The organism is Bacteroides sp., assembly GCF_030151085.1.
Classification (GTDB): domain Bacteria; phylum Bacteroidota; class Bacteroidia; order Bacteroidales; family Bacteroidaceae; genus Bacteroides.
In genome coordinates this window covers 57672-114318 of record NZ_JASLER010000001.1, presented here as the reverse complement: position 1 = coordinate 114318, position 56647 = coordinate 57672, and the positions used below count along the sequence as shown (strand labels likewise).

Annotated in this window: 41 protein-coding genes and 1 pseudogene (1 of these 42 running past the window's edge); 20 read left to right on the top strand and 22 right to left on the bottom strand. The window is 40.5% G+C overall.

Features of this window, described 5'->3' with window-relative positions:
• Both Q1W14_RS00350 and mdh read right to left on the bottom strand, forming a co-directional pair.
• Positions 1–713, bottom strand: a pseudogene (locus Q1W14_RS00350) (peptidase S41); the annotation flags it as partial.
• A gap of 130 nt (positions 714–843) precedes the next feature.
• Positions 844–1785, bottom strand: a complete 942-nt coding sequence (mdh, locus tag Q1W14_RS00345) for a malate dehydrogenase (RefSeq protein ID WP_300698138.1) — start codon at positions 1783–1785, stop codon at positions 844–846.
• Between the two features lie 189 nt (positions 1786–1974).
• Here mdh and Q1W14_RS00340 point away from each other — a divergent pair, with 189 nt between their 5' ends.
• From Q1W14_RS00340 to Q1W14_RS00320, 5 genes are all read left to right on the top strand, one after another.
• Positions 1975–2844 carry a hypothetical protein gene (locus Q1W14_RS00340; RefSeq protein WP_300698136.1) on the top strand — a complete coding sequence of 290 codons (870 nt, stop codon included), beginning with the start codon at positions 1975–1977 and terminating at the stop codon, positions 2842–2844.
• A gap of 141 nt (positions 2845–2985) precedes the next feature.
• Positions 2986–4473, top strand: coding sequence for a TolC family protein (locus Q1W14_RS00335; protein WP_300698134.1), 1488 nt, complete (start codon positions 2986–2988; stop codon positions 4471–4473).
• 52 nt (positions 4474–4525) lie between these two features.
• Positions 4526–5512 (top strand): HlyD family secretion protein, encoded by a 987-nt coding sequence (locus Q1W14_RS00330; RefSeq protein WP_300698132.1) that lies wholly within the window; start codon positions 4526–4528, stop codon positions 5510–5512.
• A gap of 36 nt (positions 5513–5548) precedes the next feature.
• Entirely contained in the window at positions 5549–6727 is a 1179-nt protein-coding gene (locus Q1W14_RS00325) for an ABC transporter permease (protein ID WP_300698131.1), read from the top strand.
• Complete coding sequence (locus Q1W14_RS00320; protein ID WP_300698130.1) at positions 6727–7965, top strand: ABC transporter permease; 1239 nt, start codon at positions 6727–6729, stop codon at positions 7963–7965. Before Q1W14_RS00325 ends, Q1W14_RS00320 begins: the two co-directional genes overlap by 1 nt.
• 97 nt (positions 7966–8062) lie before the next feature.
• Here Q1W14_RS00320 and Q1W14_RS00315 read toward each other — a convergent pair whose 3' ends face one another.
• The 8 genes from Q1W14_RS00315 to Q1W14_RS00280 form a co-directional block, all read right to left on the bottom strand.
• A complete protein-coding gene (locus Q1W14_RS00315) occupies positions 8063–10876 on the bottom strand; it encodes a pitrilysin family protein (protein WP_300698128.1) in 2814 nt (937 codons plus the stop codon).
• 104 nt (positions 10877–10980) lie between these two features.
• The gene (locus Q1W14_RS00310) at positions 10981–12294 is read right to left on the bottom strand and encodes a TolC family protein (RefSeq protein ID WP_300698126.1); all 1314 of its coding nucleotides are present in this window, start codon (positions 12292–12294) and stop codon (positions 10981–10983) included.
• A 98-nt stretch (positions 12295–12392) separates the two neighbouring features.
• Positions 12393–14561, bottom strand: coding sequence for a peptidase domain-containing ABC transporter (locus tag Q1W14_RS00305; RefSeq protein ID WP_300698124.1), 2169 nt, complete (start codon positions 14559–14561; stop codon positions 12393–12395).
• A 17-nt stretch (positions 14562–14578) separates the two neighbouring features.
• The gene (locus Q1W14_RS00300; RefSeq protein WP_300698122.1) at positions 14579–15745 is read right to left on the bottom strand and encodes an HlyD family efflux transporter periplasmic adaptor subunit; all 1167 of its coding nucleotides are present in this window, start codon (positions 15743–15745) and stop codon (positions 14579–14581) included.
• Between the two features lie 463 nt (positions 15746–16208).
• A complete protein-coding gene (locus tag Q1W14_RS00295) occupies positions 16209–16355 on the bottom strand; it encodes a bacteriocin (RefSeq protein WP_300698121.1) in 147 nt (48 codons plus the stop codon).
• 16 nt (positions 16356–16371) lie between these two features.
• Positions 16372–16551: a hypothetical protein gene (locus Q1W14_RS00290; RefSeq protein ID WP_300698120.1), complete on the bottom strand. Its 180-nt coding sequence runs from the start codon at positions 16549–16551 to the stop codon at positions 16372–16374.
• Between the two features lie 386 nt (positions 16552–16937).
• On the bottom strand, positions 16938–17084 hold the full coding sequence (locus Q1W14_RS00285; protein WP_300698119.1) for a hypothetical protein: 147 nt from the start codon (positions 17082–17084) through the stop codon (positions 16938–16940).
• 123 nt (positions 17085–17207) lie between these two features.
• Positions 17208–17348: a hypothetical protein gene (locus Q1W14_RS00280; RefSeq protein ID WP_294587226.1), complete on the bottom strand. Its 141-nt coding sequence runs from the start codon at positions 17346–17348 to the stop codon at positions 17208–17210.
• Positions 17349–17700: 352 nt separating this feature from the next.
• Between Q1W14_RS00280 and Q1W14_RS00275 the strand changes: the two genes are divergently transcribed.
• Together Q1W14_RS00275 and Q1W14_RS00270 are read left to right on the top strand one after the other, a co-directional pair.
• Positions 17701–19005, top strand: a complete 1305-nt coding sequence (locus Q1W14_RS00275) for a HAMP domain-containing sensor histidine kinase (RefSeq protein WP_300698118.1) — start codon at positions 17701–17703, stop codon at positions 19003–19005.
• Positions 19002–19700 carry a response regulator transcription factor gene (locus tag Q1W14_RS00270; protein ID WP_294587222.1) on the top strand — a complete coding sequence of 233 codons (699 nt, stop codon included), beginning with the start codon at positions 19002–19004 and terminating at the stop codon, positions 19698–19700. The genes Q1W14_RS00275 and Q1W14_RS00270 overlap by 4 nt, the downstream gene beginning before the upstream one ends.
• A 21-nt stretch (positions 19701–19721) precedes the next feature.
• Here Q1W14_RS00270 and Q1W14_RS00265 read toward each other — a convergent pair whose 3' ends face one another.
• Together Q1W14_RS00265 and Q1W14_RS00260 are read right to left on the bottom strand one after the other, a co-directional pair.
• Positions 19722–21236: a hypothetical protein gene (locus Q1W14_RS00265; protein ID WP_300698117.1), complete on the bottom strand. Its 1515-nt coding sequence runs from the start codon at positions 21234–21236 to the stop codon at positions 19722–19724.
• A gap of 49 nt (positions 21237–21285) precedes the next feature.
• Entirely contained in the window at positions 21286–22356 is a 1071-nt protein-coding gene (locus Q1W14_RS00260; RefSeq protein ID WP_300698116.1) for an SGNH/GDSL hydrolase family protein, read from the bottom strand.
• A 234-nt stretch (positions 22357–22590) separates the two neighbouring features.
• Between Q1W14_RS00260 and Q1W14_RS00255 the strand changes: the two genes are divergently transcribed.
• The gene (locus tag Q1W14_RS00255; RefSeq protein ID WP_300698114.1) at positions 22591–24495 is read left to right on the top strand and encodes a TlpA disulfide reductase family protein; all 1905 of its coding nucleotides are present in this window, start codon (positions 22591–22593) and stop codon (positions 24493–24495) included.
• Positions 24496–24590: 95 nt separating this feature from the next.
• Here Q1W14_RS00255 and Q1W14_RS00250 read toward each other — a convergent pair whose 3' ends face one another.
• Positions 24591–26171, bottom strand: a complete 1581-nt coding sequence (locus tag Q1W14_RS00250; protein WP_300698112.1) for a Gfo/Idh/MocA family oxidoreductase — start codon at positions 26169–26171, stop codon at positions 24591–24593.
• A 230-nt stretch (positions 26172–26401) separates the two neighbouring features.
• Between Q1W14_RS00250 and Q1W14_RS00245 the strand changes: the two genes are divergently transcribed.
• Both Q1W14_RS00245 and Q1W14_RS00240 read left to right on the top strand, forming a co-directional pair.
• Positions 26402–26764 carry a BlaI/MecI/CopY family transcriptional regulator gene (locus tag Q1W14_RS00245; protein WP_300698110.1) on the top strand — a complete coding sequence of 121 codons (363 nt, stop codon included), beginning with the start codon at positions 26402–26404 and terminating at the stop codon, positions 26762–26764.
• 126 nt (positions 26765–26890) lie between these two features.
• Complete coding sequence (locus Q1W14_RS00240) at positions 26891–28624, top strand: M56 family metallopeptidase (protein WP_300698108.1); 1734 nt, start codon at positions 26891–26893, stop codon at positions 28622–28624.
• 98 nt (positions 28625–28722) lie between these two features.
• Here the strand turns inward: Q1W14_RS00240 and Q1W14_RS00235 are convergent, their stop codons facing one another.
• From Q1W14_RS00235 to Q1W14_RS00195, 9 genes are all read right to left on the bottom strand, one after another.
• Positions 28723–29823 carry an Mrp/NBP35 family ATP-binding protein gene (locus Q1W14_RS00235; protein ID WP_300698107.1) on the bottom strand — a complete coding sequence of 367 codons (1101 nt, stop codon included), beginning with the start codon at positions 29821–29823 and terminating at the stop codon, positions 28723–28725.
• Between the two features lie 53 nt (positions 29824–29876).
• Positions 29877–30635 carry a tRNA (guanosine(46)-N7)-methyltransferase TrmB gene (gene trmB, locus Q1W14_RS00230; protein WP_300698105.1) on the bottom strand — a complete coding sequence of 253 codons (759 nt, stop codon included), beginning with the start codon at positions 30633–30635 and terminating at the stop codon, positions 29877–29879.
• Positions 30636–30768: 133 nt separating this feature from the next.
• Positions 30769–31788, bottom strand: coding sequence for a branched-chain amino acid aminotransferase (locus Q1W14_RS00225; RefSeq protein WP_300698103.1), 1020 nt, complete (start codon positions 31786–31788; stop codon positions 30769–30771).
• A 52-nt stretch (positions 31789–31840) separates the two neighbouring features.
• Positions 31841–32056 (bottom strand): exodeoxyribonuclease VII small subunit, encoded by a 216-nt coding sequence (gene xseB / locus Q1W14_RS00220; protein ID WP_300698101.1) that lies wholly within the window; start codon positions 32054–32056, stop codon positions 31841–31843.
• Between the two features lie 8 nt (positions 32057–32064).
• Positions 32065–32463 carry a lipocalin family protein gene (locus tag Q1W14_RS00215; protein ID WP_300698100.1) on the bottom strand — a complete coding sequence of 133 codons (399 nt, stop codon included), beginning with the start codon at positions 32461–32463 and terminating at the stop codon, positions 32065–32067.
• A 72-nt stretch (positions 32464–32535) separates the two neighbouring features.
• Positions 32536–33768 carry an exodeoxyribonuclease VII large subunit gene (gene xseA, locus Q1W14_RS00210; protein WP_300698098.1) on the bottom strand — a complete coding sequence of 411 codons (1233 nt, stop codon included), beginning with the start codon at positions 33766–33768 and terminating at the stop codon, positions 32536–32538.
• On the bottom strand, positions 33768–35123 hold the full coding sequence (locus Q1W14_RS00205) for a S8 family serine peptidase (RefSeq protein ID WP_300698096.1): 1356 nt from the start codon (positions 35121–35123) through the stop codon (positions 33768–33770). The genes xseA and Q1W14_RS00205 overlap by 1 nt, the downstream gene beginning before the upstream one ends.
• A gap of 31 nt (positions 35124–35154) precedes the next feature.
• Positions 35155–36228 (bottom strand): tRNA 2-thiouridine(34) synthase MnmA, encoded by a 1074-nt coding sequence (gene mnmA, locus Q1W14_RS00200; protein ID WP_300698094.1) that lies wholly within the window; start codon positions 36226–36228, stop codon positions 35155–35157.
• A gap of 122 nt (positions 36229–36350) precedes the next feature.
• Positions 36351–37079, bottom strand: a complete 729-nt coding sequence (locus Q1W14_RS00195) for a GntR family transcriptional regulator (RefSeq protein WP_300698092.1) — start codon at positions 37077–37079, stop codon at positions 36351–36353.
• A 155-nt stretch (positions 37080–37234) separates the two neighbouring features.
• Between Q1W14_RS00195 and Q1W14_RS00190 the strand changes: the two genes are divergently transcribed.
• The 10 genes from Q1W14_RS00190 to Q1W14_RS00145 form a co-directional block, all read left to right on the top strand.
• Positions 37235–38965, top strand: a complete 1731-nt coding sequence (locus Q1W14_RS00190) for a class I mannose-6-phosphate isomerase (protein WP_300698091.1) — start codon at positions 37235–37237, stop codon at positions 38963–38965.
• 39 nt (positions 38966–39004) lie between these two features.
• On the top strand, positions 39005–40099 hold the full coding sequence (locus Q1W14_RS00185) for an ROK family protein (protein ID WP_300698090.1): 1095 nt from the start codon (positions 39005–39007) through the stop codon (positions 40097–40099).
• Positions 40100–40220: 121 nt separating this feature from the next.
• Positions 40221–43352: a GH92 family glycosyl hydrolase gene (locus Q1W14_RS00180; RefSeq protein WP_300698089.1), complete on the top strand. Its 3132-nt coding sequence runs from the start codon at positions 40221–40223 to the stop codon at positions 43350–43352.
• Between the two features lie 31 nt (positions 43353–43383).
• On the top strand, positions 43384–44562 hold the full coding sequence (locus Q1W14_RS00175) for a sugar MFS transporter (RefSeq protein WP_300698088.1): 1179 nt from the start codon (positions 43384–43386) through the stop codon (positions 44560–44562).
• A gap of 971 nt (positions 44563–45533) precedes the next feature.
• Positions 45534–47255 carry a GxGYxYP domain-containing protein gene (locus Q1W14_RS00170; protein ID WP_300698086.1) on the top strand — a complete coding sequence of 574 codons (1722 nt, stop codon included), beginning with the start codon at positions 45534–45536 and terminating at the stop codon, positions 47253–47255.
• A gap of 200 nt (positions 47256–47455) precedes the next feature.
• On the top strand, positions 47456–50647 hold the full coding sequence (locus Q1W14_RS00165) for a TonB-dependent receptor (RefSeq protein WP_300698085.1): 3192 nt from the start codon (positions 47456–47458) through the stop codon (positions 50645–50647).
• 4 nt (positions 50648–50651) lie between these two features.
• Positions 50652–52655 (top strand): RagB/SusD family nutrient uptake outer membrane protein, encoded by a 2004-nt coding sequence (locus tag Q1W14_RS00160; RefSeq protein ID WP_300698084.1) that lies wholly within the window; start codon positions 50652–50654, stop codon positions 52653–52655.
• Positions 52656–52681: 26 nt separating this feature from the next.
• Entirely contained in the window at positions 52682–53893 is a 1212-nt protein-coding gene (locus Q1W14_RS00155; RefSeq protein ID WP_300698083.1) for a DUF4959 domain-containing protein, read from the top strand.
• Between the two features lie 20 nt (positions 53894–53913).
• Positions 53914–55269, top strand: coding sequence for a DUF4998 domain-containing protein (locus tag Q1W14_RS00150; protein WP_300698082.1), 1356 nt, complete (start codon positions 53914–53916; stop codon positions 55267–55269).
• 82 nt (positions 55270–55351) lie between these two features.
• Positions 55352–56647, top strand: partial view of a GH92 family glycosyl hydrolase gene (locus tag Q1W14_RS00145; protein ID WP_300698081.1) — the 5' portion only. Its footprint extends 849 nt past the window's final position; the window shows 1296 of its 2145 coding nt (coding positions 1–1296); the start codon lies at positions 55352–55354; its stop codon lies beyond the right edge, outside the window.

Here is a 56647-nt window from a genome sequence, read left to right as displayed (position 1 = left end):
TTCTCTTCGCTCAGATAGTAGAATGACTTTCCATCGGGAGCCCAAACCGGTTCACGATCTTCTCCACCAAAAGTGGTCAACTGCTGGTAATGAGGTTCTTTAGCTGGATTGTACCTCCAAATATCACGGGCAATAGGTGAAACATGGTGTTTACGCCAATAGTCCTCATATCCTTTTTTGTCCTGATAAAGCATTACTCCTTCTTTATTGATAGAGATGCATTCCATAGGCATGGACGAAATCATTTGCGGGCGTCCGCCTTCTACAGAAACCTGATAGACTTGACGGAACTGTCCGTTGGAAGGAAAGACCACCGCTTCAGCAGAAGGCATTACATCTGCCGAGAACAGAATATGCCCTGCATCGCTGAAAGCCAGCGGGGTCTCACTACCGGAATGGGTAGTCAGTCGGCGAGGTTCACCACCTTCTTTAGAAACAAGATAAATGTCCATGCTTCCTAAACGATCCGAAGCAAAAGCAATCTGTTTACTGTCCGGACTCCACACAGGTGCAGTGTCATAAGCGGGGTTAGTGGTCACTTGCATGGCACGTCCTCCACTTACCGGAACAGTATAAATATCACCTTTATAGGTAAAAACAATCGTCGTGCCATCCGGAGAGATAGCACTGTTTCTCATCCAAAGTGGCGCATCTTGTGCAGAAACCACACCAGAGAAACAAATAACAGCAATACTGAGTAGTAAATTCTTCATAGGGTAATAAAAGTTAGACTATTTTTCTTCCCCTTTAGGGGAACGAGGGGTATAATAGAAAAAGCCTCACGACCTTCTTTACAGAAAAGGATCGTGAGGCTTACTTATTTCATTTAAGTAATCCCTCTAATTAAAGGGCACCTACAGTTTTCAAATCAGCGTTAGTCTTATGAACAGCTTCAGCGCTAGCAGCAAATTTAGCTTTTTCGTCAGCAGTCAGTTCCAAAGCAACGATTTCTTCGATACCGTTCTTGCCAAGGATAACAGGAACACCGATGCAAAGATCTGATACACCGTATTCGCCTTCGAGCAATACAGAGCAAGGAATCATCTTCTTCTGATTGTGGATGATAGATTCTACTACGTAAGATGCAGCAGCACCCGGAGCATACCATGCAGAAGTACCCAGCAACTTAGTCAGAGTAGCACCACCTACCATAGTAGAAGCAACTACTTCGTTCAATTTTTCTTCGCTCAACAATGTGCTTACAGGAATACCTTTGTAAGTAGCCAGACGAGCCATCGGAATCATAGTAGTATCACCGTGACCACCGATAACAAAACCTTCTACCTCATTAGCGTTGCAACCCAAAGCCTGAGACAAGAAATATTTGAAACGTGAGCTATCCAAAGCACCACCCATACCGATCACACGGTTCTTAGGCAAGCCCAAAGATTTCAATGCCAAATAAGTCATTGTATCCATCGGGTTGGAAACAACTACCAAGATAGCATTCGGAGAATATTTCAAAATATTTTCTGCAACCGATTTAACGATACCGGCATTAACACCGATCAACTCTTCACGAGTCATACCTGGCTTACGAGGAATACCTGAAGTGATAACTACAACATCAGAGTTAGCAGTCTTCTCGTAATCATTAGTGCAACCAATCAGATTAGTGTCGAAGCCCAACAATTGAGCTGTCTGCATCATATCCATTGCTTTACCTTCTGATACGCCTTCTTTAACATCCAGCATTACCACTTCGTCAGCCACTTCATTAAAGGCTAACACATTTGCGCATGTAGCACCTACGTTACCTGCACCTACTACGGTTACTTTTGACATAATTTCTAAAGTTTTTGTTTATTATAGTGTTCTATAAAGATGGTGCAAAAGTACAACGACATTCGTAATTAAAGAAATATTTCCGTAATAATTTTAGTTAAATAGGAGATAAAGCGTGATAAGGTTGTAGGGTAGTATTATCTTTGCCGCCAGAAAATTATCGAACCGAATCTAAAATAGTAATATAAGATGAAAAGTAAATCTCTAATCGTTCTAGGAGTAATATTAGTATTAGCATTGATAGGAGTAACCATTTTGCTCATTTCAGAAAAGAAAACAAATAAAGAGTTGGTGTTGGAATTCAATCTGGATAAGGAAGACCTTGAAAACCAATATACCGATTTCGCCAAACAATATGATGAACTGAAACTAACCGTTTCCAACGACTCCCTATCCACACTATTAGAGCAAGAACAAGTAAAAACTCAACGTTTGTTGGAAGAGTTACGTACCGTAAAGAGCAGTAATGCCAGCGAGATACGTCGCTTGAAGAATGAACTGGCTTCATTACGCAAAATTATGATAGGTTACATTAATCAAATTGATTCGTTAAACCGCCTCACAGCTCATCAAAGAGAAGTCATAGCAGACGTTACGCAAAAGTACAATGCAGCTTCGCGTCAAGTAAGCAATTTGTCCGAAGAGAAGAAAAATCTGACCAAGACGGTGACTCTTGCCGCACAACTAGATGCGACAAACATCAACATACTTGCAGTCAACAAGAGAGATAAAGTAGCAAAGAAAGTAAAAGATGTCGTGAAATTTAAAATTAATTTCACTATAGTCAAGAATATTACTGCTGAAACCGGCGAACGTACCCTTTATATCCGCATCACAAAGCCTGATAATGACGTCTTGACCAAAAATGCCTCCAATACATTCTCCTACGAAAATCGCAATTTGGCATACTCCATCAAGAAATACATAGAATACAACGGTGAAGAACAAAATCTTACCGTATACTGGAATGTAGAAGAATTCCTTTATGCCGGCAAATATCGGGTAGATATCTTTGCTGATGGCACTATGATCGGTTCTCAATCGTTCTCGTTGGAATAAAGCCTCAACCCCTGAAAAAGTAAAAAAGCTAAAAAATATTTTGTTGTCTCATTAAAACCCTATACATTTGCATCGTTGTTTATGCAATTATTGTTGCACTACAAAACGAACCATTATTCACCCTTTTAATGTATAGACACGATGAAGAAGTTCTTCTGTTTCATTGGATTGGTTTGCCTTACACTCCCGCTTGGCGCACAACAGGTATTGAGCCTGGATAGTTGCCGTGCATTGGCCATAGCCAACAACAAGGAACTGCTGATAAGCCAAGAAAAAATCAATGCGGCACACTATCAGCGGAAGGCAGCATTCACCAATTATCTTCCCGATATTTCGGCAACCGGCGGATACATGCGCAGCCAAAAAGAAATATCCCTTTTAAGTGACGCTCAGAAAGGAGCGCTAAGTTCCGTAGGTACACAAGTCAGCGGAGCTATGCAAAGTGGAATACAAGGAATGTTGACCCAATATCCGCAACTAACGCAGAATCCGCAGTTCATGGCATTAATACAAGCATTAGGAAATATAGATATTGCATCACCTCTCAATGGATTGGGCAATTCGCTTGTCGATGCATTCCGTACAGATACACGTAACATGTATGCAGGTGCCATCACATTGACGCAACCGCTATACATGGGTGGTAAAATCCGTGCATACAATAAGATTACCCGCTATGCCGAAGAGCTGGCTCGCCAGCAACATAGCACAGGCATGCAGGATGTTATCCTCAGTACCGACCAAGCGTATTGGCAAGTAGTTTCCTTAGCCGGTAAGAAAAGGTTGGCTGATAGTTATCTCCATCTGCTTCAAAAGCTTGAAAGCGATGTAGACAAGATGATTGCCGAAGGAGTTGCCACTAAAGCGGACGGTTTATCGGTTAAAGTAAAGGTAAACGAAGCTGAAATGACATTGACCAAAGTGGAAGACGGTTTAAGTTTATCGAAAATGTTGTTGTGCCAACTATGTGGTCTCGACCTCACTACCCCTATCGCACTGAAAGATGAGCAGGAGAAAGAATGGTCTACCATTGCCACCGCTACCAATGGAATAGATATCTCCGCAGTATATGCTACCCGCCCTGAAATCCGAAGCTTGGAACTTGCCACCAATATCTACAAGCAGAAGGTTAATGTAACCCGCTCCGAATATCTGCCTTCCCTGGCATTGATGGGCAGCTACATGGCAACCAATCCTTCGGTATTCAATAGTTTCGAAAACAAGTTCAAGGGCATGTGGAATGTAGGTGTCGTATTACAAGTACCGATTTGGCATTGGGGCGAAGGTTCGTATAAAGTAAAGGCAGCCAAGTCCGAAGCCCGTATTGCCCAATACCAACTTGATGATGCCAAGGAAAAGATTGAATTGCAAGTCAACCAATCCGTCTTCAAAGTAAACGAAGCCGCAAAGAAGCTGGCTATGGCGGAAAAGAATCTGGAGAAAGCGGATGAAAATCTTCGCTACGCCAATCTTGGTTTTGAAGAAGGTGTTATCACTGCTAGTAACGTACTCGAAGCGCATACAGCTTGGTTATCCGCCCAATCAGAAAAGATAGATGCTCAGATTGACGTAAAACTGACGGAGATCTATCTGCAAAAAGCAACGGGGCAATTAACAATCCATAATTGACAGTTGACAATTCATAATTAACAATCAGGAATCTAAAATCATAAATCTGAAAATGGATACAAAGTCACAAAACACTAACATGCTATTGGCATTCCTCACACTGACAGGAGTTATTGCCATTGTTGCTATTGTAGGTTTCTTTATGTTGCGTAAAGGGCCGGAGATTGTGCAGGGACAAGCTGAAGTAACGGAATACCGCGTATCGAGCAAAGTTCCGGGACGTATTCTGGAGTTTCGCGTAAAAGAAGGTCAAAGTGTGCAAGCCGGAGATACCCTTGCCATTCTGGAAGCCCCCGACGTACAAGCCAAACTAGAACAAGCCCGTGCCGCCGAAACCGCTGCACAAGCTCAAAACGATAAAGCACTGAAAGGTGCCCGCCGGGAACAAATTCAAGCTGCCTACGAGATGTGGCAGAAAGCACAAGCCGGATTGGTTATTGCCGAAAAGTCGTATAAGCGTGTGAAGAACCTGGCTGACCAAGGCGTTATGTCCGCCCAAAAGTTGGACGAAGTAACTGCCCAGCGTGATGCCGCCATCGCCACCGAAAAGGCAGCCAAAGCCCAATACGACATGGCAAAGAATGGTGCGGAACGCGAAGACAAAGCCGCCGCAGCAGCATTGGTAGACCGTGCCAAAGGAGCAGTTGCCGAAGTAGAATCTTATATCAAAGAGACCTATCTGATAGCACAAACCGCAGGTGAAGTATCCGAAATCTTCCCCAAGGTAGGTGAATTGGTCGGAACAGGCGCTCCTATCATGAACATTGCCATTCTGGATGATATGTGGGTAACATTCAATGTACGCGAAGACTTACTACAAGGTTTAAGTATGAATACAGAGTTCGACGCATTCGTGCCGGCACTCGACAAGAACATCCGTCTGAAAGTATATTATATGAAGGACCTCGGTACGTATGCCGCTTGGAAGGCAACTAAAACGACCGGACAATTCGACCTGAAGACATTTGAGGTGAAAGCATCACCACAAGAGAAAATAGAAGGGTTAAGACCCGGAATGAGTGTGATATTAAAAAGGTGATAAGGTGATAAAGTGATAAGGTAATTTGGAATAAGAATGGAAAAAGAAAGAAAATATATAGCCCTATGGAATGTGATGAAACGCGAATGCCGGCGTCTCGTCTCCCGACCGCTATATCTATTCTGCATGGTCATAGCGCCCTTGTTCTGCTATATCTTCTTCACTACGTTGATGGATTCCGGACTGCCCACAAACATGCCCGCAGGTATTGTCGACCAAGACATGACCACTACTTCCCGACAGTTGGCGCGCAACTTAGATGCCTTTGAGCAGACCGCTATCATTGCCCACTACCCCACTATCAGCGAAGCACGTACCGCCATGCAGCGTGGAGAGATTTATGGTTTCTATTATATCCCCAAAGGTACTTCCGCCAAGGCACAAGCCCAGCGGCAGCCAAAGGTATCTTTCTATACCAATAATACCCTGCTGATTGCCGGTTCTCTGCTTTACAGAGATATGAAAATGATGAGCGAACTGGCATCGGGTGCCGCTGCACGCACAGCCTTGTATGCTAAAGGCGCTACCGAAGCCCAGGCTATGGCATTCCTTCAACCCATAGTGATTGATACCCATCCGCTCAACAACCCATGGCTGAACTACTCGGTGTATTTGTGTAACACTTTTGCACCCGGTGTATTGATGCTACTCATTTTTATGATTACCGTCTACTCCATCGGTGTAGAGATTAAGGACCGTACTGCACGCGAGTGGCTGCGGATGAGCAATAACTCCATCTGGATTTCACTTGCCGGCAAACTACTGCCGCATACTTTCATATTCTTCCTGATGGGGATATTGTACAATGTATATTTGTACGGCTTCCTGCATTTCCCTTGCAACAGTGGCATTCTGCCGATGCTTCTTGCCACTCTCTGCCTGGTATTGGCATCGCAAGGAATGGGTATACTGATGATAGGCACCCTGCCCACCCTGCGTTTGGGACTTAGTTTTGCTTCCTTGTGGGGAGTACTCTCTTTCTCGATGTGCGGATTATCTTTCCCGCTTATGGGGATGCATCCCGTATTACAAGCATTGGCAAACTTATTTCCGTTACGCCATTACTTCCTGATTTATGTAGACCAAGCTCTGAACGGTTACCCGATGATTTATTCTTGGGTCAACTATGTGGCGTTGCTCATATTTATGATGCTTCCTTTCCTTGTAGCCCGCCGGCTGAAAGAAGCATTGATTTACTATAAATACGTACCATAATGAAAGACTTGACGTTCAAACGAAGAGTAATAGAAGGAATATACGACTTGTTCTATATATGGAAGCAAGAGTTCCGCACAACCTTTCGCGATCAAGGCGTGCTTATCTTCTTTGTGCTTGTTCCGGTGGTCTATCCGCTAATATATGCCTTTATATATACCAACGAAACCATCCGCGAAGTACCTGCCGTGGTGGTGGACAACTCACGTTCTTCATTGAGCCGCGAATATCTGCGCAAAGTAGATGCCAGTCCAGAAGTAGAGATAGTAACCTACTGCGCCGATATGGAAGAAGCCAAATTGATGTTGAAAGACCGACAGGCATACGGCATCATCTATATTCCTGCGCACTTCAGTGACGACATAGCCCGTGGCAAGCAGACGCAAGTCAGCCTTTACTGCGACATGAGCGGATTGTTGTACTACAAATCTCTGCTGAACACCAATACCAACGTATCGCTGGCTATGAATGCGGATATCAAAATAGCACGTGCCGGCAATACTACCGACCGTCAGGATGAGATTACAGCCTATCCGATAGAATATGAAGACGTAGCCCTCTTCAACCCGACCAATGGATTTGCCGCTTTCCTGATACCGGCTGTATTGATGCTGATTATTCAGCAGACTTTATTACTGGGAATCGGGCTATCTGCAGGAACTGCCCGTGAACAAAACCGTTTCAAAGATTTGGTTCCTATCAATCGCCATTACAACGGCACTCTGCGTATTGTCATGGGAAAAGGGCTGAGTTATTTCATGGTTTACTCATTAGTGGCTGTTTACATATTATGTATAGTGCCCCGCCTCTTTAGTCTCAACCAGATTGCCATACCGGGAGCATTGACTTTGTTCACCCTCCCCTATCTGGCAGCTTGCATTTTCTTTGCCATGACTGCTTCCATTGCCATCCGCAACCGCGAAACATGTATGTTACTGTTTGTTTTCACCTCGGTGCCATTGTTGTTTCTTTCCGGCATTTCGTGGCCGGGTGCTGCCATGCCTGCTTTCTGGAAATATTTCTCATATATCTTTCCTTCCACCTTCGGGATCAATGGATATGTAAGGATTAACAGTATGGGAGCTTCCCTCAACGAAGTTTCCTTTGAATACCAAGCATTATGGATACAAACGGGAATCTATTTCATAACGACCTGCCTGGTTTATCGCTGGCAGATATTACAAAGCCGCAAGCATGTGATTGAAGCGCACAAGGAGGAGAAAGAGAAGCAGAAATAGTACACGAAAGGCGCGGATTATGAAGAACTCAGGATTACATTATTGATAATCCGTATGTTCCGCATAACCCGCGCCTCAATCTATAAGTTTGAATCTCTTACTGTTCCGGATTCATCACCACTACCCGGTAATTATCCTGCCCCATCACCTGCTTCATAAGCTGAGCGATGTCCTTTTCAGTAATCGTATTCAGCGTAGCGATAGCGTTAGTCAACGTATTGACAGGAACAAGCTCAAAACCTGACATGGCAGTGCTCCATGCTTCGTTCTTATTCAGACTTTCAGTATAACTCTTCACCATGAATTCCTTTACCTTATTCAGTTCGGCGACATCTACGCTTTGTGTCATCTTCTCAAACTCATCGCGGATGGTCTTCAGAACAGTTTCTTTCTTTTCAGGCTTCATCTTGAATACTGTTTGGAATACCAACGGAGTATCTTCCGTACGTGTCAAGTCACCTCTTGTATAGATAGAATAAGTAGCACCTTGTTTTTCTCTCACCTCAGCCAACAAGCGGGTAGAGATTATCTGAGCAGCTATTTGAACCATTTGTTTATTCTTCAATGTATAAGGCAGCTTTGCACCGATAATTACAGCGGCATGGGTTTGCGGTACTTCCATTTTCTGTGTAAACTCATCTGTCTTATTACCTCCGTTCATGCCCAGAGCAGCACGCTTGATGTCTTCCTTCTTCTTTGCATCGGCCGGCAAACTGGCAATGTATTGCTCTGCCAACGTCTTCAACTCATCCACATTCACATTGCCACTGAATACGAAGGTGAAGTTGGCAGCGTTAGAGAAACGTTCGTGTACAATTTCCAGCATACGCTCACGATTTGCATTCTCAATGACCGGAATATCCAGCCCTTGCTTTTTAGAAGAGTTGTACAGATATTGCTGCAACTTATTGCCGAAAATGAAGTCAGGATTGGCAATCTGGTTCTGAAGCGCCCCTTTGTACAAATTCTGCAGAGCAGTAAATTCATCTTCAGTGATATTGAGCGAAGTGAAAGCCATGTAGATAAGTTCCATCAGTGTCTTAAGGTCCTTCGGAGTGGTATTTCCGGACATCTGCTTCATATAGTCATCCAGCGCAGGTGTGAGAACAGCTTGTTTACCTGCCATGTATTTCGCCAAATCGGCATACGTATATTTGCCCAAACCACATTGGTGGAACAATAATGGCATAAATATCAGATTGGCAGCGTCTTCCTCACCATAAATAGATGTACCACCTTTGGAGACGATTTCCACGCAAATCTCATCTTCTTTAAAATCAGTCTTCTTCACCAATACTTTGGCACCATTGGACAGCGTCCACTCTATTGCATCGAACTCTTTATTCTGTTTCTCAGCCACTACTTTTCCGGCAGCGGGCAATTGACTGATTAATGGTTCGGATTTCACATTATCCACATAAGGAGCAATGTTTTCAGCAGCTACTTTCTTCAAACTCTCGGCTAATTCTGCATGGGTAGGATAGGTTATGCCTTCTTTTTCGGGCATCATGCAGTAGACTACCATATTGCTGTCAGTCACCACCTGATTAAATACCTGGTTGACTGCTTCCACCGGAATCTGGTTAGCCAGCATATTCATTATCTGATATTCATTCTCAATACCCGGTATCGGCTCATTTCTCAAGAAATTGGCTACATATTCATCAACCAAGCCCTTGTTTTCCTGCTGATTGCGGTTCTTGTATGCTTTCTCTAAAGAAGAAAGATATTCACTACGTATGCGTGCATATTCCGTAGCGGTAAACCCACCTCGTTTAGCACGGAGCACTTCACGATAAACGGCTTCTAATGCACCTTTAGCGTCAGTTCCTTTCACTAAAGCCATGAAATTAGCAGCCTTTTTGGTCATCGCTACCACATAATCACCGTTCTGAGCAAAAGCTTGTGCGAAAGGTGAGTCCGCTTTTGTTGCTATGTCATTGAAACGATATATCATCATCATATCGGCCATATCAAAGAGGTACTTCATAGCGAGATAGTTCATATCTCCCTTTAAGGAATCGGGCATGGCGTCATACTTAAACATTAACTGAAGTAAAGAATTAGGCTGTTCCTTATCTTTCTCTACCACAATGATGGGCTCCTTATTATCTGCTACCTGAAGGTATTCACGTTCAGCAGGGTTCTGAGGCATTTCAATGCCCGAAAACATTTCCTTAATCTTGGCTTCAATGCGGTCTACATCTATATCACCTACCACGATAATACCTTGCAAGTCCGGGCGATACCATTTCTCATAATAATCGCGAAGGGCTTGGTGAGGGAAGTTATCGACTACCGACATAACTCCTATGGGCAGACGGTATCCGTAACGGCTATCGGGGAAAAGCGTAGGCAACGCTCTTTCCATCATTCTAAGCTGGGGAGGTGTCTGGCTGCGCCACTCTTCGTGAATAACTTTGCGTTCGCTGTCTATCTCTTTGCCATCTAACAGGAGGTCGTTTGCCCAGTCATGCAAAATCAGCAGACAAGTATCTTGTACACCTACACGAGCTACGGGTACGCTTGAAATTCTGTAGATTGTCTGCTCAACACCGGTTGCCGCATTCAGGTTTTGTCCGAATTTAACTCCTACCGTTTCCAGCCACTTGATGAGCTTATCGCCCGGGAAGTTCTTGGTACCGTTGAAGCACATGTGCTCCAGAAAGTGAGCCAACCCACGTTGTTCATCCGTTTCTTGTATGGCACCTACTTTTTGCGCAATGTAGAAATCGGCTTGTCCTTTGGGGTACTCGTTATGACGGATGTAATAAGTCAGCCCATTGTCGAGCTTTCCTATTTTCACGTTTTTATCTACCGGAATGGGAGGCATTTGTTGCCCCATCACCATCAAAGGAGATAATACATATCCTGCCAAAGCGAGGATAATGACTTTCATTGTCTTTCTCATATTCGTCTGTATTTAATGATTGATTCATTTTGATGCGACAAAATTGCAAAGAATAATTTGAGTTGTATGTTATCGCAACGTTAACATTACGTTAACAATACACGTTATTGGCAGGAATAGAATACCAGCAATCTATCCTTCAATAAATAAGTATATTTAGCCTGCGACTGTTTGGAAAGGGCATCTGCCAGTTTCATCTTTATTTCATTATACTCGTATACAGCTGACTTTCCGGCTGCATACTTTTCCAATGCATATCGATGAGCTTCCTTATTAGCAATGACCGCCTTCGTAGTAGATTGATATTTATCAAAGGCTGCCATTGCATCCATATATGCCTTTTCAATATCTTTATACAGTTTCTTTTTCTCATTTTCAAGAGACAGGCTTGCGTTATTCTCCTCTATACGAGCAGCCTTCACTTGGTTGCGCGTCGAGAAGCGATCGAAGAGCGGAATGCTCAGTGTGAGATAAATGCTTTTTTGCATATTGTTCTTAAACTGTTCGCTGAAAGCCTTACTTAATCCACTGCTTGAATAATAATATCCGGTACTGATACCTGCACCTAAAGATAAAGCAGGATAGTAACCGGATTTAGCCACTCTCACATCACTGGATTTACTTTGCAATGAATAATATGCCTGCTTTATCTGTGGCATACAACTTACAGCCAAAGCAAACACCCGTTCGGGCATAAGGCTGTCAGCAGGCAGCAGGCTTCCATTAACAGAGTCAACATCAAAGCCTTCCATACCTTTCAGCTCCATCAGTTGCATAAGTTCTAGTACCGACATGCGGAGAGAGTTCTTCGCTTCGGTTGCCACCAATTCATCATCAGCCAATTGAGCCCTCACATCATACAATTGAGACTGTGATATTTTACCGTTATCTATCAGAAGTTTAGTCCGTTCTTCCTGCTCCTGCGTCAATTGAATTTGCTCTTGCGCTATTCGATAGATTTCCTTATTCAGTAATATCTGGAAATAAGAGCTGGTCACATTCAGCATCAGATTATTTTCAATCAACTCTTTATCCGCTTCTGCTGCGAGCAAATCGAATTTATTCCGCGAAATAGATGCAATCTTTTTGAAGCCATTGAAAAGAGAGAGTTCCGTACTTACTGAAAAAGAAGAATTTTGAATATTACTATCTTCATAAGTATTATCCTGATTCAACGACCGACCGAAGGCAAACTTCTGAGACGCCCCTGCATTCAAGTCCGGCAGGAAACTATTCTTCAATGTGTTCCTTTCTACTTTCAGGCTTCTAATCTGATTCCGGCTTTGTTTTACTTCAACATTATGTTGTACCGCATACTCTACACATTCCTGAAGTGTCCATTTCCTATCCTGCGCCAGTATGCTGCCAAAACTTGCAAGCATTATAACCATACCAACTATAAAGACCAATTTATTCATAAAAACATTGTTTAAATACCACTTATTCTACTATTTTGTTACAAAGGTAGAGCAAGCGGAACTCAAACAATGTTAAGCTTAAGTTATCGGTAGGTTAATCACTCCAACATTTCAAATTGTTCGTTCCACAGAAGATTGTACACACCGCCATTACAAATAAGTTCTTTGTGCGTACCGGTTTCCGTCACCCTGCCTTTATCAATTGATACGATACAATCTGCAGCTTTCACTGTACTCAGGCGATGGGCAATGACGATGATTGTTTTACCTTGTTTTGCCAGTTCATCCAGCGTTTCCTTCACAAAACGTTCGGAGATGGAGTCAAGCGAAGAAGTTGCTTCATCGAATATCAAGATCTCAGGGTCTTTATACAATGCACGAGCTATAGCTACACGCTGACGCTCACCACCCGATAGCGAAGCTCCATGTTCGCCGATATAAGTCATATAACCTTTTGGCAAACTCTCGATAAAGTCTTTCAGTCCCAACTGCTCCACCAAGTCTGCCACTCGCTTCATGTTGGGCTGCAAATCACCAATTGCAATATTTTCAATCACCGTACCGGCAAATAGTTCTACCTGTTGCGGCACCGTACCGATGCGGCGGCGCAGGCTATGGTTGTCTATTTGTGCAATGTCATAACCGCCGATGCAGATGCGCCCTTCCTGAATGGGATAAATATGTTGCAACAACGACATTAACGTAGTTTTACCCGAACCGCTTGCCCCTATTATTGCAGTAGTCTGTCCTTTTTTGATAGTCAAGTCCAATCTTTTGAATACTTCCTTACGGGATCCATAGCGGAATGCAACATTCTCGAAAGTGATATCACCCACCATATCCGGCTCTAATCTTATTTTCTCACTATCATCCTGTTCGCGTTCCAAATCCATAATCTGGAAAAGACGGTCGGCAGCAATCAAGGCATCCTGAATGGTCTGATTGGAAGAAATCAAAGAACCGATAGGAGAGATAACATAGCTCACCAATGAGTAGAACACCATCAATGTACCCGGAGTCAGTTCCTGGTCGATTACCAAAATACTACCCATCCACAACACGGCGATGGTGATGGCAGTAGATACAAACTGAATCCCCCCTTGCGCCATAATAGACCCATAGATGCTACGGAATGTATTCTTCAATAAATGCACAAAACGGGTTTCGGTCTTCAGGTTAGCAAACTCTTCAATACCAAAGCGCTTGATAGTGGAAATAGAGTTGATAGACTCCACCAGTTGCGACTCCAGATCGGCACTGCTTTCCATAATGCTGCGCTGGTACTTGCGGTTCAGTTTGTTAAATCCCCAGAAGATAAGCAGAAACAAAGGGGCTGATGCCAGTGTCACCAAAGCCAGTTTCCAGGAATAGACAAACATAAGGCAGGCAGAAAACAAGAGAATCATGATATTTACCACCAAGTCGAGTGATACGTTATTGATAAAGTTACGTATCTTCACTGCATCGTTTACGCGCGAAATAATCTCACCCACTCGCATGGTATCGAAGAACTGCTGCGGTAACGTAAGCAGGTGTTTGTAATAGCCCAAAATCAGCGAGGCATCAATACGTTGTCCGGTCTTCAGAGCCAGAATACTCTTCATAGCTCCGATAAACGTACGCAACAGCAAGATAACCAGCATAATGACGCCCATCAGGTTGAGCAGGTTCAGGTTCTTGTCTACCAGTACATAGTCGGTTATCTTGCCTACATACACAGAGGTAGACAAGCCCAGTATACTATACACCAATGCCCCGAACACCGCTTGCATCATCACACTTTTGTGCGGAGCCAGTAAAGAGAAGAATTTCTTTGTCATACTGGTTTTCTGATTTCCCCGTTTAAAGGTCTCTTCAGGTTCCATCAGTACCAATACCCCGGTCCATATCTTTTGGAATTCTTCATTGGTTACGCGGTGCATTTGTCCGTCGCCCGGGTCCATATAAGTAATGTGTTCCTTCTCTACTTTATAAACTACGACAAAGTGCTGTAACTTTTCGTGTACAACAACATGTGCAATGGTGGGTTTCGGCACTATCTGCAATGCTTCGAACTGTGCCCTTACTCCTTTGGCAGACAATCCCAGTTTATTGGCAGCTTCTATCAATCCCAGTACATTCGTTCCTTTTTGGTCGGTAAAGGCATATTGACGAATGCGCGCTACCGGAAATTGTAATCCATAATGTGCACATACCGAAGCCAGGCAGGCAGCACCGCAATCGGTGATATCGTGCTGTTTGATTTTGATACCTTTCTTATTCATCATTTCAATATCTTGTTTCTTTAGTTTTTAGCAATCATCATTTCATTCTCATACTGTCTGGGGTTAGCCCAATCATCCACCTTCTGGTATAACAAATCGAATAAGGAGCGACGAGTTAGCATAAAGTGGGCACTTACCGTCATTCCTTTTTTCAGTCGGCCTATTCTGCCGCTCTTCAATTTCAAGTAATTACGTTCCATTTCACACTTCACCTTATAAAAAGAATTGCCTTGATTATCTGTCAGAAAGTCAGAAGAGATGTCCTTTACTTTTCCCGGTATCATGCCCCATTCATTATAATTGAAAGATTCTACTTGCACATTGACCGGCATACCCACACTCATAAAACCGATGTTTCGAGGGGTGACATAGACTTCGAGGCAGAGAGTAGAATCGGGACTGATTACTGCCAAAGCTTGCCCGGCCTGCACACTACTTCCCCTATAAACTCCTGAGAACTGGTCGACTGTACCATCTACCGGGCTGCGTACTATGTACATATCCTTCTCTTTTAGTTCTTGTTTCAGAGTGGAATTCATTTCATTGAACGAGTTTCGATAAGTGTTCATATCTGCTTGCCAAGTACTCAATTGACTTTGTACCAAAGATGCGAGTTCGTTTTGTTGGCTTTGCCATTGGAAATAATATGTATCGTATTCTTCTTCGGAGATCACTTTCTTGTCAAACAATACCTTGTTTCTATTGTATTCCTTCTCTGCCTGCGCAAGCAATGTTTCGAGTTCCTTTTTCTTTCGAGTGAAGTAGGTATATTCCTGCTGACGAACTGCCGAATGGAATACTGAAGGGCAATCACCTTTTGCCAAAAATGCCAAGTCTGCCAAATGTGCTTCACAATCATTGAGACGACCGGATTGGTAGTTGATTTTATAATCCGAATTATTAGTGCGGAAGCGAAGAATAACATCTCCTTTGTTTACTTGTTGCCCTTCACGTACATAAACTGAATCTACTATTTCCGTGATAGAGGAAGTTATTTCCGCTTTTTCAGTGACCGGCCTTACTATTCCGCTGCCCTGTACAGAGATATCCACATAAATAAACGGAAGCGCAATGCAGGTAAGTGTGATGGCTGCCAATACTACCCAATAGATAATCTGTGATTTTGTTGTGTGTTGATAGATGTACGTCTCGATACTATTTTCTATCCATTCATTCGGTAATAACATTTCTCTTTATTGTTTTTAATTAATACTCTTGTCTTTGTTTGATGAAACAAAAGTACGGCAAGTAAAAAAGTAGTTATGTTATCGTTGGGTTAACGCTAGGTTAAAAGACTAAAGAAATATTTTATAATTCGTTGGCTGAATTATTCGGCTATTTTTTCGGTACCCTCCGTATTTGCTCCGTATCTCCTACGTATTTTCTCCGTAAAAAGGTACCTCCATACGGAGCAGGTACGGGGAGGATACAGTTCAGATCCGGGGCTGTTTAGCTGAAAGATGGGTCAAAACCGCATTATGGTAATCTAAAAATCTATTCTTAAAGCGGATCTAAAGATTCTGACACGCAAAAGCGGCGGATAAGGATATTCGCTGCGATTGATATCATATTGTTAACGCTAGGTTAACAATATAGCACAAAGAAAGAGTGTCAAAAATATTGGCACTCTTTCTGAATTAAATTACATTTTTACAATAATCCCACAATAAGTGTGTATATTCCTAAGAGTGTGCAGGCACCTCCGAATGCTTGACCAAAAACACGTCCCGCTTCTCTACCTTCTTCAAATCCACCACCATATATTTGCTGCAATTCATTTAATGCTAATTCTTTCATAATTTTTCTTTTTTTACTAAAATATACTAACAATTCCTTCAATAGTTCCACATATAAATCCCACAAATGTCATACCAGTATTATAACATTGATCTGCTAATCTAGGATTTCCATAACAACTTTCGGGAATGATTCCGCCACTAATAAGGATAACCTCTTCATCAGTTAGCTTCTTATAAAACTCATTATTATTCATTGTTTCATTTTTTTACTTTTTATTCTTATGTAATCTATTATTATAACAATCGATAATATTTTGATTACTATTTTTAAAGAGTGTACAATTACCTTATCAAAACCCGTCCAATCACTTCCAACAAGTAGAACACAAAGTACAATTAAAAGCAATAACACAAAAAGTATTATAGTCTTCAAAATTGCATCCAGCTTGTTATTATTACACAATTTGATATTTTTTAAATTCATCATTATTAAATATTTATTGATTAAGGAATTATATACTTTCACTAAACATAATCAATTAGGGGACCATCTCTAGTTCTCATATAAATATTATTTACATTTTACAACAACAGGTTGATATCAATTCCTATTAATATTCTCTATTTACAATCAGATCAATTAAGTACAGATAATGTCCGCCAATAATCCAAATTGTTCACGCATTTTTTCTTGTTGCTCTTTGGTTAATGGAGCATAACCACCCATTACATCCTTTTGTTCCTTTTCGTTTAATGTTTCCATTACTTGTTTTTGATTCTTCTTCATAATCACTTTATTTAATGTTAATACTAAATTTATTTCTTATTTGATGTTGCAAAGGTAAGTAAGTTAATCTTAAGCTTATGTTACCGTTTTGTTATCATTAGGTTAACGTTTTTGTTAACGACCTTAGATTTGGTAAATGTCATACTTTTCAAAAAGGATCTCTTCGTTGAACTCTTTTTCAGGAGTAGGAGTACAACCTCCTATTATAGAATTCGATTCTTCTCCGTTCAAAGGATTGAATATCTGTTTTTCATTTCGTTTCATGGTATCTTCTTTTAAGGTTAATACTAAGTTTGTTTCCTTTTGATGTTGCAAAGGTAAGCTAAGGAATCTTATGCTTAAGTTATCAATGTGTTATCATTAGGTTAATCAGAATTTCTCTTATTTATTTATTACGATCCACTCTCCATTGAGAAAAAAATATTCCACTTCTCCACCATAAATAGTTTCTAATTCCTCCTGTTCCAATTCACTAATAAGCTGTTTCATAATATTATTTTTATAGTTATTCATATTGTTTTAGTTTGATGTTGCAAAGATAGAGAGCATTTTTCTAATAAAATGTTATCTTAATGTTATCCAATATCAACTATAAGTTATTATATTTGCAGATACTATGAAAAATAAGAAATACATTCAATGGATTACCGTATTAGGATTAATAGTTATATTTGCATTGCAAGCAATATGGCTACGTAATACTTACGTACTTATAAAGAATGATATCAAAAAGGAATGCAATAATATTTTAGAGCAAGCATTAAACAAAGAAGTAGGTATTATTTCCTGCAATACGCCTAAGAATACTGCGATTTCCGGCGGTTCACCCAATGATTCAATATCAGTATATACATATTTATATAATAGCCTTTGGGAGATGAAACTTGAATACTCCATAACCCGAATAGATTCCCTTGCAGGAGTACACTTAAAGTCAGTCAATATAGATAGAGACTTCTTTATCTGCACTGTTAATCCTAAGACTCAAAGCATAATAAAGAAAAGTAAAGCGTTAAATATTCCTTTATGGGGAGCAGTAAAATCACAAATAGTTCCAACCAGACTAGATCGTTCAGAAGGAATACAACTGATTTTAGTTTCGCCTTATTATACAATATTTGAACGTATGGGGCTACTCATTATCGCAACTGCCTTGCTTTCATTCTTTGTTATTGGCTGTATAACTTATCAGATCAAAATTATCAATCATCAAAACAAAGTCGCTAAAATCCGTGAAGACTTTTCTTACGCAATGGTTCATGACATGAAGACTCCTCTCAGCACCATCATGTCGACACTAGACTTCTTGCATAGTGGCAGATTGGACAACAAAGCGGAAATGAAAGAAAAATACTTCAATATAGCCAGAAGTGAAGCAGACCACCTGCTTGCGCTGACCAATAAAGTTCTTACACTATCCAAATTAGAAAATCACAAGCTATCAATGTCCAAGAAGGAAGTATTGTTAGCACCCATGATTGAAAAACTGATAGATAATTTTACTGCAAAATCTTCTAAACCGGTGCATTTCACTACTGAGTTAAAAGTAGAAACAGTATATGCCGACGAAGAATATTTGGCAGAAGTCATCAGTAACTTGATAGATAACGCTATTAAATACTCTAAGGAGTCTGTAGAAATAAAAATCAGTTCATTGAACGACAATTTACATACAATTATAAAAGTATATGATAACGGATTAGGGATTGCCGAAAAAGATAAACGCTGTATCTTCGAGAAATTTGAGCGGGCAGCTGCCACCAAACGAAGCAGAAGCGGAGGTGCCACAGGCTTCGGATTGGGGTTAAACTTTGTTCTACAGGTTGTATCAGCCCATGACGGCAATATCTTTGTAAACAGTATAGAAGGAGAATACAGCGAATTTAGCATACATTTACCTTTAATTTTAAGCGACCTATGATTAAACTATTATTAGTGGAAGACGATGCAAATCTGCGCTATATTCTGCAGAGCGGATTGCAGGAACTTATTGGAGGGTACGAAGTTATTGCAGTTACCAATGGTGCCGAAGGTTTGGATGCATGGAAAGAGCACCATCCCGACATCATTATTTCGGATATTGACATGCCGGTAATGAACGGGCTAGAAATGGTAGAACGTATTCGCGAAATAGATGGAGACACTCCCATTTTATTTACATCAGCCTTGACCTCTCCCAAAGATGTAAAAGATGGCTACAAGATTGGTGTAAATAATTATATCAAGAAACCATTTGTTCCCGATGAACTGGATGCTCATATCCATGCTTTACTTCAATTGAAGGAAGGCGCCAAAACCCGAACAGAAACAGACCATTATAAGTTGGGACGCTTTACACTGGATGCCAAACATGCCAGCCTGCGGAATGACGACACAGGAAAGGTACAAGTATTGACTGTAAGAGAAGCAGGTATTTTGCAACTTCTTGCGGAAAATAAGAATGAAACCGTAAAGCGGTCGGCCATGCTCAGCCGATTCTGGAATACAGAAGATGACTACTTTGCATCGCGCAGCATGGATGTTTTTATGACCAAGCTACGCAAACTATTAGCCGAAGAACCTTGTATCCAAATAAAAACGATAAGAGGTGTAGGATTTATGCTGATTATCGACTGACATTATAGTTTTACCTTAGATTCAGTTACAACAATACCGATTCGCATCCCTTACTATACCGGCAGGATAATGATATAGTTCTAATATTTTAATGGCATTACGCTGAGTGGATACTCCCATTTTTAGCTTATAATCAAATAGCAATTGCTCGTCCCGGATTATTTCGCTAAAATGATATAAATCATACTTGTCTTCTACAAACTTACTGAGTTCAAGATCATGTGTAGAGACTAGAACTATATTCCCTTTCTCAGCCAAAGCTGAGAGTACAGCTCTGCATATAGCAATACGTTCTTGTGTATTTGTTCCTTTAAATGGTTCGTCCAAAAGAAACAAGCATAATGGCTGTGCAGCTTGATCTATTATTTCTTTTATTCGTAATGACTCTTGTAAGAAGAAACTTTTGCTCTCTTCCAGATTGTCAGCATTATGAATTGAAGAGAATATTCGAGTATTTAAAGCTATCGAGAAATGTTGGGCAAAGCAGGTATTAAGAACTTTTGCAGAAAGCAGATTTATTCCAACAGTACGTATAAAACTCGTTTTGCCGGACATATTTGAGCCTGTGACTAAAAATGATTTATCTTGCAGTAAAATGTCATTAGATACGGCATTGTTCACCATTGGATGATAAATGGCGTTGGCATGCAACTTTTCTCCTTTTACCGGCAAGGTAGGTAAACAATAATAAGGTAATTGTTCGCGCAACAGGGAAATAGAACATAGTGTATCAATGAAACCCACAAAGCGAAACACCTTTTCTATCAACTTCTTCTTATCGTGAAGTGCTATAAGTGCTTTATTAACAGCATAAGCTTCTGTCAAAAAGAAGATATTGAACAACTCCGCTATACAATAAGCCAAAATGGCGATATCACTATCCATCCGAATGCTTAATTTGAAAAAGCGAAGCCGAGTTTTCAACGTTTTCAATTCTGCTAAGCTTTGCTTAATATCGGGCTCAACAGATAACAGAAGAGGATTAGTTGCCATTTCTTCTGTCTGTTTCAGCATTCTTACGATTTGGGGTACAGAATAATAGAATTGATAGATATTCTTTTTGTTTTGATAGTGCAAAACGAAGTTTACAACAATGGCTGCAATCAGTAGGAATACGAATAACAAGTTATGTGTTATAAAAGTAAGTCCTGCCAGGATAAAAGGTATAAATCGACAGAAACTCAATACTAATATTTTTTGCTTTGATGGTATGACTATGGATTTTGAGAACAAAGATGCTATATAATAAGAATCAGCATTACTTGTCTGAGAAAGTATCTTCAATAACTTTGCCCGCCATTCTTTATTTTTACTTATTTCGCTTATTAATGATTCATATTTCCCTATTTGTGAAGGTTGGTCTTGATGTAAAAGGTGATATAAGTATTGTTGCCCAATACAAGAAGATGTAAAATCAACTGTAGAGAAAAAATTATCTATATCCAAGTCTTTACAGACATCATCAGGCAGCAAAGCTTCTTCATTGCAAACGTAAGAATGGTAAGACGACAAAAGTGAGAGATTGGATATTTTCATTGTATAACTTAATAAACGTGAGTTGATGAATTCTTTTATAAGAGCAATCTTATTTTGCTAAAATTTTAGTAATCATCGGATAAAGCACCTCGGCATATCGCATAAATCCTAAATCGGTAAAGTGGATGCCATCCACAGTAGCTTCTCCATCATGTCCGATGATATCTTTGGAAGAAAGAAAATAGATATTTTTCTCTCCACGTTTTTGCAATAACTGAAAGATAGCATTAATAGTCTCATTTTTATCCTTTACTTCCTTGGCTATCCTTGTATCGAAAGGAGAATGAGTAAAAATCGGATCCTCTATAAACAGGATAGGAGTATCGGGATGTTTCTTGCGAATGATGGAATAGAATTTATCCGCACGTTCATTCATCTGCTCAACAGTGGCATTAGGCAGAAAATCGAGCACAAACACAGAAGCATCTACACCGGCTATGACATCAGCTATCTCCAAATCGAGCAGGGCGTTTCCGCTAAAACCCAGATTGATGCATTCACGGTTGAGCATACGTTCCAAGATATTTGTATGGGCCATACCGGGACGGGAAGCACAACCACCTTGCAAAATACTGGTGCCGTAAAATACAATCGGTTTCGTGCGTATCGGCAAGTCCACAGCCGGCTGATTTATTTCAGAAAGAGAATCTACGCCGATGGTAAGCGATGTAACACCATCATATAAAGAAAGGTATAAAAGGTATTCACGTTCCTGAGGAAGCATATTATTTACAATAGTAGCTGTATTTACCTTGCCTTGGGGGCGACCGCTTCCGGCGAATATCCATTTGCCATCTTGTAGGCAATAAAGATCAAGTCCCTTAATTCCGGTAGGTGTCATATGATTCATATTAAAATTATTCAAGACTTCCCATTTTGCTGCAATGCAAGTAGAATTGGAACGGAAGCGCACGGCAAGCCCCGCACTATTCTTGCCTAACTCCCACAAAGGCTTACGTGAAATGTTCTGCAAAGAATCCGGAAGGCGTTCATAACGGGTAAGAGTGGACTCAGTCGCTTTGCCTAAAAGGGGGAAAACAGCGGCATCATGATAAACAATCTGGGCATTGGCTACGGTTACAGCCAGCAACAAGCCCATTATAAATAATTTGGATCTCATAATTATTAGGACTAAGATGTTAAGTATGCACCAAAGATACAATCTTTCCCTGAAAAACTACGAATAATCAGGGCAAGCGCATCAAAAATCTTCATATCGGGAAAGACATGAACATTTTTGGTACGGTTGCCCTGACAAATAATAAGAGTTTTACATCAATTAACGTAAACAGGCTTGTCGTGTTACGAAACATTCGTATTTTTGATGAAGTTAGAATCTTATAGACAGAATCTTATGAAACACATTCATCTTTTTATTGCAAGCTTGCTATTGTGCATCTGTTGCTATCCACTACAAGCCAAGAACCGAGTAATTGAACAACCTCCCTTCTGCGTAAGAAACACTACTTCTATCGAAGTTAGTAAAGTAGTAATCAGCGATACAGCTACTGTACTCCATATTTATGCCAAGTATCGCCCCAAAAACTGGATAAAGATTGCATCCGGCAGTTACTTGAAAGATAATAATGGGGAGACTTACCAGTTGCGCTCAGGTATAGGAATTACACCTGATAAGGAATTTTGGATGCCGGAATCGGGTGAAGCCGAGTTCCAATTAGTATTTCCACCTGTTGCCGCCAATGCCACATCTATTGATTTTACAGAAAGTGAAGGTGTAGAAGGTGCATTTAGCATTTGGGGAATACAACTGAAAAGCAAGAATTTACCAAAGTTAATGTTGCCTAAGGAAGCCGTAGTACACCAGACTGATAAAAATGCCGTTTTACCAGAACCGATCATACAATACGGTAAAGCTGTGCTCAAAGGCAAATTCCTTGATTATCGCCCCGGTGTAGTACCGGGACAAGGAACAGCAATTGTGTTGTGGGAAAATGTCAAGGGAGATATAACAGAAATCATACCGGAGATCCAATCCGATGGAACTTTTACAAAAGAAGTGACTCTGACAAGTACTACTCCTTGTTCTATGTATATCAACGGTACACCTATCAAATTCTTCATGGAACCAGGTAAAACTACAACTCTGTACATCAACCTGCGTGAACTCTCCCGCCGTCAATCCAAATTTCATAGTCAAAAGAATCCGTATGGGGAAATGCTTTATGTCAATGGGCCACTAGAAACCGAAGCGCAGGAGTTGAACAGCAACTTACCGGATGCAAATATGCAAGAAAAGCTCTTCAAGGATATTACCGTACTGGCAGGTATGGATTTCACCGGTGCCCGAGCCTACATCAACAAACTATCCGAAGAAACACAAGCTAAAATAGCAACCTCAGCTTGCAGCTCTTCTACACGCCAACTGCTCTCCACCACCCATAAAATGAATTTGGCACTAATACAGCAACGATTACCAGGTCTGCTGACTAACGCTGCCATACGTACAGACAAAATTAAAGAAGCAGAAGCAGAAAACTACTATAAGGATCTCATGCAAAAGATGCCGAAACACAATATAGCTGAAACAGACATTGCATATTTGAATACTCCACAATCTATCTTGTCTGACCAGTATATGAATTTGGTAGGTATCTATATATCTCAGAGTGCCGCACTTGCCCAAGCATGGGGAACGGATAAAGGTATCTTCTTTGATATAATCCGTAGTTATCCTCTCTATCAAGGCATTAAAAGCTTCACTGCGCTTACCGATGAGCAGAAAGCATCTCTCGAAACAATGCCTACCGCCCTGCGTGAAATGCTGACTGTAGCCAATGACGAATTATTGGCAAAGATAGAAGTCAACAAAAAGAAAACCGGTTATACCATTAATGAAGCAGGTGAAGTAAGCAACGAAGATCTCTTTGCTTCCATCATCAGCAAATTCCGCGGTAAAGTCCTACTAGTTGATTTTTGGGCTACTTGGTGCGGTCCGTGCCGCATGGCAAACAAAGTAATGGTTCCGATGAAAGAAGAATTGAAAGATAAGGATATTGTATATCTATATATAACCGGTGAAACTTCCCCGCTGAAGACTTGGGAAAATATGATTCCCGATATCCACGGTGAACACTACCGCGTAACGGATGCCCAGTGGAAATACCTAAATGACAGTTTCAAGATAGAAGGTGTACCCACTTATCTGATTATTGATCCGGAAGGAAACATTAAATTCAAACAAACCGGATTCCCCGGAGTAGATAAGATGAAAGAAGAATTGCTGAAAGTTATCAAGTAAATAAGTACATTATATAGAAGAGGGTACCGATTGCTTTTAAATGATCGGTACCCTCTTCATTATTTTATAAATATCTGATAGCTAAGCCATCAAAATTATTTCTTTTTCTTCTTAGCATCTTTCGCTTCTTTTGCAGCAACTTTCGCCCATTCTTTAGCACCCTGTTCTTTCAACTTAGCAGTGAATGCCTGAGCTTTCTCCAAACTAGCTTGTTCATCTTCAGGAGTTGCATAAGCAAACTTATAACCCTTTTCCACATTCCATTCGCCACGAGTAAAATCTGGGAACGCAACAGCAGCACAGTTATTGTCCATAGAAAGCTCACCCAATTCGGCTAAAGAACACCACTCAGCAAGGTCATATACGTCCAAATCCAAGGGTAAACCGTTTTGCAAGCAATATACCATACGACTGTCCATGATGAAGTCCATACCGCCATGACCACCTACCTCTTTTGCCAACTCGCCATATTTCTTCAAGATAGGATGTTGATATTTGGCGATAAGCGCTTCCATCTCTGCTTCCGGCAAGAAACCATGAGAGTTTAAGTCGTCCACTTTAGGTTGCACACCCGAAGCACTAAGTTGAGCAGCATCAAGAGCATATCCTTCAACCGGATATTTATTGGCAAAACCTTTGCTACCTGTAAGTTGATACAAACGATTGTAAGGTTGTGGAGTCATTACATTGTGTTGAATTTCAATCACCTTGCCATTTGCGGTACGAAGTAACGTTGTAGTGTGGTCACCATTACGGAAATTATCACAAGCTTCACCGGTTCTCTTCTCAACCAAGTCTTTACCAACAACGGATTTAGTGTCCATAGCTACCAAGGTAGTTATGCGGTCACCACGATGGATGTCAAGTGCTTGTGCCACCGGGCCAAGACCATGAGTAGCATACACGTCACCACGATGTTTCTTGTTGAATTCCAAACGCCAGCCTAACTTGTCATCTGCGCCATTCTTCCAATAATGATCCCAGAACGGAGCCAGATTGTGAATGTAAGCACCCTGTGCACGAATCACTTCGCCGAAAACACCCTGTTGTGCCATGTTCAATGTATTCATTTCGAACCAGTCATAGCAGCAATTCTCCAAAATCATACAATGCTTGCGAGTCTTCTCACTTAAGTTAATCAGCTCCCAGCATTCTTTGAGGTTCATAGCCGAAGGCACTTCGATAGCTACATTCTTACCATTCTCCAAAGCACACTTGGCAATAGGGAAATGATGCAACCAGTCGGCAGCGATATAAACCAAGTCTATATCAGGACGCTTACAAAGTTCTTCATACCCCTTTTCGCCCGAGTAAATGGCAGCTTTAGGCATAGATGCTTTCTTTAAAATTTCCTGGCATCTTTCGGCACGCTCGGGTACATAGTCGCAAAGAGCTACCACCTGCGTACCGGGAATGTAAGTGAAACGTTCCACAGCACCGGGACCACGCATACCCAAGCCCACAAATCCTACACGAACTACTTCCATCTTCGGAGTAGTCAATCCTAACACGCTTTTTTGATCTGCAGGACGTTCGGGAGATTTTACTTCAATTGTTCCGTTTTTCCATTCCCATTGGGTTCCTTTTTCCGACGTCGTCTGCGCGATAGAGTTTTGAGTAGAGCATACAGCTAATACCAAGCATGCACCTACCATCAACGATTTAAAGTTTTTCATAAATTTGTAATGATTTGATTTAGATAAATTAAAAGCGAACAAATATAGTTAATATTCACAGAAGTATAGTAATCCAGCGGTATATTCTTTAGTTTTTTATACACTATAGATGTACTGTAGTAAACTTCCCCCAAATACATCAGTTGCATTTAGATTAATTAACTCACTGTTTACTGCCTTATTACGAAATTATCGTAGATTTGCATTGAATTCATTTAAATACTTTATCCATGGAAAAGTTAACGATACAAGAAGAAGAAGTAATGATTTACATTTGGGAGCTGGACAATTGTTTTGTAAAAGACATCGTTGCCAAATATCCCAACCCGGCACCTCCCTACACAACAGTAGCATCCATCGTAAAAAACCTGGAACGTAAACAGTATATACGTGCTACACGAGTAGGAAATACTTATCAGTACTCACCGCTAATCCGTGAAAGCGAATACAAACGCACCTTCATGAGTGGTTTTGTACGCAACTACTTTGAAAACTCGTTTAAGGAAATGGTTTCTTTCTTTGCCAAAGAGCAGAAGATTTCGACCAATGACCTGAAAGACATAATAGAGATGATTGAAAAAGGGAAAGAGTGAAGACAGTGATTAACGTTTAGTGATTAGTGATGTGCTTATAATGAGTTATATCACCGAAAACTAACCACCGAAAACTAATCACAAATCACTAATTACTAATCACTAATCACTAATCACTAAAAAGACATGTTAGCCTATTTTCTAAAAGTCAATGTAGCCATAGTGTTGTTCTATGCATTCTATCGGTTATTTTTCTACAAAGATACGTTCTTTGGTTGGCGCAGAATTGCCTTACTTTGTTTCTTTGCTATCTCAGCTGCTGTACCATTACTGAACATTCAGACGTGGATAACAGAACAAGAACCTATGGTAGTTATGGCAGATCTTTATGCCAGTATGGTACTACCGGAGTTTGTTATAACCACAACCGCTACTACTGACTGGAAAAGCATCATTCTTGAATATGCAAGTATTGTATACTGGGGAATAATGGCACTTTTAATCTTGCGTTTCTTTATTCAGTTGACCGGTATTATCCGATTAGCTTATCAATGCCGCAAAGAACAAATAAATGGAGCTAACTTTTATCTGCTACCCAAGGCAGCAGGTCCTTTTTCTTTCTTTCATTGGATTTTTATCAACCCGTCTTCACACACTGAAGAAGAGTTGAATGAAATATTGACTCATGAGCAGACACACGCCCGTCAATGGCATTCCATTGATGTCATAATCAGTGAACTGGCTTGTATCCTATGTTGGTTCAATCCATTTGCCTGGCTCATGAAACGGGAAATCCGTACTAATTTGGAATATATGGCCGATGCCCACGTTTTGGAAAACGGCTATGACTCCAAAACCTATCAGTACCACCTGTTAGGATTATCACATCATAAGGCTGCAGCAACAATTTATAATAGTTTCAATGTTTTACCTTTAAAAAAACGCATCAAAATGATGAATAAAAAAAGAACAAAAGAAATAGGAAGGACCAAATACCTGGCATTCCTTCCCTTGGCAGCCTTACTTATGATTATCAGCAATATTGAAGCCGTGGCACGCACCACGAAAGAGATTGCAACAGAAGTCGTGGAGGCTGTGGACATGCCTGTCGTTGAAAAAGGCACAATGAATACAAACGAATTATCGGTAGTTCCGGAGAAGATGAAGCGTGACTCACTTATTAACGAAGGTGATAATGTAGTCTTTGAAGTTGTGGAGCATATGCCGGAATTTGGAAATGGTGGTATGGCAGGATTAATGGAATACCTCAGCAAGAATATTCAATATCCTGCAGATGCACACTCAAAAGGCGTACAAGGACGAGTAACTGTACAATTTGTAGTTGAAAAGGATGGCAGCATCTCCAACACCAAAGTACTTCGAGGTGTTGATCCCAGCCTGGATAGAGAGGCTGTACGTGTAGCCAGCACTATGCCAAATTGGAGACCGGGAATACAGAAAGGACAGGCTGTCAGAGTGAAATATACAGTGCCCATCATGTTCAGATTATCTGATCCTAAAGAAGATTATAAACCGGTCAACGAACAACCCAAAGAGATTGTTGCCGTAGGTTATGCCTCTAAAGATCCGGCTCCGGAAATAGGTACAGTATTCGAAGTGGTAGAGGAAATGCCTCAATTCCCTGGAGGCATGGAAGGGCTGATGCAATACTTGTCAAGAAATATCAAATATCCTGTAGATGCGCAAAAGGCAGGTATTCAAGGAAAGGTAATAGTACAAACTATCATTGATAAAGATGGTAATGTTACCAATACTAAAATTGTACAAGGCACCAATACGTTTCTTGATGCAGAAGCAATCCGTGTAACCAATGCTATGCCCAAATGGAAAGCAGGCAAGCAAAGAGGACAGGCGGTAAATGTAAAGTACACTTTCCCGATCATGTTTAAGTTACAATAAATATCCCCAAAATAAGATTAACGAAAAAAGGAGCAATTGCATTACAGCACTTGCTCCTTTTTCATATAATCAGATATGTATCTATCGCACTCTTATTTTTATTTATGCATCTCCACTATCTGTGTAGGTGCCATCTCAACATTTCTGCGATCTACTTGACGAACAACAGCAGCAGCCAGTTGTAAGAATGCACGACCGGTAACGGTATTCTCGTCCAAAGCAACCGGGGTGCCTTTATCTCCGCTTTCACAAATGCTTTGTACAATAGGGATTTGGCCCAGCAAAGGTACATTCATCTCCTCCGCCAGCTTCTTTGCTCCATCTTGACCGAAAATATAATATTTATTTTCCGGAAGTTCGGCAGGAGTAAACCAAGCCATATTCTCTACCAAACCAAGAATAGGCACATTTACCTTATCATTAGTAAACATATTGATACCCTTACGTGCATCAGCCAAAGCCACAGCTTGTGGCGTGCTGACTACAATAGCACCAGTCATAGCCAATGTCTGAACAACTGTCAAGTGAATATCACTTGTTCCGGGAGGAAGGTCTATCAAGAAGTAATCCAGATTACCCCAGTCAGCATCACCAATCAATTGCTTCAAAGCATTGCTTGCCATACCACCACGCCATAAAGTAGCCTGATCCGGATCGACAAAGAAACCTATAGAAAGCAACTTGATTCCATATCTCTCGATCGGAATAATCAATTCACGTCCATCTATATTCTTAGCCAAAGGACGTGCATCTTCTACCTGAAACATTTTAGGAACTGATGGACCGAAGATGTCTGCATCCAGTAAACCTACCTTATATCCCAATTTCGCCAAAGAAACAGCAAGATTGGCTGCAACCGTAGACTTGCCTACCCCACCTTTACCGGAAGAAACCCCAATAATATTTTTCACTTGTGGCAGTAGTTTGCTTACTTCAGGACGGGCAACCTGGCGGCTTTCCGTAGTAATTACTACTTCCACTTCCGGCGAAACATATGTATGTATAGCCGTCTCGGCAGCTTTTAGCATAGATTTCATAAACGGATCAGTCGGCTTCTCAAATGTCAACGAGAAGCTGACTTTCATTCCATCGATGCGCATATTATCGGCTACCATTTCAGCATCCACGAGATTCTTCCCCGTACCGGGATAACGCACTGTAGCCAGTGCATCCAAAATTAGTTTAGGATATAGAGTCATTCTATTTACAATTTAGTAATTTACAATGTACAATTTTGCAACTGCAAGCTCAGCTATTTACTGGTCTGCAATCCACTACGTTTACTGCGATTGTAGCTGCGGTATTCATCGAGTTCAATCTCTACATCGGGCTCTTGTAATTCGTCCGATTGAGGAAGGTGGAACTTGATATATTTTATATTTAAACCACGATCCAGCCATTGTTGTTCATAATAGGTTCTGATACCAAGAATCTCATCAGCCATACCGGAGTGATATAAATCTTCTGTCATTACATCTACCGACAACTGATTCTTCTCAACCATATATTTAGTGTAGGTGAACATGAAATTACTGTCAGTCTTCACATGAATAATTCCACCGTCTATCAAGAACTTACGGTAACGATTCATAAAGTAAGTAGAAGTAAGTCGTTTGGTTGCTTTCTTCATTTGCGGATCAGAGAAGGTGAGCCATACCTCGGCAACTTCATCCGGAGCAAAAAATCGGTCGATGATTTCGATGTTTGTACGTAGAAAGGCTACATTCCGCATACCCGATTCCAAAGATTCGGTAGCTCCCGTCCACATACGGGCACCTTTAATATCTACGCCGATAAAGTTGACATCGGGAAACATCCGTCCTAATCCAACGGTGTACTCTCCACGACCACAGCCCAATTCCAGTACAATCGGGTTGTTATTCTTAAAAAACTCTTTATGCCAATTACCTTTCATCTCAAACGGCACATTATCTACTGCGGAATACGGATATTCAAACACATGCGGATAACTTGCCATATCGGCAAACTTCTCTAATTTATTTTTTCCCATTCGTGTGTATTAAAGAAAAACCAGACTTATATTATTATGTTAGGCACGGATTACGCAGACCTCTACATGGGTTATGTATATACAAACAACCATGCTGACCCACGTAATCCGTGCCTAAATATTCAGTAATATATTATTCTACAATAGTTACCCAATTGTGAGTATCCGGTTCATCACCGTACTGAATAGCACGCAGCTTATTATATAACTTCGTACAAATAGGTCCGGGTTTACCATCTTTAGAAATAACATAAGATTTACCATTCTCTACATCATCAATGCGTTCGATAGGACTGATTACGGCAGCAGTACCGCAAGCACCGGCTTCTTCGAAAGTCAGCAGTTCTTCTTCGGGAACCGGACGACGTTCCACCTTCATGCCCATATCTTCTGCCAACTGCATCAAACTCTTATTGGTGATAGAGGGCAGAATGGAAGTAGATTTCGGAGTGATATAAGTATTATCTTTGATACCGAAGAAGTTGGCAGCACCGCATTCGTCGATGTATTTCTTTTCTTTGGCATCCAAATAAAATTCGCAAGCATAGCCCAAGTCATGTGCTTTCTTATTGGCACGCAAACTAGCTGCATAGTTACCACCAACTTTATAGATACCTGTGCCCAAAGGAGCAGAACGGTCGAATTCGCGAATAATAACGTATGGATTCGTTGAGAAACCGCCTTTGAAGTAAGGACCTACCGGTGTAACAAATACCACAAACAGGTATTCATTAGCCGGATGTACACCAACTTGTGCACCTGTACCTACCAACAACGGACGTATATATAAGGAAGCACCCGATTCATAAGGAGGAATGAAACGTTCATTCAGTTTCACAACCTTCAGAATGGCTTCTTTGAAACGTTCAGTAGGTAATTCGGCCATCAGGATTCCCTGACAAGTAGATTGCAGACGAGCAGCATTCTCTTCCAAACGGAAAATACGCACTTTACCGTCTTTACCACGGAATGCTTTCAAACCTTCAAAAGCTTCCTGACCATAATGCAAACAGGTAGCAGCCATGTGCATAGGAATCGTTTCCTCACTGCAAACTTCCAGTTCACCCCATTGTCCGTTACGATGATAAATTCTCACATTGTAATCTGTCTTCATATATCCGAAAGGCAGATTAGCCCAATCAAGTTCCTTCATATCTCAAAGTATTAGTTACCTTATTACGTATATTTTGCAACAAAAGTAGCTTTTATTCTTCACATTCCCGCTTCTCCGACAGTAATTTTTCAATTTCACGGTCGGCTTTGGTCAATTTATCGCTGCAAAACGCAATAATCTCGTTCGCCTCTTTTATCTTCTCGGCAAGCGCATCTATCTCTAATTCGTTATTGTCTATCTGGCTGACAATTTTCTCCAAACGCGCCATGGCTTCGGAGTAGGTTTCTTTTTTCTTGGTTGCTGGCATAAATAAAATTAGTCTTTATACTTTTCAAGTCGCTTATCAGAATTTCCATCTTTGGGCGACGCATTTTCCCATTTCATTTCATCAGATGTTAACTTTAGAATATGATACTGTTCTGTATAGTGCCCTTCTTTATCAAATATCGTAACCAGTTTCTTATCATTACTTATCTGATAAGTACGATAAAGGGGAATTCCATTAGACAAGGGGCTTCCTGTATAGATCTCACATGTCTTGTCAGCTTTAAACGTATAACTGGTTACATAATCATCTTCAAGGACTGGTTCTTTTACAAACCACAGACCCTCCAATTGAGAGATTTCAACTGTATTGTCTTCATCAGCACATGAGATAAAGCTAAATGCCATAAACACCAGCATCAGCATACTAAATAGGTTTTGTGTCTTCATATTAGTTCATTTTAAATGGTTTAAACATATTTATATAAATGCAGTGATTTATAAAACACTGCACACATAGAGCTAAATATTTACAATTGAAGTCACTTTACCATATTGTAAACAAGTAATTATTTCATCATCCGCTTGCAATTCTTTTGCATTCTTCACTACCTTCCCGTCTTTCAACGTAATACTATACCCACGAGCAAGCTGCTTTTCGGGTGAAGCATCCACCAATCGTTGCTGCAATAATTCCAAACGATGACGATGACGGGATAATGAAGAAGTCACAACCTGAGCTATATCTTTCTTTGCTGTGAGCAAAGTCAACTTGGCACTGGATATCCGCCGATAAGCGGAAGAAGGAATCCGATTTTTATAAGCAACCAACTTGCGTTGTTCCTGAGACAATAAATTGCGAACACTTTCTTGCAAACGGGCAGCAAGCAATTCCAGTTCATCCGCAGCATCATTCATAGATTCTATCAGAAATTCAGCAGCAGCCGTAGGAGTTTTTACACGGGTATGTGCCACAGAATCAAGCACTGTATCATCCCTTTCATGTCCGATACCTGTAATAATAGGTAATGGAAATTGTGCACAAGAGGCTGCAAGAAGATAAGTATCAAAACCGGAAAGGTCGGATGTAGCACCTCCTCCGCGGATAATAACGACGACATCAAACTCCGTCAGCCGGGCATTGACTTTATCAAGAGCTGATAAAACAGAATCTTCCACACGGTCACCCTGCATCAAAGCTGGAAATAATTCCGTATAGAAATAGAAACCACGGGAATTATTTTGCAATTGATGGCAGAAATCGTCGTAACCTGCTGCCGTAGGGGAAGAAATAACAGCAATCCGTTGCGGAAGAGGAGGCATATCCAACTCTTTATTCAGTGTAAGTACGCCTTCTTCTTCAAGTTGCTTCAGAATCTCCTTGCGACGACGTGCCATATCGCCCAATGTATAAGTCGGATCAATATCTTGTACAGTTAAACTAAATCCATAAAGTTCGTGGAAACTAACTGTTACCTGTATCAATACCTTGATACCTGAGACAAATGCCTGTCCCGTAGCCTCCTCAAAATACGGTTTCAATAAACGGAATACATTTGCCCAAATTGTACCACGAGCTTTGGCTATCAAGTTATTGCTACGAGGATCTTTCTGTATGAACTCCAAGTAACAATGACCCGTACTATTGGTACGCACATCACTCAACTCTGCTTGCACCCAGAATTCATCGGGCAAGCATTGCTCTATGCTTCGACGTACCAAAGCATTCAGATCATATAAAGAGAGAGCTTCCATTATTTCCCGCTATTGTAAGCCTTCCACATATCAGGTAGTCCATATCCATAGATATTATCAGGGAATGCAGCACGATCACCCGATTTGCGTACCAATTCTATTACTTCTTTAGCAGTAAGTTCCGGACGCGCCTGCCACAAACAAGCCACCATTCCGCACATGATCGGTGAAGAGAAAGAAGTACCGTTTGCCTTAGCTTGATTGCCACTCGTACCCATGACATCAGAGCCCAAACCTACTGCAACAACATCCGGTTTTATCCGGTTGTCAGCTGTATTTCCGATAGAAGAGAAAGGTGCTAATAATCCATTCTTATCAATAGCACCGACGGTCAGCACATTCTCGGCATCTCCCGGAGGAGTAAGCTTTTTCCAAGAACCCATTCCCGAATTTCCTGCGCTGCAAACCAGTATCATACCTTTATCTGCAATGCGTGATGCCTGACGGGACATTAGTGCATGGTGTCCGTCTAAATCACGGTATTTATAATCTTTCGACTTATCATCAAAAGAGTAATATCCCAATGAGGTATTAAGCACGTCAACTCCTACGCTATCGGCAAATTCCACCGCAGCAGCCCAATAATCCTGTTCTACCAAATGCTCCGAAGCCTCATCTTCACTACGAAGCAACCAAAAGGAAGCTTCAGGAGCTGTACCAATCATAACATCAGGTTTGTTCATTCCCATACATGAAAGTACCATCATACCATGACTGCTCTCAGCAAAAATATCCGCCTGGGGATTTACAAAATCTTTCGTACCCAAGACACGGATTTTCTTCATTGCTTTAATCTTATCCGCATTATGGAAACCTGCATCGATCACAGCAATTGTCATTCCTTTACCTTTAAAACCGGCTTCATGCAATTTATTACCATTACTAAGTTGAATCTGATCAAGAGCAAGACCATAAATACTATCCTTATGTACAGTAGGTTTATTTATCAATGAATCACGTTTAGCAACCATTGGTTCTCCTTTGGGAGCCATCCATACTTTTTCAGTAGCAAGAACAAAGGGTAATGCAGCAATACCATCTATCAATGTAGAATCATTGCAGGAAACCGTAACAAAATTCTCCCACTTTCCCGTAACTACGACATTAACCCCCTTATTACGGATTTCATCAATGTATTTACGACATACCGGCAAATCCGTAGAGTCTATCGGTAAATTCTGTTTCTGGCGACGTGCAATCGCTTTTTCAGAGAGGAATGCTTCCGGACGGTCCAAAGAGTAAGTTGTAGCAGCCTTATCTTTCAGGCTGATGCGATACTTCAACGTATCTTGTTGCGCAGAAACACCTAGTACAAGCAAGGTAAAAGCTGCAAAAAGAATTAGTTTCTTAACCATATATTTCTTTAGTTTCAATTTACATTTGATTTTAATTTCCCAGATACATTCCGATCCCCCTTTGTGAAGCGATAAACGAACCACCCACTACCCTTCTACCGATATAGAATACAGCAGATTGTCCAGGAGCAATCGCAGATGCTTCTTTTTGGAAATGCACCAACAAACGACCGTCTTCCAACCGATTTACCGTACAGGGAATTGGTTTACTGCGATAACGAATACGTACCGTGAGTTCTTTACTTTCAAAAATTTCTTGTTCATCAATCAGATTTTCTTGCTCTACCAGCATATATTCTGCCTGCAATTGTTCAACATCTCCCAACATCACCGTATTCTTCTGAGAATTTATTTTCAATACATAAGCCGGCTTACCTAAAGCAATCTCCAATCCTTTGCGTTGTCCGATGGTATAATAAGGGAAACCTTTATGTTCTCCTAACTTTACCCCTTCTGAATTTACAAACCATCCCGGACCTATCTCACGATCTATTTCAGGAGAATGTTCTTTTAAGAAATCCCGATAGTCACCTTTGATGAAGCAAACTTCCATACTTTCACCTTCTTCGGCTTTGAGGGTATATCCTTTCTCACGTAGATATTCACGCACTTGCACTTTGGTATAAGTTCCCAAAGGAAAGATACAACGTTTCAATACATCCTGTCCTAATCTCCAAAGAAAATAGGACTGGTCTTTCTTATCATCATCGCCAGCTATAATATAAACATGACCGTTTAGTTCTTCCAAGCAGGAGTAATGTCCGGTTGATATGTACTTACATCCCAATTTATCCGCCCACTCGGTCAGAATCCGAAATTTGAACAGGGGGTTGCACATCACACAAGGATTGGGAGTACGTCCCTGGCGGTATTCATCGATAAAGTTCTGTACGATCACTTGGCGAAAAGCTTCACGTTCATCAGCAATGTAATGTTCTATGTCCATACGTTTGGCAAGTTCCCGTGCTTCGGCAGGTTCATCACCCCACACCCACATGGTAAGCCCAACAATTTCATAGCCCTGCTCCTTCAACATCAAACAAGTAGCGGTACTGTCTATACCGCCGCTCATACCTACTAGCACCCGCTTTTCCATTACATTCATAGTCGAAATCCATTCATTAGTTTGCAAAAATAGATGTTTTCGGGGAGAAGAAACAGAAAAGGCATGCCTTTTTAGCATGCCTTCACTTAAATATCCTAATTTAGAACAATCTATAATTCAAATTATCTTTCCGCATCAATCGTATACGTAAAGCTATCCGCCCGATAATACCCAATGTTATACTCTACCGGCAGACCATTAATATCATATACAAACCTCTTCCTTATTAATATAGGGTCACTTGGCTTTATTTCCAACTTATCAGCAACTATCTCACCTGCCAACCGGGCAGTTATCTCTTCTTTGCTAGTTTTTACGATTATATTATACTTACTTTCAAGAACTCCATAAAGTGGTTGAGTGAAATCTTCATCGCCCGTCAGCGGAATGATAGGATTAAAATAAGAGATAAACGAAACAAATGGATATTCCTTATTACCACGAACTCTTTCCAAAACGATACACCTAGTCCCTTTATCCGGTGAAATATTGAAAAAACTACATATTTCCTCATTGGGTTTCTTAAGGCTGACATGAAGTTCAAAGTTTTTAACTTCAATACCCAACATCTTCATTTCTTGTGAAAAGCTCAGCCAGTTCTTCACTCCTCCTGTAATTCCTTTTTTGGCGACCTTTGTACCATACCCCTTCTTTCTGTCCAAAAGTCCTTCAAACACAAGTTTGTTTATAGCTTGGCGCAAAGTGTTACGAGAAATGCTTAATTGTTCAGACAATTTAATTTCATTAGGCAGTAATTTACCATTCTTATACTCTTCTGATTCGATCAATTTTCTGAGAACTTCTTCAGCCTGAATATGAAGAGGTTTTCCACTACTTGAATCTAATTTCATGCTCATATTCTTCTATCTCTAGTTTTTACGAGGCAAATATACTCTTTTTTGGAAAAAAAAGAGTAGTTTCTTTTGTTTTATTTCCAAAGAACGTATATTTGCACAAAATACAAACATGTTCATACATATATAACAATTAAAGGTACATAGAAAACATGAGAAAGGTAAATTACGATCGGTTCCCATCCACCAAGATTTCAGGAACTATTATCCAAGGGTGGGAAAACATTCGGGCTGTGACATCCGGATGCCTTAACGAGAAGTCAATCTTAGGAGTAGACTTCTACACTGGCGTACACGAAGAAGAAGTTATTAATGCACTTGCACTTTTGCCAGACACGACAATCATAAAGACACGCGACTTAATGAAAGCTGAAGAAGAAGTCAAAATAATGACCGAACGGTTTATGACGGAAGATGTCCTGTTTGGCTACATCACCAATCTAAAGCTTGACAACTACTTCGACCCCCAGAAAGTAAAAACAGCTCAACAGCAAATAGAGTCAGCTACCGGAAATGTGATTGTCATTGGTACCGGAGCCGCAACCATCATTCCTGCCGATGCTACATTAATATATGTAGATATGGCACGTTGGGAAATCCAACAACGCTTCCGCCGCCATGAAGTAAAAGCGCTGGGTATAGACAACAGCCAAGACGCCGTTTCATTGCAATACAAAAGAGGCTATTTCAATGATTGGAGAATATGTGATCAATATAAGGAAGGATTGTTTAATAGGATTAGTTTCTGGATTGACACCCACATTGCGGGCGAGCCTAAGATGATCGACAAAGATACATTCTTTAAAGGTATAGAGGAGACGGTGAAAAGCCCTTTCCGTGTAGTGCCTTTCTTCGATCCGGCTCCCTGGGGTGGTCAATGGATGAAAGAGGTTTGCGGACTCGATCCGGAAAAAGAGAACTACGGTTGGTGCTTCGATTGTGTTCCCGAAGAGAACAGCCTTTTCTTCGAAGTGAATGGAGTGCGATTTGAGATGCCATCAGTAAATCTGGTTCTATTGAAATCAAAAGACCTACTTGGCGAACCGGTAGAAGCACGATTCGGTAAGGATTTCCCTATCCGTTTTGACTTCCTCGATACTGTAGGCGGTGGCAACTTGAGCGTGCAGGTTCACCCTACCACGCAGTTCATCCGCGAAAGCTTCGGCATGTATTATACACAGGACGAGAGCTATTATCTGCTCGATGCCAAAGAAGGTGCGACCGTATACCTCGGTCTGAAAGAAGGCATCAATAAAGACGATATGATAAACGACCTGCGTCAAGCTCAGGAAGGCAAAATCGTATTTGATACAGAAAAGTATGTCAACAAGCTGCCCGCCAAGAAGCATGACCACTACCTGATACCTGGTGGAACGGTTCACTGCTCAGGTTCAGAAGCATTGGTATTGGAAATCAGCTCCACACCGAATCTCTTTACTTTCAAGCTTTGGGATTGGCAGCGATTGGGGCTGGACGGTAAACCGCGTCCTATCAATGTAGAAAGAGGAAAAGAAGTAATTGACTGGAAGCGGGACACACAGTATGTAAAAGAAAACCTAGCCAATCACGTGACCGAAATAGAAAACGGCGATGGTTGGAGAGAAGAATGTACCGGTCTGCATCCGAATGAATTTATAGAAACACGCCGTCATTGGTTTACGAAACCCGTTACTCATTTCACCAATAACAGCGTCAATGTGCTGAACTTGGTAGAAGGTGAAGAAGCTATCGTAGAAAGTCCGGACAACCAGTTCGATCCGTTCATTGTACACTATGCCGAGACATTTATTATTCCGGCAAGTGTAGGCAGTTACACCATTTCGCCTTACGGATTATCTGCCGGACAAGAATGTGCAACCATCAAGGCATACGTGAGATTTTAAATCAAGTAGAAACCATGTTAACTCAATCAGCATAAATATATGTATAAGCACGATCAACGCATTGTATTGACTTTGGATGCCGGAGGTACAAACTTTGTATTCTCCGCAATCCAAGCTTGCGAGGAGGTAGTAGCTCCGATTTGTCTTCCTGCTGCTTCGGATGATTTGGATACATGTTTATCCACACTAATTAAAGGGTTCAGTTTAATCAAGGAGCAGTTGAAAGACGAACCGGTAGCTATCAGCTTTGCATTTCCTGGTCCTGCCGATTATGAGAATGGCATCATTGGCGACTTGCCCAATTTTCCTTCTTTTCATGGCGGGGTGGCTTTAGGTCCTTTTCTCGAAGCTAAGTTCGGAATACCGGTATATATCAATAACGACGGAAACTTATTTGCCTACGGCGAAGCACTGGCAGGTACATTGCCTGCCATCAATGCCCAACTGGAAGCTTCCGGCAATCCGAAGAGATATAAGAATCTGCTGGGCATCACCTTAGGAACCGGGTTCGGTGCAGGGGTCGTTATCAACAATTGCCTACTGACAGGCGACAATGGTTGTGGCGGTGACGTCTGGATTATGCGCAACAAGAAATACCCGGAAATGATAGCCGAAGAAAGTGTAAGTATCAGAGCCGTTTGCCGTGTATATAGCGAACTAAGCGGTGAAGATGCAACCATACTGACACCCAAAGACATCTTTGATATTGCCGAAGGCAACCGTCCCGGTAACAGCGATGCCGCCATCCGCAGCTTCGAAGAGATGGGCGAAATGGCAGGAGCCGCCATTGCCGGAGCCCTACACATCGTAGATGGATTGGTAGTCATAGGAGGTGGATTGGCAGGAGCATCCAAATATATATTTCCGGGAATCATGAAAGAGTTAAACCGTCCCATCAGCACTTTTGCAGGCAGAAACTTCGCTTGTCTTCAAATGGAGGTTTGCAATTTGATGGAAGCAGAGGAACGTCAGAAATTTCTGGAGAATAGAACAACACTGGTACAAGTGCCGTCAACAAACAAACACGTTCAATATAATTCTCACAAACGCATCGGAATCACAGTTTCCACATTAGGCGCAAGCAAGGCAGTAGCACTGGGTGCATACTCTTTCGCATTGCAACAATTAGGTTAAGAATACCAATTAGGTTAGTTAGATCAAGGTAGATTAGATTGTTTTTAAGGATAACAAAATTATAACTGTTCGCACTAGAGCAAAAGAATAGAAGATTATATAATATAGAAGAAAGATAAATATGAGAAACTTAATCACCTTTTTAGTATTTGCCTGTTGTGCCGTTTTCACCACAAGCGCAAAAGAGGTATGGAGCATCGGTAGCAACAACAATACCGGTGCCGACTTAGCCTTGGGTCCCTCGGACTACAAGAAATTTCTGGCACACGACTTCGGTTACGAAGACCGTTACTATCTGGTAGGAACCTCAGTAGACAAAAAAGAGTTCCCTTACGTACTGCCCGGTCCCGATGACACTTGGGGAGGCACTTGGGGTACTTCCGGTTGGAGAACGCACGACGCCAACATCCTCTTCAACATCCAAAGTCTTCCTAAAAAAGGAACTTGGAAATTGACTGTCGACTTGGTAGACGCCAACCCTAACCGCTCCATCGTGAAAGTGATCGTGAACTCTGTAGAAAAGAAGTTCGAGATAAAAGGTAATTCCAAAGAAGTGCTGGAAGGTAATCTCACTAACGCCAAAGAGCAACTTCTCGAATTCCCCATCAGCGCAGCGGATTTAAAAACAGGTGGCAACCAGGTTACCATCTCCGTACTGGAAGGTGGCTGGATCGTATTCGACCAAATAAAACTCGAAGGTAACGACGCTCTTCAGCTTGGCAAGAACAACGAATATGCTTTCCTTCGCGGCGTAACACCTGCCAAATACGAAATTAATCAGAACGGAACAAGCGTACAACCTCTGCTGATAGATGTAGAACATCTGAAAGGTAATCCGAAACTGACTGTAAAAATAGATGGCGCCGAAACATTCTCCGCTACTCTCGACACAGCACGTTATGTATTCGAAGCCCCCATGCCAGCCGTTAAGAAAAACAAGAAAAGTGAGTATCAGATATTGGTAAACAACCAACTTCTGGAAAAAGGCACTATCATGCGTTCTCCACAGAAGATACAGTCACTTGCCGATTACGTAGATACCAAAATAGGTACGGCACACTCCCGTTGGATGATTGCACCGGGTCCATGGATGCCTTTCAGTATGGTTAAACTGAGTCCTGATAACCAGAACATGGGCTGGCAAGCCGGTTATCAACCAACATTCGAAACCGTAGGTTGCTTTAGTCATATTCACGAATGGACCATGGGTGGACTCGGTATGATGCCGACCAACGGCAAGTTATTCACCAAAGTAGGCGACCAGTTCCGTCCCGACGAAGGCTATCGCTCACGTATCGACAAGACAACCGAAGAAGCTCCTTTGGGCTATTACAAGGTATTTATGACCGATACCAAAATTCTGGCGGAAGTTACAGCTACCGAAAGAGCCAGCTTCCAGAAATACACCTTCCCTAAAAATCAGGATGGTCGTGTCATGATAGACCTGCACATCCAAGCTGAGTACGACTATAATCTGTTGGACTTAGAGGTTAAAAAGGTAAGCGACAACCGCATCGAAGGTTATTGTCATCAGATATCTCCACGTCCACACGTATGGAGTGATGATGCCGATCAGGAATATGTAGTAAACTTTGTCATTGAATTCGACGCTCCTATCAAAAAAGTAGGTGGCTGGAAAAACGATCAAGTAATTGAAGGCAATTCCATCTCAGGCAAGAACCTAAAAGATGCCGGTCTATATGTAGAGTTCGACACCAAGAATCATCCGATAGTACAAGCTCGCACAGGTATCTCATTGGTGAGCATCGCCAATGCATCCGAGAATTTGGAAAAAGAAATCTCCGACAAATTCGGCTGGGACTTCAATGCTGTTGTGCAAAATCAGAAGAATGTATGGAATGATATCCTGGATCGTCTGACTATCACCACCAACGACCGTATCGAGAAAGTACGTTTCTATACTAATATGTACCGTGCACTTTGCCGCAACCTTTGGAGCGATGTAAACGGTGAATGGATGTCACCCGACGAGAAAGTACGCAAATTCACCAATCCTAATCATGTAGCCTTGGGATGCGACGCCTTCTGGAATAGCTTCTGGAATTTGAATCAATTCTGGAATCTCGTAACTCCTGAATGGAGTTCCAAATGGGTGAACTCACAGCTTGCCATGTACGACTCCAATGGATGGTTGGCTAAAGGTCCTGCCGGCATGGAATACATTCCGGTAATGGTAGCAGAGCATGAAATACCTTTGATGGTATCGGCTTACCAGATGGGCATTCGCGACTACGACGCAGAGAAGGCTTTCGAAGCCATGAAGAAGATGCAAACCACTCCCGCCACTCATGTAGCAGGTGGATTCGCCGGAAATCGAGACCTCGTACCTTATATGAAGTACAAATATGTGCCTATCGAGAAAGGACGTTTCTCCAACACACTAGAATATTCATACGATGACTGGACCGTAGGACAAATGGCAAAAGCATTAGGTAAATACAACGAGTATAATACTTTCAACGAACGTGGTTCCTGGTGGAGAAACGCTATCAACCCGAAGAACGGTTATGCACACATGCGTGATACCGCAGGAGTGTTCATCCCCGATTTCGATCCATTCCAATCAGGACGCAATCATCATTACGTAGAGGGTAACTCCTGGCAATTGAGTTTCTTCGTTCCGCAAGATGTTCCGGCATTGGTAAACATATTGGGAGAGAAAACATTCGTTGACCGCCTCGACTGGGGATTCCAAGTGAGCGAACCGTGGCGATACAATGCTCCGAACGACCAGTATTGGGATTATCCGGTAGTACAAGGCAACCAGCAGTCCATGCATTTCGCATTCCTCTTCAACTGGGCAAAGAAACCTTGGCTTACTCAAAAATGGTCACGTTCCATCATCGACAAGTATTATGGTGCAGGAATCGCCAACGCCTATTTGGGTGACGAAGACCAAGGTCAGATGAGTGCTTGGTTCGTAATGGCAGCTTTAGGTTTGTTCCAAACAGATGGCGGATGCCGCATCGACCCGATTTACGAGATTGCCAGCCCGCTTTACGAGAAAGTGGTAATCGACCTTGGAGAACGCTATAACCGTGGTAAAACTTTCACTATTGAAGCCAAGAATGCATCGCGCAACAACAAGTATATTCAAAGTGCAACGCTGAATGGAAAACCTCTGAACCAGTTCTTCTTCCCCGCTTCAGAGTTACTGAAAGGCGGCGAATTGATTCTGGTGATGGGCGACAAGCCTAATACATCTTGGGGTGTAGCCTCATCTTGCAATTAACCACCAGTGCACAAGAAAACATTAAAAGTATATGAAAAACAAGCATACATTAATTACTGCCCTCCCCGTCCTTTTCGGATTCTTCGTGATGGGCTTCTGTGACATTGTTGGCATATCATCGGACTATGTTCAACGCACCTTCGGCTGGTCGGATGTCATGACCGGCTTTGTTCCTTCCATGGTATTCATCTGGTTCTTATTCCTCGGCATCCCCGTGGGCAACCAAATGAACAAATGGGGACGCAAGAATACTGTACTCCTCAGTATGGCACTAACAATAGCAGGTATGCTCCTCCCTTTGATAGCTTACAACAGCGTTACTTGTATGACAGCCTATGCACTGTTAGGTATCGGAAATGCCATTCTGCAAGTATCTCTTAATCCGCTATTGAGCAATATTATCACTAACAGTTCACTGCTGACAAGCAGTTTGACAGCCGGTCAGGTAATCAAAGCCGTCTCCTCACTGGTAGGTCCCGAAATCGTACTGTTGGCAATCAGCTATTTTGGAGCAGACAAATGGTATTACTGTTTCCCTATCTTGGGTGCCATCACCTTACTATCAGCCATTTGGTTACTGGCAACTCCTATCGAACGCGAGAAATCATCCGGAGCTACCCTTTCTATGAGCAATACTTTTGCTTTACTGAAAGACCGCACTATCCTACTTCTTTTCCTAGGTATCTTCTTCATTGTAGGAGTAGATGTAGCCACCAACTTTATCAGTTCCAAACTAATGGCAGTTCGTTTTGGTTGGTCGGACGATCAGGTTAAGTTTGCTCCGCAAGTCTATTTCCTCAGTCGTACGATTGGCGCACTGCTGGGTGCATTCTTATTAGTACGCATAGCCGAGATGAAGTATTTCCGCGTCAATATGATTGCTTGCATCGCTTCGTTACTGGTACTTATGATAGTAGAAAATGATATTGTCAACCTCATTTGTATCGGAGCTGTAGGTTTCTTCGCCTCTTCCGTTTTCTCCATTATCTACTCAATGGCCCTGCAAGCACGTCCCGAGAAAGCCAATCAAATTTCCGGTCTGATGATTACAGCTGTTGCAGGTGGCGGAGTAGTCACCCCCGCGATCGGACTGGCTATAGGGACTGTAGGTATATTGGGAGGAGTAGCCGTAACACTACTCTGCGTACTCTACCTTACCTACTGCGCTTTTGGCATCAAGGTAGTGAAGAAAAAGAGCTGCTCAATTTAGTTTTGCACGCACTTTTACCCTCATGCCCTCATAAACACTCCGCATCTCTTTATTCATCGGTGTTTGAGACATGAGAGTAACCATGATAGCAGGTATGAGGGTAAACGTTTGCCCTCATACCTGTTATCAGTATATACCACTACAAATATTTAATAATCAAACAAATACCTTCTACCTACTCAATATTTCAGTTATTCTTTTTTTCCGCAAAACAGGCATTTCTTGTACAAAGTGAAGGTATATGATACACTAAAGCGTGTAGTTTCTTCTGCAAAGTTCTCATGTTTCTTTTGTTAAGCTCTTTGGTTTATGAAAAGCTTACAATTGTGAATAAATCAGTTTACTGCAATGAATAAATATGTTCATTAATGAGGATTAATCGATTCACTAATGTGAATCAATTTTCAACTCAAAGCAAAGATACAACAAACACTGTACAGGAACAGATCAACAACCCATATCTTAACTACTACTGACTGCTATTTCAGACAACAAACTATGAAGTACATGCATTTTAACTAGGGATAAAGTAAAATAAAAAACTAATTTATTGATTCGTCTTGTAGTATGCTACCCTTCTTAAGAGATATGTTGCCATCAATGTACCAACAAACAAAACAGCAATGTAGAAACATTTTAGCAATACTTCTCAGTTTTATATTTATATAGTTCATAAAAGTTTTTTGGGATCAACACATATAAACGCCTTTACCAACAGCAGGACAACAACCTATATTACAAAACATTAGACTTAAATCATAAACTTAAAAACGTAGTTAGACTGCAAACAAGAACTTTTATAGTTTCTTATCTTTCTTATTTAAACTAATTGCTTATAATAAAATAATTAAGCGTTTCTATTGCGAGTTATAGATTTAGTTTATATATTTGCATCATACAAATGTTCATACATATAAGACAATCGTACGAACATGCATTAATATTAACCACAATAATCAATATAAAGACGAATGGAAAAGACAATTACTATTTTAATCACATTAATTATTTTCTTCAATTCTTCTACTAGCGCTAAAGAATACAATGGAAGATATGGCTGGCCAGTACAAAGAGCCCCTGAAAAGATCATAATATGCGAGCGCAAAGGAACTTTAGCTGAAATCATGTTACTTGAGTCACTATCGGGATTAGCAGCAAAAGCTGTTAATGAGGGAAAATTCAATGAAATGGTATGGATGGATATTAATAATGACTCATATAAGTCTTTGTATGAATCAAGCTTAAAAGCTTTAAATATTTCCGATGTAAAAAAGATGGACTTATGGTCGTTAGTCGATTATTTAAGAAAGAAAAAGATTATCAATGGGTATGTATTATACAAATTAGAAGAGAAATACGATCAACATAACATTTCTGATTATTCAAGTAATGTAGCTACAGTATATGCTTCTCTATTATCAGGTATTCTTATTGATGAAAGTCTGAGGACAAAAGCACAACAACATCAACTAAAAGAATTAAAAGATGTTCGAAAAGAGACCTTAGAAGAATGTTTTAATAAGAACAGTAAAAAGCTAAATAACAACTCTGCTTTAAGCATTCATCCTGCTGTCACTAACATGCGCGATTATGCCATTGCCCATAAATTGATGTTGTATTCAGACAGGAAAGCGCTGATCGAAAAAGTACTTGAGTGGGTCAAGCCAATGTCTCCAATTTTAGGTTGGGGGTGTGGCGACGAGTATGATTTCACCAGTTTGATTTCAGAATGGGGGCATTATAACACTGCATCAGATTGGTGTTTTAATCTTCCTTTCATATCCTCAACTTTTGGAAAAGTAGAATTAAAAAAAGCAAAAGAAATATCACTAAAGGATATTGACCTCTGCGACAAATCCTCTTTCCATTCATTTGTTATGAGTGACGGGGATAACATGCAGTGGACAATTGGAAACTTTACAAGAAACAAATGCTATGTAGGGAATGAAAAGATGAATAAAACTGGGGTTAGCTGGACACTTTGTCCGATCAATTTATCAGTGATTTCTCCATTCACTTGGAATGAATTAGTTGACTTACAAGGGGACAAGAATTCCTATATTGAATATGGTGGCGGATATCAATATCCAGATTTATTTGCCATAAAAAGACCCAACAGAAGTGAACTGTTAAGAGAGTTTGCTCAAAGGATAAACTTTCATCTCAATCAAATAGGCATTAAAATATTCGGTTTCATATGTCGCGATGTAATGAGTAAGAATTCTCAAGAGGCTTTTCAAATTTATGCAGAAGAATTGACAGGAATAACAGGTATGTTGGCTGTACAATATTTCCCGTACGAGTTAGGAGAAAATATCTTATGGTATAAGAATAATAAGGGAATTGATATACCAGTAGTAACCGCAAGTTATTCTTTATGGGATGAGGTTCATAAAGGACGACCCTATTGCGGTACACCAGAGTATGTTGCCTCACTTATTAACCGTGATGTAATTTCATTAGAGTCTAAAAAAGACAATGCACTCTCATGGACTATTGTTCATGCATGGTCTGATTTTAAGAGATCAAGTAGAATTACTGAACTTCCCGCAGTTGGAATGAATCCTATAATTGCAACAGAAAAGTTATTATTAAACCAGATAAAAACAATATCTATAAATGAATTACTTTGGAGAATACGTATGAAGTACCATCCCACTCAAAAAACTAACAACAAATTAGAAATACAGTAATAAGAGAGGTTAAAAGATTTAATAGTGAAATTAAAAACACAATTTCAGCAAGAAGATTCAAACACATACATTGACATTAATCTTTAAAATTAATATTTCATGAAAAAGCAGATCACCTAATTCAAATTTAACTACTGCGAGAGATGATAATTTCCCGCATAGAAAAGTCACTTTTTTTACCATTAAAATCTAATTACTAAATGAACAATTATTTATCAAAAAAGAAATGTAGTATTTTCATACTACTCATGATTGTTTCGACTTTTTGCATTGAAAACTTATCAGCGCAAAACACGAAATTGAAAGGAGAAATATTTGATGATTTGGGACCTGTCATTGGGGCAACAATCGTTATCAAATCCAAACCTACAGTTGGCACAACTACTGATGTTGATGGAAAGTTTAGTATCAACGCTCAAGTTGGAGATATACTATTAGTGAGTTTCATTGGGTATGAACCCAAAGAGGTGAAAATTACAAACACAAAAACACTAAGAATTAAGTTAGAGGAATCGGCTAATAAGTTAGATGAAGTAACAGTTGTAGCTTTTGGTAAACAAAAGAAAGAAAACTTATTAGGTTCTGTCACAACTGTAAAACCGGGAGAATTACGTGCTCCTTCCAGTAATTTAACTACAGCACTTGGCGGACGTATTGCCGGTTTGATTTCAATGCAGACTTCAGGTGAACCAGGAGCTGATAATGCGCAATTCTTTGTAAGAGGAGTAGCCACATTTAACGAGTATTCTAAAGGTCCTCTTATTCTTATCGACAACATGGAACTTTCCACTAATGATTTAGCGAGATTAGCAGTGGATGATATTGAAAGCTTTTCTATTATGAAAGATGCTACAGCTACTGCCTTGTATGGTTCAAGAGGTGCAAATGGCGTGATTTTGGTAACTACAAAGGAAGGACGTGACGGAAAAACAAATCTAAGTTTCCGTTTTGAAAATTCTTTTAGTCAAGCCACAAGAGATGTAGAATTTGCCGATCCGTTAACCTATATGAAACTAAACAATGAAGCCATTATTACCCGCCATCCATTGTACAACCGCAGATATAGTGACGACCAAATTGCAGGAGTAGAATCCGGAAGTGATCCATATTACTATCCAGCAAATGATTGGAGAAAGTTATTATTCAAAGATATGACAACCAACCAGCGTTTCAACATGAGTTTGAGTGGTGGTGGTAAGAAGGTACGTTATTATATTGCAGGTGCTTTAAATAATGACACAGGTGTTCTTAAAACTGATAGTCGCAATAATTTTAACAACAATATTAATATCAAGAATATCAATATTCGTTCTAATACAAATATTAATTTTACCTCTACGACAGAAGGGTCAGTTAAATTCAATGCAAACTTTCGCTCGGCACACGGACCGATGTATTCCGGTAATCAGATGTACCAACGAGTAATGTTGGCAAATCCGGTTGATTTTCCTGCTTTCTATAAGCCGGACGATATGAATATACACACTCAACATATTCTTTTTGGAGGTACTCCTGAATATAGCTTCATAAATCCATACGCAGATATGGTTAAAGGCTATCAAGAATCAACGCAAACAAATCTGGTTGCCCAAATAGAACTGAGACAGAAGTTAGATTTTATAACTAAAGGCTTGTCTGCAAGAGTAATGGGTAGTACTACAAGAGAATCGGTATACGCGATTAATCGTTTTTATGACCCATATTATTATACAATGAGTACTTATAATCCAACAACCGGATATTTCAAGTTGAATAATTTCCACAAAGGCGATGAAGCTTTAGGCTTTACCGGAGGAGATAAGAATGTGCTTTCTACAATTTATGGTGAATTGTCGGCAAATTATGATCGTGAATTTAATGAGAAACACGCAGTATCTGGTATGGTCGTAGGCACCATCAGAGAAATTGTTACATCTGACTTTGGAGATGACTTACAACGATCTCTACCTACACGTAATTTAGGTATATCCGGTCGTTTTACTTATAGTTATGATCATCGCTATTTATTAGAAGCAAATTTTGGATACAACGGTGCCGAACGTTTTGCACGGCATAATCAATTTGGTTTTTTTCCTTCTTTCGGAGTTGGTTGGATTGTAACAAATGAAAAGTTCTGGAAGAAAAATAACATATTGACAAACTTAAAGTTAAAGGGAACCTATGGACTAGTTGGTAATGACGCTATTGGAGATGCATATGACAGATTCTTCTATCTATCCCGTATAAGCAAAGACAAAGGGCTCAATAATGATTTTGGAGAAAATCCAGGTAGCCCCACAGCCAACTCTTCTGGTATAAAAATTAATCGTTTTGCTAATACAGCTATTACTTGGGAAAAAGCAGCTAAATTGAATTTAGGTTTTGAAGCAACTTTATTTGATGAACTCGAAATCCAGTTTGACTACTTTAAAGAAAAGCGTACTAATATTTTAATTAACCGTACAGCAATTCCTTCTACAATGGGACTTACGGATGTACCGGTTGCAGATGGCAGTGCCCCTGCTGACGTCCGCGCTAATGTGGGTGCAGCTAGCTCAAGTGGTTTCGAATTTACTTTAGATGAAAGCCATGTATTCAACAAAGATATATGGATGAGATCCACTATGACATTTACTTATGCAAGAAGCCGATACACCAAATACGAAGAAATTGTCCCTACAGGTATGGATTGGTTAAAGAATGAGGGTGAGTTTATCGGACAACAAAGAGGATTAATAGCAGAGCGGTTATTTATTGATGAAGCCGATATTGCCAATTCGCCCAAACAGACCTTTGATAATATAAATGATAATCCAGTAATGCCTGGTGATATCAAGTATCGTGATATTAATAACGATGGACTGATAAATAGTCATGACTTTGTTCCTATTGGCTATTCTAGTGTACCTCAGATTGAAGGAGGTTTCGGTATGTCTTTTGGCTTTTATGGATTTGACTTCAACTTCTTTTTAAAAGGAGCCTCCAAAGTTTCTTTCATGATTGACCCGACTGCAAATGTTGATTGGGGTAGCAACACAGTTGGTACTGCTCCTTTTGTGGGAAATCATGCTTTGCTAAAAGCTTGGGCCGATGATCACTGGTCAGAAACCAATCGAAACAGTTATGCTTTATGGCCACGCTTGTCAGACACATCAAGACCTAATAATGAGCAACCTAGTACATGGTGGCTACGCGATGGCAGTTATCTCCGTTTAAAATCGGTAGAATTAGGTTATACTATACCCGAAAGAATTACTAAGAAAATTGCTATTCAATCATTCCGTGTTTATGTAAGTGGCATGAATCTTTTGACTTGGAGCAAATTCAAGCTGTGGGATGTAGAAATGGGAGGTAGTGGCCTGAATTATCCTATTCAGCGTGTATTTAATGTTGGACTTAACTTTAATTTTTAATATTATGAAAAGTAAATTATACGCCATAATTTGTGGAACACTGATGTGCATGTTCACATCATGTTCTGATTACTTAAATGTTGTGCCTGATAATATTCCCACAATAGAACAAGTGTTTAATACTCGGGAAGGAGCATATAAAATGTTGCACACATGCTATGATTACGTTCCACGACCTGCAAACATAATGCAGAACCCAGCCCTCTTATGTGGAGATGAAGTTTGGAATCCAACTTTTATGGATAACAATTTCTATTATTATCGAAATAAAAGTACTGAGTTTATAGCCAAAGGGAGACAAGACAAAACCACTCCATTATTGAATTATTGGGATGGTGGAGATTATAGTTATCTCAGTCAGGTATTTGGAGATCAGCAAGAGAAAAGCTATATTAAGAGTCTTTTTGCAGGTATAAGAAATTGCAATATCCTTATTGACAATATCGACTTAGTACCTGATATGAAACTTGAAGAAAAAGCTCAGTGGAAAGCAGAGTGTCAGGTTTTAAAAGCATACTATCATTACTACTTGCTCCAGATGTATGGACCAATTCCTTTTATGGGAGAAAATCTTGATGTTTCTCTTCCGCCGGAAGAAGTACAAAGAGAGCGCGAGCCGGTAGACGATGTAGTTCGCCAAATAGTTGAGGTTTTGGACGAAGCTATCAGCAGTGAAGCATTGCCTCTTACAGTTGTAGGACGTCAAAATGATTTAGGACGTATCAACCTTCCTGTTGCAAAAGCAATAAAAGCAAAAGTTTTAGTTTTAGCGGCAAGTCCGATTTTCAATGGAAACACTCAATTTCGCAACTTCAAAAACTTCGCTGACCAACCATTTATAAATCCTGAATATTCAGTAGAAAAGTGGAAGAAAGCAGCAGAAGCCTGCAAAGATGCAATTACAGCAGCTCATAATGCAGACATGGGTTTCTATACGTTAGATCCCAAGACTGTTGGATTAAATGTTTCTGACAAAACAGTTCTTGAATTGAGCTTACGCGGACAGATTACAGAGAATACCGATAACCCCGAACTAGTTTGGGGAATAGGACGTCAGGACGTTAACAGACTTATATACTATGCATCCAGTCCATTGAATGCCAAACATATTTCCGAACGCCCATTAGGATTTAATAATTTACATGGAGCAACTATGAATATGACAGATCAGTTTTATTCGAATAATGGTATACCTATCGAAGAAGATTATACATACCAATATTCAGATCGTTTCAAACTGATTTCTGTACCGGAAGACTATCAGTTTTATTTCACTTCAGAAGAAGGTATAAAAGTTCCGTATTACAACACACATAGAGAACCAAGATTTTATGCTTATGTGGGATTTGATCAAGGCAAATATTACTGTCAAGAGAAGCCTAATGAAGAAGATAGTTATGTCATCCACTCTAAAGCAATGGATTTTGCCGGTGCAAAGAACACTATGTATTGCGTAACCGGATACACCTGTAAAAAGTTAATTCCTTGGAAAAGGCAGTTTGTGGTAAATGTAATCGACAATATTGGAGACGTTTTATATTTCTTCCCAATCATACGAATGTCAGACCTCTATCTAATGTGCGCAGAAGCATTAAATGAATCAAAAGAAGCACCGGATAGTGAGGTATATGAATATATACAGCCCGTTCGTACGAAAGCCGGATTGGATAAAGAAACAATGAACTTAGTTGATACTTGGGCAAAATACAGCACTTCTCCCCAAAAGCCCAAAACTAAAGAGGGAATGAGAGATATAATTCGTCAGGAAAGAATGGTAGAGTTAGCATTTGAAGGACAAAGATACTGGGATTTAAGACGCTGGATGCTAGCTGGAAGTTACTTTAACAGACCCATACGCGGCTGGAATGCACAAGGTGTCACGGAAAACGATTATTATATAGAAACTTATATTTATGATAGAAAGTTTGCAACCAAAGATTACTTCTGGCCGATCAGACAAAAGAGTCTTGACTCCAATCATAAGTTGCAACAAAATATGGGATGGTAATATTAATCTTATAAATCACCGGAAAAATGAAAAAAATATTATTAGCATTAAGTATCGTAACAATATTAACGGCTTGTTCTGAAGAGGACTTATTAAAGCCTTTCGGGCCGAATGATACTACACCACCGGCATCTGTGAGCAATGTTATATATACTCCGATACCAGGAGGGGCAAGATTTAAATATACTTTACCCGCAGATAAAGACCTAGCTTATATAAAAGCGGTATATTACGTAAACGGCATACAAAGAGATGCGGTTGCATCTCAATATGAAAGGGAGTTACTTCTAGAAGGATTGCCCGATAGTAACGAATATGAAGTTGCTCTCTATGCAATAGATAAAAGTGAAAATTATTCGGAACCGACAAAGATTAAGATTATACCGGATGAATCTCCTGTTAAAGTAATGCGCGAGAGCCTTGTCTGTAAAGCAGATTTTGGAGGATTCAGAATCCAATATAAGAATCCGTCGAAATCCGAATTATCCATCTACTTGCAACAGAAAGACAGTGTCTCGGATAGAATGTTATTTTATCAAGCACGCGTCTTTACACAAGCCGAAGGTGAGTATCAAGTTGTGGGATTGCCCAATAAGACCAATACATTCCAAATATTGGTGCGAGACCGGTTTGGTAACACTTCTGAGCCCTTGACTATTGAAGATAGACCCTGGAGAGAAGAATATCTCGACAAGAAGCTCTTCAAATATGTTGGCAAACCTCAGGTTTTTGATAAAGATGACTGGTATTCATGGATGGGACGTCCAGAAAATCTGTGGGATGATATCGTAGGTGCATGGAACTTCGCTCAAACAGCAGGAAATGGAACTTTTCCACATTATTTCTGTATAGATTTGGGTACTACAGCACCTATTGGACGCATTCTATTCCAACAGCGATTGGGAGACTCCGAAATCTTCAATGCTAACTGTATTAAACATTTCGAGGTGTATGGAGTTGAAAAACTACCAACATCAGTAAACAATGATGATCCATTAGAGGGATGGACTAAATTGAATATCGAGACATTTGAAGTTAAAAGACCATCAGGACGCAAACCCGGAGAACCTTTAACTTCAGAAGATTATGAAGCGGCTGAAAAAGGTATCATGTTTACTATTGACACACCATTTCCACGTCCCGAATTTAGATATTTAAGATTCAAATTTATCGACAATTTTACCGGAACAGACATGGCGCTTTTGGGTGAGTTAAGCTTTTGGGCACAATGGAAATAATCTAAATACATTGAAAAGATATGAAATATACTATTCTGAAAGAAAAATGTTATTGGACTTTGATGAGTTTATTAACTATAATATTGCTGAATGCTTGTTCTGATATAACAGACAGGCAGAAAGAGTATCTCGATATGGGTGAAACAATCTATGTTGGAAAGATGGACTCCGTAATAGTACAAGGAGGTAAGGATCGGGTTGTGATTAAAGCAAAGAACACTTATTTGCGTACTGCCGTGGAATGCGTCGTAAAATGGACAGACATTGAAGGAGTAGCACAAGAAAAAATCTTTAATCTGAAAGAGAATCAAGATGGTGACTATACATTGTTCACTATTGCCCCACTACCGGAAGGTGATTATGATTTTGAGTTATACACGACGGATGATGTTGGGAACAAGTCGATTGTAGTGGAAGCAGCAGGTGCTTCTTATGGCGACATCTATGTGCACACCCAGTCCAAGCTATCTATAATCGACCTGTTTGTAAATGATGAAGGTGGCGCTGAATTGACTTTATCTCAATCAAAAATGGCTGTCAAATACAAGCTGACTTATAAAGATAAAGATGGTAAAGCTCAAAATATCGAAAGTGAAGAAATAAAAGATAAGATAGTAGTTCCAAACTGGGATAATAATGATAACTCTCCATTTGAATTGACAACCTTCGTACTTCCTAAAGATAAATTAGGCTTAGATACATTAGAGTTGCCGACACTGGTTCAAGTTGCTAAACAACATGTGTCATATTATCCGGTTGATAAAAGCAAAATCTTATCTGCCAAATATACGGCTACAGACAATACAGGAAAAGGATTTGGTTCAGGTGCGCCACAAGCTATATTTGATAATCAAAGCGGAGGAGATGCAGCATGGGAATGTTGGAATGATGGAAGTACACTCCCTGCACACATGTCCTTTGATCTTGGCAAACAAACTTACCTTACAGCAGCTTCAATTATCGGCCGAAATAATTATTTTGGTTGGGATGTTGTAAAATTTGAAATATGGGGACGTGAATCGATTGATGATGGTCCTGGTGGTCCAACAGGTTATGAAATACAATCAAGAAGTGATGAAGAAGGTTTTGAGGCGGAAGCTATCACTCGAGGTTGGAAAAGAGCTGGCAAAGGTTGGTTCCAATATGAAAATCCAAGAAAAAATCCGCAAACCAGTTCATGTGAATTGACCGACTTGGATCACTCGTTCAAACCTCGTCACATTCTATTACGTATTATGAGTTGTATAACTCCGGACGGGTCAACTCCTAGTGACAAGTATTTCGGTGAAGACGGTGGTTATACCGGAGGAGGCAAATACTTCAACATTGGTGAAATGGGATTGACGGCAACAGGTATTACATATACTATTGAATAAAATAGTTTTCAAATTAAAATAGTGATTCCGGCAGCTTATTATTTTAATAGGTTGCCGGATAATATTCTAATCGCAAAACAACATGAGAAAACATATTTATCTATTCCTATTACTTAGCATCTCTTGGACAGAGAGTATTATGGCTACGGGCTCATCAATCACAAATTATGCAAAGTTAGTAGATACCCAAATTGGCACTGAAGGCAATGGATTAGGATGCGGATTCACTTTTATAGGCGCAGCATATCCATTTGGAATGATGCAAATCACTCCTGCTTTTTTCTCTCCTCATAAAGGGATTGTAGTAAATCAGATGTCAGGTGCCGGTTGTCCTCATATGGGGAATTTTCCTGTTTTGCCTATTTCTGGAGAATTAAAATCATCCCCTAATAATATGGAAAGTTTTCCCCGATATGAGACAGCAAATTCTTCGACAGCAGGGCATCTTGCAATAACAATGAAAGATGGAACAAACTGCGAGACAACAGTTTCAAAACGAAGTGGTGCTATTAAGTTTACTTTCTCCGAGAAAGAGCCCAAAGGAACAGTTATTATAGGAGCTGGTGTTGGTTCTACTTCCCTATCAAATGCCCAAATAGAAATAACCTCTCCATATTCTTGTGAAGGTTATGCAGAAGGAGGTGAAATCTGCGGTTATTCTGCTAATTATAAGATTTATTTTGCCGCAGAATTTAATTCAAAAGCAATTGCCTGCGGCACATGGGTTAATTCTGATTTAAGAAAGGATAGGTTACAAATTGGGGGAAAGAATTCCGGTGCCTACTTCACATTCGATACTCAAAACAACTCTGTAGTTGAATATAAAATTGCCATATCCTATGTTTCTGTAAAGAATGCACATGAAAATCTCCGCTTAGACAACAACAATCGCAATTTTGATGCTGTACGTGAAGATACGGAAAAAGAGTGGAACAAATACTTGGGGAAAATAGCCATAGAGTCATCCAATACAGACCGCTTAAAGCAATTCTATACACATTTCTATCACTCATTAATTCATCCCAATATATTCAATGATGTGAATGGAGAATATATGGGTGCCGACTTTAATATCCATAGAGTTAAAGACAATCGCGATTACTATACAACATTCAGTGGTTGGGATACCTATCGCACACAATGCCAATTGTTGGCAATGCTCTTTCCAAAGGAATCCTCGGATATGGTTCAATCTGCAGTTGAATTTGCACAACAGAGTGGCGGCTATGGCAGATGGGTAATAGCCAATATTGAAACAGGAATTATGCATGGAGATCCAATTCCCATAATTATATCGAATACATACGCCTTTGGAGGCAGAGATTTTGACACAGCAGCTGCATACAAGCACATGAAGCGTGGAGCTATGGTTGTTGGA

Excerpts from the sequence above, each read along its gene's own strand:
- Q1W14_RS00175 (WP_300698088.1), top strand. The coding sequence starts at position 43,384 with ATGAAAAACAAGCATACATTAATTACTGCCCTCCCCGTCCTTTTCGGA.
- Q1W14_RS00300 (WP_300698122.1), bottom strand. The coding sequence starts at position 15,745 with ATGTTATTACCGAATGAATGGATAGAAAATAGTATCGAGACGTACATC.
- mnmA (WP_300698094.1), bottom strand. The coding sequence starts at position 36,228 with ATGAATGTAATGGAAAAGCGGGTGCTAGTAGGTATGAGCGGCGGTATA.
- Q1W14_RS00305 (WP_300698124.1), bottom strand. The coding sequence starts at position 14,561 with ATGATGAATAAGAAAGGTATCAAAATCAAACAGCACGATATCACCGAT.
- Q1W14_RS00245 (WP_300698110.1), top strand. The coding sequence starts at position 26,402 with ATGGAAAAGTTAACGATACAAGAAGAAGAAGTAATGATTTACATTTGG.
- Q1W14_RS00310 (WP_300698126.1), bottom strand. The coding sequence starts at position 12,294 with ATGAATAAATTGGTCTTTATAGTTGGTATGGTTATAATGCTTGCAAGT.
- trmB (WP_300698105.1), bottom strand. The coding sequence starts at position 30,635 with ATGGGAAAAAATAAATTAGAGAAGTTTGCCGATATGGCAAGTTATCCG.
- Q1W14_RS00315 (WP_300698128.1), bottom strand. The coding sequence starts at position 10,876 with ATGAGAAAGACAATGAAAGTCATTATCCTCGCTTTGGCAGGATATGTA.
- xseB (WP_300698101.1), bottom strand. The coding sequence starts at position 32,056 with ATGCCAGCAACCAAGAAAAAAGAAACCTACTCCGAAGCCATGGCGCGT.
- Q1W14_RS00330 (WP_300698132.1), top strand. The coding sequence starts at position 4,526 with ATGGATACAAAGTCACAAAACACTAACATGCTATTGGCATTCCTCACA.
- Q1W14_RS00340 (WP_300698136.1), top strand. The coding sequence starts at position 1,975 with ATGAAAAGTAAATCTCTAATCGTTCTAGGAGTAATATTAGTATTAGCA.
- Q1W14_RS00260 (WP_300698116.1), bottom strand. The coding sequence starts at position 22,356 with ATGAGATCCAAATTATTTATAATGGGCTTGTTGCTGGCTGTAACCGTA.
- Q1W14_RS00320 (WP_300698130.1), top strand. The coding sequence starts at position 6,727 with ATGAAAGACTTGACGTTCAAACGAAGAGTAATAGAAGGAATATACGAC.
- Q1W14_RS00155 (WP_300698083.1), top strand. The coding sequence starts at position 52,682 with ATGAAAAAAATATTATTAGCATTAAGTATCGTAACAATATTAACGGCT.
- Q1W14_RS00240 (WP_300698108.1), top strand. The coding sequence starts at position 26,891 with ATGTTAGCCTATTTTCTAAAAGTCAATGTAGCCATAGTGTTGTTCTAT.
- Q1W14_RS00295 (WP_300698121.1), bottom strand. The coding sequence starts at position 16,355 with ATGAAAGAATTAGCATTAAATGAATTGCAGCAAATATATGGTGGTGGA.
- Q1W14_RS00335 (WP_300698134.1), top strand. The coding sequence starts at position 2,986 with ATGAAGAAGTTCTTCTGTTTCATTGGATTGGTTTGCCTTACACTCCCG.
- Q1W14_RS00165 (WP_300698085.1), top strand. The coding sequence starts at position 47,456 with ATGAACAATTATTTATCAAAAAAGAAATGTAGTATTTTCATACTACTC.
- Q1W14_RS00225 (WP_300698103.1), bottom strand. The coding sequence starts at position 31,788 with ATGAAGGAACTTGATTGGGCTAATCTGCCTTTCGGATATATGAAGACA.
- Q1W14_RS00275 (WP_300698118.1), top strand. The coding sequence starts at position 17,701 with ATGAAAAATAAGAAATACATTCAATGGATTACCGTATTAGGATTAATA.
- Q1W14_RS00205 (WP_300698096.1), bottom strand. The coding sequence starts at position 35,123 with ATGGTTAAGAAACTAATTCTTTTTGCAGCTTTTACCTTGCTTGTACTA.
- Q1W14_RS00215 (WP_300698100.1), bottom strand. The coding sequence starts at position 32,463 with ATGAAGACACAAAACCTATTTAGTATGCTGATGCTGGTGTTTATGGCA.
- Q1W14_RS00185 (WP_300698090.1), top strand. The coding sequence starts at position 39,005 with ATGTATAAGCACGATCAACGCATTGTATTGACTTTGGATGCCGGAGGT.
- Q1W14_RS00255 (WP_300698114.1), top strand. The coding sequence starts at position 22,591 with ATGAAACACATTCATCTTTTTATTGCAAGCTTGCTATTGTGCATCTGT.
- Q1W14_RS00235 (WP_300698107.1), bottom strand. The coding sequence starts at position 29,823 with ATGACTCTATATCCTAAACTAATTTTGGATGCACTGGCTACAGTGCGT.
- Q1W14_RS00250 (WP_300698112.1), bottom strand. The coding sequence starts at position 26,171 with ATGAAAAACTTTAAATCGTTGATGGTAGGTGCATGCTTGGTATTAGCT.
- Q1W14_RS00290 (WP_300698120.1), bottom strand. The coding sequence starts at position 16,551 with ATGAATAATAATGAGTTTTATAAGAAGCTAACTGATGAAGAGGTTATC.
- Q1W14_RS00325 (WP_300698131.1), top strand. The coding sequence starts at position 5,549 with ATGGAAAAAGAAAGAAAATATATAGCCCTATGGAATGTGATGAAACGC.
- Q1W14_RS00170 (WP_300698086.1), top strand. The coding sequence starts at position 45,534 with ATGGAAAAGACAATTACTATTTTAATCACATTAATTATTTTCTTCAAT.
- Q1W14_RS00195 (WP_300698092.1), bottom strand. The coding sequence starts at position 37,079 with ATGAAATTAGATTCAAGTAGTGGAAAACCTCTTCATATTCAGGCTGAA.
- Q1W14_RS00150 (WP_300698082.1), top strand. The coding sequence starts at position 53,914 with ATGAAATATACTATTCTGAAAGAAAAATGTTATTGGACTTTGATGAGT.
- Q1W14_RS00160 (WP_300698084.1), top strand. The coding sequence starts at position 50,652 with ATGAAAAGTAAATTATACGCCATAATTTGTGGAACACTGATGTGCATG.
- Q1W14_RS00180 (WP_300698089.1), top strand. The coding sequence starts at position 40,221 with ATGAGAAACTTAATCACCTTTTTAGTATTTGCCTGTTGTGCCGTTTTC.
- xseA (WP_300698098.1), bottom strand. The coding sequence starts at position 33,768 with ATGGAAGCTCTCTCTTTATATGATCTGAATGCTTTGGTACGTCGAAGC.
- mdh (WP_300698138.1), bottom strand. The coding sequence starts at position 1,785 with ATGTCAAAAGTAACCGTAGTAGGTGCAGGTAACGTAGGTGCTACATGC.
- Q1W14_RS00285 (WP_300698119.1), bottom strand. The coding sequence starts at position 17,084 with ATGAAGAAGAATCAAAAACAAGTAATGGAAACATTAAACGAAAAGGAA.
- Q1W14_RS00280 (WP_294587226.1), bottom strand. The coding sequence starts at position 17,348 with ATGAAACGAAATGAAAAACAGATATTCAATCCTTTGAACGGAGAAGAA.
- Q1W14_RS00270 (WP_294587222.1), top strand. The coding sequence starts at position 19,002 with ATGATTAAACTATTATTAGTGGAAGACGATGCAAATCTGCGCTATATT.
- Q1W14_RS00265 (WP_300698117.1), bottom strand. The coding sequence starts at position 21,236 with ATGAAAATATCCAATCTCTCACTTTTGTCGTCTTACCATTCTTACGTT.
- Q1W14_RS00190 (WP_300698091.1), top strand. The coding sequence starts at position 37,235 with ATGAGAAAGGTAAATTACGATCGGTTCCCATCCACCAAGATTTCAGGA.